47 protein-coding genes and 1 pseudogene (2 of these 48 only partly in view) are annotated in these 57,671 nt (G+C 44.2%); 37 read left to right on the forward strand and 11 right to left on the reverse strand.

The window, feature by feature from the left end:
• The 3 genes from FEK29_RS07905 to pth all read left to right on the forward strand — a co-directional run.
• Positions 1 to 618, forward strand: the 3' portion of a protein-coding gene (locus FEK29_RS07905; RefSeq protein ID WP_138257884.1) for a ribose-phosphate pyrophosphokinase. 324 nt of this gene lie to the left of the window's left edge; 618 of the gene's 942 nt are visible here — the last part of the coding sequence; its start codon lies beyond the left edge, outside the window; it ends in the stop codon at positions 616 to 618.
• 57 nt (positions 619 to 675) lie between these two features.
• Positions 676 to 1,326 (forward strand): 50S ribosomal protein L25/general stress protein Ctc, encoded by a 651-nt coding sequence (locus FEK29_RS07910; protein ID WP_138257885.1) that lies wholly within the window; start codon positions 676 to 678, stop codon positions 1,324 to 1,326.
• Between the two features lie 82 nt (positions 1,327 to 1,408).
• On the forward strand, positions 1,409 to 2,038 hold the full coding sequence (pth, locus tag FEK29_RS07915) for an aminoacyl-tRNA hydrolase (protein WP_138257999.1): 630 nt from the start codon (positions 1,409 to 1,411) through the stop codon (positions 2,036 to 2,038).
• Here pth and FEK29_RS07920 read toward each other — a convergent pair.
• Positions 2,035 to 2,715: an outer membrane lipoprotein LolB gene (locus tag FEK29_RS07920; RefSeq protein WP_138257886.1), complete on the reverse strand. Its 681-nt coding sequence runs from the start codon at positions 2,713 to 2,715 to the stop codon at positions 2,035 to 2,037. The genes pth and FEK29_RS07920 overlap by 4 nt on opposite strands.
• Positions 2,715 to 6,500 carry a reprolysin-like metallopeptidase gene (locus FEK29_RS07925; RefSeq protein WP_138257887.1) on the reverse strand — a complete coding sequence of 1,262 codons (3,786 nt, stop codon included), beginning with the start codon at positions 6,498 to 6,500 and terminating at the stop codon, positions 2,715 to 2,717. Before FEK29_RS07925 ends, FEK29_RS07920 begins: the two co-directional genes overlap by 1 nt.
• Positions 6,501 to 6,553: 53 nt before the next feature.
• Between FEK29_RS07925 and FEK29_RS07930 the strand changes: the two genes are divergently transcribed.
• Together FEK29_RS07930 and FEK29_RS07935 are read left to right on the forward strand one after the other, a co-directional pair.
• Positions 6,554 to 7,483, forward strand: coding sequence for a bifunctional riboflavin kinase/FAD synthetase (locus FEK29_RS07930; protein ID WP_138257888.1), 930 nt, complete (start codon positions 6,554 to 6,556; stop codon positions 7,481 to 7,483).
• Complete coding sequence (locus FEK29_RS07935) at positions 7,483 to 8,805, forward strand: HTTM domain-containing protein (RefSeq protein ID WP_317129173.1); 1,323 nt, start codon at positions 7,483 to 7,485, stop codon at positions 8,803 to 8,805. The genes FEK29_RS07930 and FEK29_RS07935 overlap by 1 nt, the downstream gene beginning before the upstream one ends.
• Here FEK29_RS07935 and FEK29_RS07940 read toward each other — a convergent pair.
• On the reverse strand, positions 8,802 to 9,182 hold the full coding sequence (locus tag FEK29_RS07940) for a VOC family protein (RefSeq protein ID WP_138257889.1): 381 nt from the start codon (positions 9,180 to 9,182) through the stop codon (positions 8,802 to 8,804). The genes FEK29_RS07935 and FEK29_RS07940 overlap by 4 nt on opposite strands.
• Before the next feature lie 79 nt (positions 9,183 to 9,261).
• On the opposite strand from FEK29_RS07940, the gene serS reads away from it, so the two are divergent.
• Positions 9,262 to 10,533 carry a serine--tRNA ligase gene (serS, locus tag FEK29_RS07945; protein WP_138257890.1) on the forward strand — a complete coding sequence of 424 codons (1,272 nt, stop codon included), beginning with the start codon at positions 9,262 to 9,264 and terminating at the stop codon, positions 10,531 to 10,533.
• Between the two features lie 3 nt (positions 10,534 to 10,536).
• Here the strand turns inward: serS and FEK29_RS07950 are convergent, their stop codons facing one another.
• On the reverse strand, positions 10,537 to 11,844 hold the full coding sequence (locus FEK29_RS07950) for a ComEC/Rec2 family competence protein (RefSeq protein WP_138257891.1): 1,308 nt from the start codon (positions 11,842 to 11,844) through the stop codon (positions 10,537 to 10,539).
• Positions 11,845 to 12,050: 206 nt separating this feature from the next.
• On the opposite strand from FEK29_RS07950, the gene FEK29_RS07955 reads away from it, so the two are divergent.
• The 13 genes from FEK29_RS07955 (at position 12,051) to FEK29_RS08020 (ending at position 21,546) form a co-directional block, all read left to right on the forward strand.
• Positions 12,051 to 13,835: a tetratricopeptide repeat protein gene (locus FEK29_RS07955; protein WP_138257892.1), complete on the forward strand. Its 1,785-nt coding sequence runs from the start codon at positions 12,051 to 12,053 to the stop codon at positions 13,833 to 13,835.
• 189 nt (positions 13,836 to 14,024) lie between these two features.
• Positions 14,025 to 14,654: a DUF4286 family protein gene (locus tag FEK29_RS18180; RefSeq protein ID WP_205123406.1), complete on the forward strand. Its 630-nt coding sequence runs from the start codon at positions 14,025 to 14,027 to the stop codon at positions 14,652 to 14,654.
• 54 nt (positions 14,655 to 14,708) lie between these two features.
• Positions 14,709 to 15,584, forward strand: coding sequence for a 16S rRNA (adenine(1518)-N(6)/adenine(1519)-N(6))-dimethyltransferase RsmA (gene rsmA / locus FEK29_RS07970; protein ID WP_138257893.1), 876 nt, complete (start codon positions 14,709 to 14,711; stop codon positions 15,582 to 15,584).
• Positions 15,571 to 16,926: a magnesium transporter gene (gene mgtE / locus FEK29_RS07975; protein WP_138257894.1), complete on the forward strand. Its 1,356-nt coding sequence runs from the start codon at positions 15,571 to 15,573 to the stop codon at positions 16,924 to 16,926. Before rsmA ends, mgtE begins: the two co-directional genes overlap by 14 nt.
• Before the next feature lie 19 nt (positions 16,927 to 16,945).
• Positions 16,946 to 17,311 carry a cupin domain-containing protein gene (locus FEK29_RS07980; RefSeq protein ID WP_138257895.1) on the forward strand — a complete coding sequence of 122 codons (366 nt, stop codon included), beginning with the start codon at positions 16,946 to 16,948 and terminating at the stop codon, positions 17,309 to 17,311.
• A gap of 7 nt (positions 17,312 to 17,318) precedes the next feature.
• Positions 17,319 to 18,263, forward strand: a complete 945-nt coding sequence (locus FEK29_RS07985; protein ID WP_138257896.1) for a 2-hydroxyacid dehydrogenase — start codon at positions 17,319 to 17,321, stop codon at positions 18,261 to 18,263.
• Between the two features lie 32 nt (positions 18,264 to 18,295).
• Complete coding sequence (locus tag FEK29_RS07990) at positions 18,296 to 18,667, forward strand: VOC family protein (protein ID WP_138257897.1); 372 nt, start codon at positions 18,296 to 18,298, stop codon at positions 18,665 to 18,667.
• A gap of 1 nt (position 18,668) precedes the next feature.
• A complete protein-coding gene (locus FEK29_RS07995; protein WP_138257898.1) occupies positions 18,669 to 19,124 on the forward strand; it encodes a DUF1801 domain-containing protein in 456 nt (151 codons plus the stop codon).
• Positions 19,125 to 19,131: 7 nt separating this feature from the next.
• Positions 19,132 to 19,518: a VOC family protein gene (locus FEK29_RS08000; RefSeq protein WP_138257899.1), complete on the forward strand. Its 387-nt coding sequence runs from the start codon at positions 19,132 to 19,134 to the stop codon at positions 19,516 to 19,518.
• Positions 19,519 to 19,571: 53 nt separating this feature from the next.
• Positions 19,572 to 19,958 carry a TM2 domain-containing protein gene (locus tag FEK29_RS08005; RefSeq protein WP_138257900.1) on the forward strand — a complete coding sequence of 129 codons (387 nt, stop codon included), beginning with the start codon at positions 19,572 to 19,574 and terminating at the stop codon, positions 19,956 to 19,958.
• Between the two features lie 76 nt (positions 19,959 to 20,034).
• Entirely contained in the window at positions 20,035 to 20,358 is a 324-nt protein-coding gene (locus FEK29_RS08010) for an ArsR/SmtB family transcription factor (protein WP_138257901.1), read from the forward strand.
• A gap of 191 nt (positions 20,359 to 20,549) precedes the next feature.
• Complete coding sequence (locus FEK29_RS08015; protein WP_138257902.1) at positions 20,550 to 21,035, forward strand: DUF6428 family protein; 486 nt, start codon at positions 20,550 to 20,552, stop codon at positions 21,033 to 21,035.
• Between the two features lie 16 nt (positions 21,036 to 21,051).
• Positions 21,052 to 21,546 carry a GNAT family N-acetyltransferase gene (locus tag FEK29_RS08020; protein WP_138257903.1) on the forward strand — a complete coding sequence of 165 codons (495 nt, stop codon included), beginning with the start codon at positions 21,052 to 21,054 and terminating at the stop codon, positions 21,544 to 21,546.
• A 4-nt stretch (positions 21,547 to 21,550) separates the two neighbouring features.
• Here the strand turns inward: FEK29_RS08020 and FEK29_RS08025 are convergent, their stop codons facing one another.
• From FEK29_RS08025 to FEK29_RS08035, 3 genes are all read right to left on the reverse strand, one after another.
• Positions 21,551 to 23,365 carry a GNAT family N-acyltransferase gene (locus tag FEK29_RS08025; RefSeq protein ID WP_138257904.1) on the reverse strand — a complete coding sequence of 605 codons (1,815 nt, stop codon included), beginning with the start codon at positions 23,363 to 23,365 and terminating at the stop codon, positions 21,551 to 21,553.
• Positions 23,366 to 23,449: 84 nt separating this feature from the next.
• Positions 23,450 to 24,697: an aspartate kinase gene (locus tag FEK29_RS08030; protein WP_138257905.1), complete on the reverse strand. Its 1,248-nt coding sequence runs from the start codon at positions 24,695 to 24,697 to the stop codon at positions 23,450 to 23,452.
• Between the two features lie 23 nt (positions 24,698 to 24,720).
• Positions 24,721 to 25,200 carry a GNAT family N-acetyltransferase gene (locus FEK29_RS08035; RefSeq protein ID WP_138257906.1) on the reverse strand — a complete coding sequence of 160 codons (480 nt, stop codon included), beginning with the start codon at positions 25,198 to 25,200 and terminating at the stop codon, positions 24,721 to 24,723.
• A 108-nt stretch (positions 25,201 to 25,308) separates the two neighbouring features.
• Between FEK29_RS08035 and fbp the strand changes: the two genes are divergently transcribed.
• Entirely contained in the window at positions 25,309 to 26,319 is a 1,011-nt protein-coding gene (gene fbp / locus FEK29_RS08040) for a class 1 fructose-bisphosphatase (protein ID WP_138257907.1), read from the forward strand.
• A gap of 167 nt (positions 26,320 to 26,486) precedes the next feature.
• On the opposite strand, the gene FEK29_RS08045 is transcribed toward fbp, so the two are convergent.
• Positions 26,487 to 26,909: a tellurite resistance TerB family protein gene (locus FEK29_RS08045; protein WP_138257908.1), complete on the reverse strand. Its 423-nt coding sequence runs from the start codon at positions 26,907 to 26,909 to the stop codon at positions 26,487 to 26,489.
• A gap of 307 nt (positions 26,910 to 27,216) precedes the next feature.
• Here FEK29_RS08045 and FEK29_RS08050 point away from each other — a divergent pair, with 307 nt between their 5' ends.
• The 12 genes and pseudogenes from FEK29_RS08050 (at position 27,217) to FEK29_RS08105 (ending at position 46,762) form a co-directional block, all read left to right on the forward strand.
• Complete coding sequence (locus FEK29_RS08050) at positions 27,217 to 28,239, forward strand: ligase-associated DNA damage response exonuclease (protein WP_138257909.1); 1,023 nt, start codon at positions 27,217 to 27,219, stop codon at positions 28,237 to 28,239.
• Positions 28,236 to 29,924: an ATP-dependent DNA ligase gene (locus tag FEK29_RS08055; RefSeq protein WP_138257910.1), complete on the forward strand. Its 1,689-nt coding sequence runs from the start codon at positions 28,236 to 28,238 to the stop codon at positions 29,922 to 29,924. The genes FEK29_RS08050 and FEK29_RS08055 overlap by 4 nt, the downstream gene beginning before the upstream one ends.
• A gap of 127 nt (positions 29,925 to 30,051) precedes the next feature.
• Positions 30,052 to 32,517 carry a ligase-associated DNA damage response DEXH box helicase gene (locus tag FEK29_RS08060; RefSeq protein WP_138257911.1) on the forward strand — a complete coding sequence of 822 codons (2,466 nt, stop codon included), beginning with the start codon at positions 30,052 to 30,054 and terminating at the stop codon, positions 32,515 to 32,517.
• A 99-nt stretch (positions 32,518 to 32,616) separates the two neighbouring features.
• Positions 32,617 to 33,270, forward strand: a complete 654-nt coding sequence (gene pdeM, locus FEK29_RS08065) for a ligase-associated DNA damage response endonuclease PdeM (RefSeq protein WP_138257912.1) — start codon at positions 32,617 to 32,619, stop codon at positions 33,268 to 33,270.
• A gap of 84 nt (positions 33,271 to 33,354) precedes the next feature.
• A complete protein-coding gene (locus FEK29_RS08070) occupies positions 33,355 to 34,146 on the forward strand; it encodes a tryptophan-rich sensory protein (RefSeq protein ID WP_138257913.1) in 792 nt (263 codons plus the stop codon).
• 209 nt (positions 34,147 to 34,355) lie between these two features.
• Positions 34,356 to 38,360 carry a hybrid sensor histidine kinase/response regulator transcription factor gene (locus FEK29_RS08075; protein ID WP_138257914.1) on the forward strand — a complete coding sequence of 1,335 codons (4,005 nt, stop codon included), beginning with the start codon at positions 34,356 to 34,358 and terminating at the stop codon, positions 38,358 to 38,360.
• Positions 38,361 to 38,513: 153 nt separating this feature from the next.
• Positions 38,514 to 38,711: a hypothetical protein gene (locus tag FEK29_RS08080; RefSeq protein ID WP_138257915.1), complete on the forward strand. Its 198-nt coding sequence runs from the start codon at positions 38,514 to 38,516 to the stop codon at positions 38,709 to 38,711.
• A gap of 200 nt (positions 38,712 to 38,911) precedes the next feature.
• On the forward strand, positions 38,912 to 42,319 hold the full coding sequence (gene mfd / locus FEK29_RS08085; protein ID WP_138257916.1) for a transcription-repair coupling factor: 3,408 nt from the start codon (positions 38,912 to 38,914) through the stop codon (positions 42,317 to 42,319).
• A gap of 106 nt (positions 42,320 to 42,425) precedes the next feature.
• A complete protein-coding gene (locus FEK29_RS08090; RefSeq protein ID WP_138257917.1) occupies positions 42,426 to 42,761 on the forward strand; it encodes a TerB family tellurite resistance protein in 336 nt (111 codons plus the stop codon).
• Between the two features lie 133 nt (positions 42,762 to 42,894).
• Positions 42,895 to 44,117, forward strand: a pseudogene (locus FEK29_RS08095) (APC family permease).
• 2 nt (positions 44,118 to 44,119) lie between these two features.
• Positions 44,120 to 45,427 (forward strand): serine hydrolase domain-containing protein, encoded by a 1,308-nt coding sequence (locus tag FEK29_RS08100; protein ID WP_138257918.1) that lies wholly within the window; start codon positions 44,120 to 44,122, stop codon positions 45,425 to 45,427.
• A 12-nt stretch (positions 45,428 to 45,439) separates the two neighbouring features.
• The gene (locus FEK29_RS08105) at positions 45,440 to 46,762 is read left to right on the forward strand and encodes a thioredoxin-like domain-containing protein (RefSeq protein ID WP_138257919.1); all 1,323 of its coding nucleotides are present in this window, start codon (positions 45,440 to 45,442) and stop codon (positions 46,760 to 46,762) included.
• A 179-nt stretch (positions 46,763 to 46,941) separates the two neighbouring features.
• Here FEK29_RS08105 and FEK29_RS08110 read toward each other — a convergent pair whose 3' ends face one another.
• Both FEK29_RS08110 and FEK29_RS08115 read right to left on the reverse strand, forming a co-directional pair.
• The gene (locus FEK29_RS08110; protein ID WP_138257920.1) at positions 46,942 to 47,601 is read right to left on the reverse strand and encodes an aspartate kinase; all 660 of its coding nucleotides are present in this window, start codon (positions 47,599 to 47,601) and stop codon (positions 46,942 to 46,944) included.
• A 188-nt stretch (positions 47,602 to 47,789) separates the two neighbouring features.
• Positions 47,790 to 48,149 (reverse strand): YraN family protein, encoded by a 360-nt coding sequence (locus FEK29_RS08115; RefSeq protein ID WP_138257921.1) that lies wholly within the window; start codon positions 48,147 to 48,149, stop codon positions 47,790 to 47,792.
• Positions 48,150 to 48,339: 190 nt separating this feature from the next.
• Between FEK29_RS08115 and FEK29_RS08120 the strand changes: the two genes are divergently transcribed.
• The 4 genes from FEK29_RS08120 to FEK29_RS08135 all read left to right on the forward strand — a co-directional run bounded on the left by FEK29_RS08120 (position 48,340) and on the right by FEK29_RS08135 (position 55,957).
• A complete protein-coding gene (locus FEK29_RS08120; protein ID WP_138257922.1) occupies positions 48,340 to 49,833 on the forward strand; it encodes a DUF1800 domain-containing protein in 1,494 nt (497 codons plus the stop codon).
• A 14-nt stretch (positions 49,834 to 49,847) separates the two neighbouring features.
• The gene (locus FEK29_RS08125) at positions 49,848 to 51,548 is read left to right on the forward strand and encodes a DUF1501 domain-containing protein (RefSeq protein WP_138257923.1); all 1,701 of its coding nucleotides are present in this window, start codon (positions 49,848 to 49,850) and stop codon (positions 51,546 to 51,548) included.
• A 126-nt stretch (positions 51,549 to 51,674) separates the two neighbouring features.
• Complete coding sequence (gene metG / locus FEK29_RS08130; RefSeq protein ID WP_138257924.1) at positions 51,675 to 53,750, forward strand: methionine--tRNA ligase; 2,076 nt, start codon at positions 51,675 to 51,677, stop codon at positions 53,748 to 53,750.
• Positions 53,751 to 53,809: 59 nt separating this feature from the next.
• Positions 53,810 to 55,957 (forward strand): Tex family protein, encoded by a 2,148-nt coding sequence (locus tag FEK29_RS08135; RefSeq protein WP_138257925.1) that lies wholly within the window; start codon positions 53,810 to 53,812, stop codon positions 55,955 to 55,957.
• A gap of 15 nt (positions 55,958 to 55,972) precedes the next feature.
• On the opposite strand, the gene FEK29_RS08140 is transcribed toward FEK29_RS08135, so the two are convergent.
• The gene (locus tag FEK29_RS08140) at positions 55,973 to 56,929 is read right to left on the reverse strand and encodes an L-threonylcarbamoyladenylate synthase (RefSeq protein ID WP_138257926.1); all 957 of its coding nucleotides are present in this window, start codon (positions 56,927 to 56,929) and stop codon (positions 55,973 to 55,975) included.
• Positions 56,930 to 56,982: 53 nt separating this feature from the next.
• Between FEK29_RS08140 and FEK29_RS08145 the strand changes: the two genes are divergently transcribed.
• Positions 56,983 to 57,671 carry the 5' portion of a histone deacetylase family protein gene (locus FEK29_RS08145; RefSeq protein WP_138257927.1) on the forward strand. It continues 214 nt past the right edge of the window, so the window shows 689 of its 903 coding nt (coding positions 1-689); its start codon is at positions 56,983 to 56,985; the stop codon falls past the right edge of the window.

The following is a 57,671-nucleotide window of genomic DNA, read 5'->3' on the forward strand; positions in this document are numbered from 1 at the left end:
CCCATTGCCGCTAAACTTGTTGCAAAAATGCTGGAAACGGCTGGAGCTACCCGGATCATAACTATGGATTTACACGCGGACCAGATTCAAGGATTCTTTGAAAAACCTGTAGATCATTTGTTCGCCTCTACGTTGTTTCTCCCTTATTTGCAAAACCTGGGATTGGAAAACCTAACCATTGCATCACCTGATATGGGCGGATCAAAAAGGGCCTATGCCTATTCCAAGGCCTTGGATAGCGATGTAGTCGTTTGTTACAAACAGCGGGCCAAGGCGAATGTCATTTCCCACATGGAACTTATTGGGGATGTCCAAGGGAAGAATGTTGTTCTGGTGGATGATATGGTGGATACCGCAGGTACATTGACCAAAGCTGCAGATTTGATGATGGATCGGGGAGCGGTAAGCGTACGGGCGATTGCTACCCATGGCTTATTGTCCGGCAATGCCTACGAGAAAATCGAAAAGTCCAAACTAACGGAATTGATCATTACAGATTCCATCCCTTTGGAAGTAAAAAGCGATAAGGTAAAAGTACTGAGTTGTGCGGATCTATTTGCGGATGTTATGCACAAAGTACACAACAACAATTCCATTTCGTCCAAGTTTTTAATGTAAAAAGAGACTAAGAACGGACCAGGAGACAATTAGAATTTTTAATTTTTAATACATATAATGAAGTCAATTACAATTAAAGGATCAGAAAGAGAAAGCGTGGGCAAGAAGTCAACAAAGGCCCTACGTAATGCTGGAAAGGTTCCTTGCGTAGTATACGGAGGGGATAAACCATTGCACTTTTCAGCAGATGAACTAGCGTTCAGGGATTTGGTTTACACCGCCAATGCGCACACAGTTGCAATTGAATTGGATAACGGGACCAAGGTGAACGCCGTAATGCAGGACATCCAGTTCCACCCTGTTACTGACAGTATCATGCACATTGATTTCTATCAGTTGTTCGAGGACAAACCTGTAACCATGGATATTCCAGTTAGGTTGCAAGGAAACTCGCCAGGGGTTAGAAACGGTGGACGTTTATTGTTCAGAAAAAGAAAACTTACCATTAAGGCCTTACCGGATAAATTACCGGATTTTTTTGATGTGGATATTTCCAAACTTAGAATTGGCCAGAACATTGCGGTTTCGTCTTTGTTAAGTGACGATTTCACAATCCTTCACCCAGATACCACTACGGTAGTACAGGTTAAAACAGCACGTACTGCGGTTATGACCGATGACGAGGATGAAGAAACTGATGAAGAAGAAGGAGCAGAAGCAAGTGCTGAGGGAGCAGAGGCCCCAGCTGAAGAAGCTGCCCAAGAATAGATTTGATTTACAGACCCAAAAAGCATCCCGGTTTAAATATTGGGGTGCTTTTGTATTTTTAGGCAACTGTAAAAGATATTCTATGTTGAAATATCTTAAAAAATTATTGGGCTTAGTAGACCCATTTTTAGAGGAGGTAGACCCCATGAAAAAGTATTTAATCGTTGGATTAGGAAATATAGGTGCCGATTATGCCGAAACCCGACATAACATTGGTTTTAAAATTTTGGATGCCCTCGCAAATCAGAAAGGGCTGGCTTTTGAAACCGAGAAGCTAGGTGACATTGCAATCTACAAATTAAAAGGCCGAAGCATCCTCTGCCTGAAACCCTCCACCTACATGAACCTTTGCGGTAAAGCGGTGCGATACTGGTTGGACAAGGAAAAAATACCCTTGGAAAACTTGCTCGTCATAACGGATGACATCAACCTCCCATTTGGTACTTTGCGTCTCAAGACCAAGGGAAGCGATGGCGGCCACAATGGTCTAAAGGATATTCAACAAGTATTACAGACTACCAATTACAATCGGTTTCGATTTGGTGTTGGTGCCGATTTTGGCAAGGGCAGACAAGTGGAATATGTACTTGGCCAGTGGAACGACGAGGAGAACTCAAAAATGCCGGAGCGATTGGAAAAATCCATTGCGCTTATGGAATCCTTTGTTTTGTCAGGTGTTTCCCGCACAATGAACCAATTCAACGGGGTTTAAAGAACGCTGAAACTATAGATTCCAGAGTTGGTGGCATTTCCTTCTGCATCCCGCGTAACCACACTCCAATAGTACGTAGTGCCGGAGATTACGGATACTTTAAAGGTAGTGGCCAAGTTGGACAAAGTAGCTTCCAAATCCGTAGGCGGATTCTGTTCCGAAAAATATACCTCGATATTCTCAATATCATCATCCAGATCCGATGCAGACCAAGACAGGGTCACTTCATTGTTAATGTCCTTGAACACACGTTCGGACATGCTGGGATCTAATATTTCAGCCGGGAACGGGGCAAATGTGGTCCTTGAACCTGCATTATAAAAACTCCACATTTCACTAGAAATCGTGTTGTCCATTTGATTGTTCCTGGAACGCACCAACCAAGAATACGGCTGTCCCTTTAGCAAGGGAAGACTGGCCGTTGTGCTTTGGGTTGAAATGGTCTGCACCGTATTAGAGTTGATATTGGTCACGCGCAATTCATAGCTGTCCGTATTATCCGATCTTTGCCATTGAAAGGTCACCCTGCTCGTAGAGTCATCCTGATCTATACCGGTGGTGCATTCAGAATTCTTTTCCGGGAACAAAAGCAACACCTGACCGGGAGGTTTTGGGTCGTCTTTCTTTTTACAACCAAATACCGCAAAAAGGCACATAAGAAGTACTGTCTTTCTCATTATCTTTTTAAAATCTTAGTTGTTTTTTTCGTTCCCCTGTTATCAAATTGCAAATAATACATCCCAACGGGCAACATACTCAAATCGTATTCCTTGGAGGAAACGCCATCCTGTAATTTATCGGTTCGTAACAACCTACCATCAGAACTGAACAACATCATGGTAGCCCGTTGCGCGGGTACATCGAAATAGATTTCTATAAAATCGAGGAAGGGGTTCGGGAATACCCGTGGGCCATCGGAAACTAGAATTTCCTCCTCATACATACCCTGACAGGGAATATCGGTGTACACCTTTAAAAAATTGATGCCCTTGGAAAGGTCCAATGAAAACTGTTTTTCTGCCGTATAGGTAGTGAAACCATTAAGTTCAACATAGTATCCTTTGGCTCCTTCCAAATCCAGAACCACCTGGGAAGCCTGTAAGGAAACCTTGGAGGTAACACTCAGTGGGGCAGGTTCTGTAATGACCACCTCCAAACAGAAGGGTTCATAGCTGATGGTACCATCGGTTCCGGTAATGCAGATATCATAGGTTCCCGCGCTTAAATTGGTAAGGTTGTAACTATTGGTAAAATTATCGGTAGTATTTACACCGTTCCCGTTTACGGTGATTTCATAATCCAAAAATACTTTGGGAACTATCCGTATGGCACCATCGTTATTTGGCCTACAGGATTCGCTTTCAAGGCTTACGTTAAAGTTTTCTTGGGTAAATCTGTAAATGGCACAACCAGATGCATCCACTTCCTGCCCCAAAGGTGTGCCCAAACACAGATCATCTCCATCATCGAACACCCCGTCCTCGTCGTCATCAGGTCTAAAATCACCCTCAACACACACCTCTAAGGAGAAATTGTTGAGTCGGCCTCCGTCCGACGCCGCATTGTCCTTTACCTCTAAGACCCACTCACCTAGTATGGATTCCCCATAAAAGGAACTCAAGGTGCCAATGGGACGCACGGTTCCGTTAATTGCAGGGGAACCGGAACATGTAAATGCGTCTGCAGCCTCATCGTCAAAAACCGCATTGATGTCCGAATTGTTCCCACAGGCACTGGAAACCAAAACCACCGTTGTTCCCGCTGGGGAAGTGAGGCTGATGACCAAATCCGATAAATACGTATGTTCTATATCCAGGTTTACATTGATATCGGCCAAATTCAAATCCTGATAAAAAAGAACCCTTGAGGTAATCGTTGGTGTTCCTACAGGGGTTATGGTTATTGGAACGTTGTTACTCGCCTTGGTGATACAATTGAACTGTATCGTTGTAAAACTGAAAGGTACCCCAAAAACTCCTTCCCCGCAGGCATTCAAAGGCTTGACACGCCAAAAATACTGGGTTTCGTTCAACAAGGACGTGGGCTGGTAGGAATTTGTCGCCAACACTTTGGATTCAATAATTTCCGTAAAACCGATGTCCGTTGCAATTTCAACCGCGTAGGAGGTACTCACCAAATCCGGTTCCCATTCCAAGACTACATCTTTTGATACGTCCAAACTTCCGTCCGATGGAGCGGTAAGTATGACTTCGGAGAAATTGCTATCGAAAACGCTCAATTGCAAGGAAATACTTTTTGTAACGCTGACCGAAGTGGCAATAACATCAATAGGATAATTACCAATGGCCAAATTTTCAGTTCCCGAGATAGTAAGGTCAATCGTGGTATTGGAAACGGAAACGGTATCCTGTGAAAAAGTGGCGGTCACTCCAGGTGGCAACGCCCCAACACTCAGGGTACTTTCCTCCATGAAGCCTAAATACGCTTCATAGTCAAAACTGACCACAAGGTCATCCGGTTTACAGACTTCATAGGTAAGGTCCGCAAAATTCAGTACCACTTCAGACTCCGAAATGGAAAAATCAGCTTGGTTCACGGCAAAGAAAATATTGTTCGAAGCCTTGACCATAAACCTCCCGGCAGTTGTGGTATAACCTCCTGGAATCACCATAGTATGACTTCCATCATTGGCAATGTTCTGGGCAATCCTGTTGGGGAAGGTGAGTCCGCCATCCGTGGAGAGAAAAATATCCACATTCTGGGCTGCTATGGGCAATTCATTGGTATTGGCCACATCCCAAGTGATGGTCTCCGTTTCGCCTGCCACAAAAGTTGCCGGCACCTCTTGTGAGGTAACCAAAAAAGGGCCTGCCTGTCTGGAAACGACAACTGTAACCTCATCTGAGGCGGATTGTCCGCCGTTCAATACATTATCGCGCACAGTAAGCGAAAAGTTCATTTCACGCTGCACATTAGATACCGTTTCCCATGCCCCTCCTTCAACAGGGTTGGACTGGGTAAGGTCACCCGATACTACCCTACTCAACCTTGGAAAATAACGTTCTGGAGATACTGAAGGGGGGAGCGAACGGAACATGGCACCTGTGGGATTATTGGGCCCAAAAGTGGCCTGGGTGACAATTCCATTGTCTATTTGCTCCCAAGTGTAGGTCACCACATCCGTTGAATCAGGATCACTGGCACTGCCCGTCAATACAAAGGCGGTTCCAACAGGAATGGTGTAGTTACTGACCGGATTTAAAATGGGGGCATTGTTGGTCAAAGGCAGGGTTTCCCCACAGCTTATCGTCTCCAAATATTCGCGGATCTGTACGATGCTCACATAGTGAAAATAGTCATCTGAATTTGTGGCGACGTCATTTGCGTTCGTAATCCCGGCATACCCCATAATGGTGGTGCCGCTTCCAGGTTCCACCTGCACTAAGGTGCCTTCGGACAAATGTGAAAAAGTATGGTTGGCTCCAAACTGATGTCCCATTTCATGGGCAACCAAGTCGATGTCAAACTGATCGCCTTGTGGAGCGAACAACGTGGTGTAGGCGCTGCCCTTTCTGTTATCCTGACAGACGGAACCAATAAAACCTGCATTGCCATCCAAAGTATCATCCTGCTGATTGAACAAATGGCCAATATCATAATTGGCCTCGCCAATAACACTGGTCAAGGTATTCTGGGTTTGGGAACTCAGGCCCCCTGAAAAGGGATCCGTATCCGGGTTGGTATAAATAACGGCATCCGTATTGGCAATCAGCTCCAAGGTCACTCCCAGATCACGTTCAAAAACGCCGTTCACCCGTGTCAATGTGGCATTGATGGCCGCAAGGGCATCGGGGATGGTACCCCCATGGAATTGCGTGTATTCCCCGGAGGCTGCAATCGCGACCCTAAACCTCCTCAGGCTTTGATCGTCCACCAGTTTGGCTGTTGACGCGGTGGATTGTAAGGCAACCATATTTGGGTCGGTCTTACAGACAAAATCCAATTTTTTGGTCAAATGATCTTTTGCATTGTAAACCACATAATCACCGCTGGCCGCTTTTTCCATAAATACGGTGCCCTCCTTGCCAGGGTCCATGATCATAGTCTGTATCCCTTTGGGGGAAACACTAAAAAATATCTTTTGCTTATTTGGTCCGGACCCTACGCCCCTATAGGATTTTATGTTGGGATATTTTTGGGCCAATTCCGGTGCAAATAATTGGGATTCTTCGACTTGAAACGGTATCAAATTGCCTTCAGCATCCGGAAAATGGATGGTTCTTACTGATCTTTTGGATTTGGAAACCTTGGAAAGTTCCCCTTTCAACCCTTTTTCATCCAGCACAAATGCCCTGGCCTTTTGTACATCTAATCGCTTGAGGGTACTTTGCCTATCCTGATTTTTAAGCTCCGCTCTTTGCCAATAATTGGTCTGTGCAAACCCAGAAAAGGAAAGAAATACTATGGTAATTGAGAAAACAAGACGTAATTTAGCGGTCATTGTGGGGCTTTTATCTCCAAATCAAATATAGTTCTTTTTATTTTCCAACAGCGTTGATTACAGTTCAAAGCATTTCCAATTACGATGAAAAACACCCTGTTGCCATAACCATTGGCACCTTTGACGGAGTACATATTGGTCACCGGAAAATATTGGAAAAAGTCATAAACCGTGCCAAGAACTCCAATTTAAAATCGGCCGTACTTACCTTTTTTCCGCACCCCCGTATGGTACTGCAAAAAGATGCCAATATAAAGCTTCTTAACACCATAGACGAAAAAAAATCCATTCTGGAGAAAATGGGATTGGATATTTTGGTCATCCATCCGTTTACCAAGGAATTTTCGCGGCTTTCGGCGACGGAATTTGTTCGCGATCTCTTGGTGAACAAATTAAAATCCAAGAACGTTATTATTGGTTACGACCATCGGTTTGGCAGAAATAGGAACGCCAATATAACCGACTTGATCGCTTTTGGAAACGCGCTGGATTTTTCCGTGGAGGAAATCCCTGCGCAGGAAATAGACGAGGTTTCCGTGAGCTCCACGAAAATACGTAGGGCCTTGGAAAATGGCGATATAGAAACGGCCAATGCCTACCTAGGCTATGAGTACATGCTAACGGGGACCATAAAAAAAGGGAAGGGCCTTGGCAGAAAAATCCACTTCCCAACGGCGAACGTCCATATTGAGGAAACCTATAAACTTGTTCCCAAAAATGGGTCCTATATCATAAAAAGCCATATTGAGGGTGCGGATGTTTTTGGCATGATGAATATTGGCTATAATCCAACAGTGAACGGTACTTCAAAAACAATAGAGGTTCATTTTTTTGATTTTGATGCGGACCTTTACGACAAGAATCTCCAGATTAATCTCCTTTCCCGGCTCCGTGATGAGCAAAAGTTCGATTCCCTGGACGAACTGAAATTACAATTGGCCAAGGACAAAGAGAAATCGCTGCAATTTATATCCAATAGATAATGATGCTCAAGAGGTTGTTATTTCATAGAATTGACAACAGCCCGCTTATCATTTTCCGCATATTTTTTGGCGTTCTCGTTTCATTGGAATGTTTTGGTGCCATAGCCACGGGCTGGCTCAAAAGGAATATCGTAGCGCCCCAATACACCTTTCCCTTTATTGATTTTGCATGGCTGGAAGCCCTTGCCGGGCCGGGTATGTATTTTTATTTTTCCCTGATGGGTATCTTGGGAATATGTATAGCGTTGGGGCTAAAATACAGATTCTCCGTACTGGCTTTTACCTTGCTCTGGACCGGCAGTTACCTGATGCAAAAAACCGCATATAACAATCATTATTATTTATTGGTCCTTATTTCCTTTTTGATGTGCCTATTTCCGGCCCATAAAGCATATTCCTTGGATGTTCGCATGGGAAACTCTCAAAAGGAAAATTCCATGTACGGCTATGTGAAGTGGATCATAGTCTTGCAATTGTTCATTGTATATACCTACGCCTCCATTGCAAAACTGTACGGAGATTGGCTGGATTTTGGCATGATAGACATACTGATGAAGTCAAAGTCCGGCTACCCGCTCGTTGGTGATGTATTGCAACAGCCTTTGATGCACAAAATCATCGGGAGTTTTGGGATTATTTTTGATTTGTTGGTGGTTCCGGCGTTGCTTTGGAAACCTACCCGAAAAGCGGCCTTTATCGCCTCCATTTTCTTTCACCTCTTCAATTCGGTCATTTTCCAGATAGGAATATTTCCTTATCTGTCCTTGGCTTTCACGGTTTTCTTCTTTGAACCGGAAACCATCAGAAAGTTATTTTTCAAACGTAAAGTCCCTTTTAACCTCCAGAAAACGGTGGTCCCAAACTATAAAAAACCATTCCTGGTAGTGTTCGGTATCTATTTTTTGCTCCAGTTAATCCTACCTATCAGGCACTATTTTATAAAGGACGATGTATTATGGACGGAAGAAGGCCATAGAATGAGCTGGAGAATGATGTTAAGGGAACGAAGCGGTACGGGACAATTTAAGGTATTGCGCGGCAACGGCACGGAACTATTCATAGATATACAGCAATATCTTACTACAGGTCAACAACGAAAAGTCCTCGCCTATCCAGATTTTGCCTGGCAATTTGCACAGTATCTAAAAAGGGATTTAAAAGAGGAAAACGAGGAAGTATCCGTATACCTAATTAATTCCAAGGTAAGCATCAATGGCCGACCTCCAGGTCCTTTTATAGACCCAACCGTGGACCTCGCAAATATTCCTTGGACACCATTGAAACACAGCGATTGGATACTACCGTCTCCATTGGAGGACTAAAATTTTATCGCCCGCTGGCAAAGCTGTAGGGGCATCCCCCAAGGATCACGGAGCATAACGAGATGACCGCCATCCGGCTTGAGGACCTCCTCGAAGAAGGTTGCGCCCTGGGCCATTAAACGCTCCTTATCCTTAGCCGCATCCTCCGAAACAAAGGCAACATGAAATGTCAACGGATGTTCCGTTTCAAAATTTCTTTTTGTGGCATCGTCCCTACTGTAAAGTTCCAAGACGACCCTGCCGGCGCTATCAGCCAAAAAGGTCATATAGGGTGCTACTTTTTGTTCGCTTGCGATTGTTAGCCCCAGATGCTGGCAATACCAATCTACCACCTGTCCAATATTGGCAACGTTCAAGGCAAAATGCTCAAAAACCATAAACCATTGTTTTAGGTATTAAAAGTATACCTTTTAATGGGAACTTTCCCTTAAATTTGCTGCCAAATTATATAGAGCGATGCTACAATTACAGGTCATACGAGAGGAAAAGGAGAACGTTTTAGAAGCCCTTAAAAAAAGAAATATTGATGCCGAATCCATGCTGAACGGCGTACTTCTTTTGGATGAAAAAAGACGCGCTACCCAAACCCGATTGGATTCCATCCTTGCGGAATCAAACAGGTTATCGAAAGAAATTGGCATGCTCTATAAATCCGGAAAGGCACAAGAGGCGAATACCTTAAAGGAAAAGACGGCGGACCTTAAGGAGGAGTCCAAACAATTAGGGGAGGAACTGACAACTACGGCAGAGGAACTTCAATCGCTTTTATATCAAATTCCCAATATCCCCAACAAATTGGTGCCGGCAGGAAGTTCCGAAGAGGACAATGAGGAAGTTTTTAGGGAAGGGGACATTCCCAAGCTGGTAGATGGCGCCTTACCCCATTGGGAATTGGCCAAGAAATACGATATTATCGATTTTGAACTCGGCGTTAAGATCGCAGGAGCCGGTTTTCCCGTTTACAAAGGGAAAGGAGCACGTTTACAGCGCGCCTTGATCTCCTATTTCCTGGACAAGAATACCAATGCCGGCTACACGGAAATGCAGGTGCCCCACGTGGTAAACGAGGCTTCCGGGTATGGAACCGGACAATTGCCGGACAAGGAAGGACAGATGTATCATATAACCGCGGACGACCTGTATCTGATTCCTACGGCGGAAGTTCCCGTGACCAATATTTTTAGGGATACCATCCTACAGGAAAGCGACTTTCCTATTAAATACACAGGTTACACGCCTTGTTTTAGAAGGGAGGCTGGAAGTTATGGTGCCCATGTGCGCGGACTGAACAGGTTGCACCAGTTTGACAAAGTGGAAATTGTCCATGTAGAGCATCCCAATAAATCGTACGAAGCTTTGGATGGTATGGTGGAACATGTAAAAAATATTTTGCGTGAGTTGAAATTGCCGTACCGTATCTTGCGATTGTGTGGTGGGGATTTAGGATTTACATCTGCCCTAACCTACGATTTTGAGGTGTATTCTACGGCGCAGGACAGATGGCTGGAAATCAGTTCCGTATCCAATTTTGAAACATATCAGGCGAATCGTTTAAAATTAAGGTACAAGGACGAAAACGGAAAAAGTCAACTAGCACATACCCTGAACGGTAGCTCTTTGGCCTTGCCCAGAGTCTTGGCCGGAATTCTTGAAAATTATCAAACCGAAGACGGTATCCAAATCCCCGAGGTGTTGGTGCCCTATTGTGGGTTCGATAAAATTGACTAGTCCCTAGACGTCATTGTATTTCAATTCATAGGATTCCCATTGATAACCCATTTGGACCCTGCGAAAGGCGAATATTTTTTCGCCGTCCGTACGCACATTGATGATTCCCGGTAATACTTTCTTGAAACGCTGTCTGGCTTCCGTGTTTGCCAAGGAATCGGAAAAATCGAGGTCGCCCAACGTAGTTACCGTAGCATCGGAATAGACTTGTGCCTCAACGTCACCCGCATCCACGAACAGTGCCGAAAGTTCCGTTGAAAAAATAAGGGGCATTTTTCCCCTTCCGGCCAGTCCCAAACCTCCTAAAAAAACCGCTCTTGGGTGACCATGATCCGGTGTTTCCCCAGAGGAAACCACAGTGACCATGGGGTTCACATGGTTGAGCAAATTTTGGGAAAACTCATGGCTGCCGTGATGGGGCGCCTTAAAAATATGGGCGTTTACTTTAAGGGTATTCCCCGGTATAGACAAGAGATGTTCACTTCCCTCCACGTTCAGATCCCCAGAAAAAAAGGCCCTTACGTGGTCATAGTCAATCCTAAAGATCAAGGAATGTCCATTAATGGTATGGGACTTTCCGCCAAACCACTTAAACGAATTGTCGGATTCCAGGGTGGGTCCCAATATTTCCAACTGTACGCTTGCGTCCCCTATGGGCAGATACCCGTTGGAAGCGTCCACACGTTGGTAGGTAGCTCCAGAGCCTTTAACGGCATCGATCCATTCGCTAAAGTCACTTTTAAGATGTTCATTCTCCAAATCCTGTACCGAGTCATGTATGGTTCTCAACCTATCATTTTCCATGGTACCTATTTCCGTGTTGTGTCCATCGGCATATAAACCAATACCATTGTGGTATATATTCTTGACCGTAATTTTGGGGTGTTCAAGTAGCGGCTCCAAGCCGTCAATATGGTCCTTATCGGCATGGCTTAAAAACAAATGGTCAATCGTTACGCTGGTATCGGGCTGGTCCAATCGGAATTTCCAGATAAGAAAACCCAAGGCCCTGTCCTTTAATCCGCCGTCCACCAATATTTTAATATTATCGGGGGTTACGGTAAAGGAAGCATCCCCTTGCCCAATGTCCAAAAAATAAAATTCCAAACTCCTTTTGGGCAATAGTTTGGTGTTGGACGCAATCTTTCCTTCTCGCCCCCGGTAAATGGCAGTTCTGTAACTCTCCGCAATATTGTCCTCCAAAGGTTCCACCATTAGTTCATCACCATAGATTACCACATAGCTCACGTCCTCAACGCCGTTGTTGAAGTAAAACCGTTTTGTTTTTGACCCTAAAAACCGTGTTTCCATTTAATTTTTTGCGTTTGGCCGGTAAATGGCCCTTTTACTAAAACTACATTATTAATAGTATTCCTACAATATATTATTTGATAACCAGTCGCAGAATCTGTACGAATTGACATGAAATCCCATTGCCGCCATGCGATATTGACCTTATTATAGTTCAGTTAACAGATTCTTTTACGGCTCTTGCTTAAATTTGATAAATTTCTGCTATGAAGTTTTTAGGATTTTTTGCTTTTCTATTCATCTCCATCAGCGTTTGTGCCCAAGAGGACTTTTTGGCCAAGCAGTATTTTGCCGATGGCGATTTTGAAAAAGCGGTCGTTTTCTACGAAAAATTGGCGAAACAGAATCCGAGAAGAACGGACTATCTACAAGGTCTTATTGCCTGTTATCAACAGCTGGAACGCTATACCGATGCCGAAGCCTACCTTTTGGAACAGTTGAACCAGAGAAACCCACATCCTACCCTATTGATAGAAATGGGTTACAATTATTCCCTCCAGGACATGCCGGAAAAGTCCGAGGCATATTATGACCGTGCCCTGGCTTTTATTGAGGAAAACCCTAACTACGGGTACGCTTTGGGCTACCAATTCCAAAAATATACCTTATTGGACAGAGCCGTGGCGGCCTATAAGAAGGCTATGGAACTGAACCCTACCTTGGACTACAATTACCAGTTAGCCAGGATTTATGGGGAACAGGGCGATATTGAAAGAATGTACACCTCCTATTTGGAACTTTTGGTGAACAATAAAACGTCAAAATCCAATATCCTTAGAAGCATTGACGACTTCATTACATCGGACCCGGAGGATGTCAACAACCAGACCCTTAGGGCCATACTTCTTCAAAAGGCACAGAAAAATCCGGATATCATCTGGAACGAGCTGCTGAGCTGGCTGTTCGTAAAACAACGGCAATTTGGAAGCGCATTCAGACAGGAAAAGGCCATTTACAAACGTATGGAGGGCGGCAATACCGGTCGCCTGGAGAATTTGGGCACCACGGTACTAGAGGAGAAGGAATATGAGGTTGCCAAGGAGGTTTTTAAATACATCAAGGATGAAAGTGCGGACCCCATTGTGCAATTGAACGCGGAGCTGCATTTGATAGACATCACCTTGGAAGAAGTGGAAAAAAATCAATTGGACGCCATACAGAAACGCTACGAAGCCCTTATTTTACAATACGGATACCAGACCCAGACCCTGCAACTCCAGGTGGCCTATTCCAATTTCCTGACCTTTCAAAAAGACGAGCCCGGCCCGGCCATCGAACTGCTAAAGAACAGTTTGGAACTACCCATGAACGAACGGAGCAAGGCCTACATTAAGCTTGCCCTTGGCGATATTTTGGTATACGACCGTCGGTTCAACGAAGCGCTCATCTTTTTTTCGCAAGTTCAGGACAAGTTAAAAAACGATGTCATGGGACAGGATGCCCGATACAAAGTAGCGGAAACAAGCTTCTATAAGGGAGATTTTGACTGGGCATTGACACAGCTAAAGGTGCTACGGGGTTCTACCTCGCAGCTCATCGCGAACGATGCCATGCAATTGAGTTTGTTGATATCGGACAATTCCTTGGAAGACTCCACCCAGACAGCATTGAAAAAATATGCCCGTGCCGATTTTTTGGCCTATCAGAACAAAACGGACGAGGCGATCCAAGACCTAAACGATATTTTGGAAAACCACAAGGGAGAAAAAATAGAGGACGAGGCACTCCTAAAACAGGCCCAATTATTGGAATCCCAAAAGAAATACGAAGCGGCAGAATTCAACTATCAAAAAATAATCGAGTTCTATGGTAACGGTATCCTGGCAGACGACGCCTATTTTGCCTTAGGGGAACTTTACAGGACTGTACTGGACGAGCCGGAGAAGGCCAAGGCACATTATGAACGTATCATTTATGACTATCAGGACAGCTATTATTTTCCACAGGCCCGCAAAAATTTTAGAATGCTGCGGGGGGATGCGGTCAATTAACGTTTAATAGTCGAGAGTGCGGAGTGCGGAGTTCAGAGTGTAGAGTTAAGAGTTAGAAATATGCTGGAGGCAATACATAATAAACAATTAGCATTGAACAGTTAATAGCTTAGAGTCGAACAGCGGTAAGCGTTTAGCGCAAAGCGAATAGCGAACAATCAACAACCAAAAACGAACAACCATCACCCCATGTACATTTATAACGTAACCAGCAACATAGAGGATAAGGCCCATGAAAAATGGCTTCACTGGATGAAATCCGTACATATTCCAGAGGTGCTTGCCACAGGAAAGTTCCTGAGTGCAAAAATGACCAAGGTATTGGCCGAAGAAGGTACGGGGCACACCTATTCCGTCCAATATACCGTGGCCAGCAAGGAAATGCTCAATGACTATTACAGGGAGGATGCCCCAAGATTAAGGCAGAAAGGGCAAAAATTATTTGCGGACCAATTGATTTCATTCCGGACGGAACTAGAGGTGGTCGATGAGTTTTTTGTGCATCGGAATACCGCAACGCACCACCTTTTTACCTATGGCACCTTGCAGGAAAAAGAGGTTCAATTGGGCGTTTTTTCAAGGCTTCTGGGCGGGTATGATGATACCCTACACGGACATCGGATTTCCGATATAAAAGTCGCCGGTTTATATCCCACCTTGGAACCGACCCATAATCCGCAAGATATAATTCACGGTAAAGTCTATGTACTTACGGACGATGAATTGAAAAAGGCCGATTTCTATGAAGGGGACGCCTACGAAAGAATCGAGGTCGGTTTGCTTTCAGGTAAAAAAGCTTGGGTATATTTGGCAAGGTAAGCACCTAGCTCTAGGTGAACCTGACGTTTGGGGAAGCTTTAAAAGAAAACGGAAATGGGAAATAGAAAGGGAAAGGGAAAAAATAAAAAGCCTCGCGATGATCAGGGAAACTATGCCGACCAAAACAGTCCGGTCAAAGCCAAAAAGCACCTGGGGCAGCACTTTTTAAAGGACGAGAACATCGCCCAAAAAATTTCGGAAACACTTTCATTCAAAGGCTACACCCATGTCCTGGAAATAGGTCCCGGCACCGGAGTACTCACAAAATATTTATTGCGAAAGGAAATTGATTTGGTCGCTATGGATCTGGATGCCGAATCCATCATTTACCTCAACCACAGTTTTCCCTTGGAACACCCCAAGGCATTGCAAGGCAACGGCTCCTTTAAGGTAGTGGAGGCCGATTTTCTAAACTACGACATGTCCACCCTTTTTGGTGCCGAACCCTTTGCCATCACCGGGAACTTCCCGTACAACATTTCCACACAGATCGTTTTTAAAATGCTGGAGATGCGGCACCAAGTACCGGAGTTTTCCGGCATGTTCCAAAAAGAAGTGGCCCAGCGTATCTGCGCTAGGGAAGGCAGTAAGACCTATGGGATATTATCCGTCCTGACGCAGGCGTTTTATGATGCAGAATACCTTTTTACAGTGCATCCACAAGTTTTTGACCCGCCACCAAAAGTGCAATCCGGAGTGTTGAACCTTACCCGAAAAAAGGAGTACGTTCTGGACTGCGATGAAAAATTATTGTTTACCGTTATTAAAACCGCCTTTAACCAGCGTAGGAAAACCATCCGTAACAGTTTAAAAACACTCGGACTCTCCGAAAATCTTAAAGAAGATGCTATATTTGACCAACGTCCGGAACAGCTTTCCGTTTCGGAATTCATTGCGTTGACAAAGAAGATAGCACATGACGCCATTTAAACTCACAGAGGAACTCATTGCCCAGATAGAGGAGCTCATCGAACACCAAAGGGATACGGAACTGAATTCCCTTTTGGAGGACGTGCATTATGCAGATGTTGCGGAAATTATCAATGAACTCAACGAGGACGAGGCCACCTACCTCATAAAACTCCTGGATAGCTACAAAACCTCCGATGTGCTTACGGAATTGGACGAAGACGTTCGGGAGGCTATTTTGAGCAATCTTTCCTCCAAGGAAATCGCCGAGGAACTATCGGAACTGGATACGGACGATGCCGCGGATATCATTGGGGAACTTCCGCAGGAAATGGTTCAAAAGGTAATTTCTGAAATAGCGGACCGGGAGCATGCGAAGGATATCGTTGACCTGCTTCGGTACGATGAATATTCCGCCGGGGGCCTTATGGCCAAGGAATTGGTAAAAGTAAGGGAAAACTGGAACGTACTCACCTGTGTAAAGGAAATGCGCGCCCAGGCCGAAAATGTGACCCGCGTACATTCAATTTATGTCGTGGACGAAGAAGACAAGCTCATTGGCAGGTTGTCGCTCAAGGACCTGTTGACCACTTCCACTAAAACACATATTAAAGATGTCTACATTCCCAAGGTAGACTCCGTCAACGTCAATGAAAAACCGGAAGAGGTTGCCAAGATCATGTCCAAATACGACTTGGAAGCCATCCCGGTTGTGGATGAGATTGGCAGGTTGGTGGGGCGTATCACCATTGATGACATCGTGGACGTAATCAGGGAAGAAGCGGATAGGGACTATCAAATGGCCGCAGGTATCTCGCAGGATGTAGAGGCAGATGATAGTATTCTGGACTTGACCAGGGCACGGTTGCCATGGCTGATTTTGGGCCTTATTGGCGGTATTGGAGCGTTTATGATTATGGGAGGCTTTGAGGAGGATTTCAAACAGGAGCAGTTCATTATTTTCTTTTTTACCCCATTGATTGCCGCCATGGCTGGGAACGTAGGGGTACAATCCAGTGCCATCATCGTACAAGGCCTTGCCAATGACGATTTAAAGGGAAGTATCAGCAACCGATTGATAAAGGAAATGTTGTTGGCCACCCTAAACGGTATTATACTGGCTATTTTACTATTTATATTTGTTTGGTCCTATGAAGGCAAGGTCAATATCTCCTTTGCGATTTCCATCTCCTTGATTGCGGTCATTATAGTTGCCGGACTGATCGGTACTTTTGTACCCTTGTTCCTGCATAAAAGAGGCATAGACCCCGCCATCGCTACGGGTCCCTTTATTACCACCAGCAATGATATTTTTGGCATCCTCATATATTTTATGATCGCCAAGCTCATTTTGGGGATTTGAACTTAATATCCGTTCAAAAATGAAAACCATCAATCTTCAGGAAAAACATAGCCGGTTCAACACGTATTGGCACCCACATCAAATAGCGGTCGTGGACGATATGCAAGTATTGCTTGCCAAATTAAAAGGTGAATTTGTATGGCATTCCCATGAACAGGAAGATGAATTGTTTCAGGTCATAAAAGGGACACTCTATATGCAGTTTAGGGACCGTACCGAGGTAGTAAGGGAAGGTGAAATCATTGTCGTACCAAAAGGAGTGGAGCATTGTCCAAAGACCAAAAACGATGAGGAAGTCCATATCCTGTTATTTGAAAAAATTTCCACGGCCCATACAGGCGATGTAATCCATGACCTAACCCAGACCACCTATCCAAAAATTTAAAAACCCTATGAAAGTACTCCATGTAGATAGAAACCATCCCTTGATTATTGAACAATTTAATGCAATGGGGTTTGTGAACGATGAGGACTATGTTTCTACAAAGGAAGCGATAGAAGAGAAAATTGGGGACTACGACGGACTCATCATCCGAAGCAGATTTACCATTGACGCCTCTTTTCTGGACAAGGCGAAGCACTTAAAATTCATTGGACGCTTGGGCGCCGGTTTGGAGAATATCGATACCCGGTATGCCAAGTCCTTGGGCATCTTTTTGGCCGCTGCGCCGGAAGGAAATAGAAACGCCGTTGGGGAACATGCCCTGGGCATGCTCCTGTCCCTCTTCAATAAATTGAACAAGGCCGATGCCGAAGTCAGGAACGGCAAATGGGACCGCGAAGGCAACCGAGGGGTAGAATTGGAAGGTAAGGTAGTAGGTATCGTAGGATACGGAAACATGGGAAAATCCTTTGCCAAAAAACTAAAGGGTTTTGATGTAGAGGAGGTTATCTGTTATGACATCATAGGTGGCGTAGAGGATGAATATGCCCGGCAAGTAGGCATCATGGAGTTACACCAGCGAACCGATGTCCTGAGCCTACATGTTCCCCAAACCGAGGCCACCATAGGTATGATCAATTCCGAATTTTTGAACAAGTTCCACAACGATATCTGGATCATCAACACGGCCAGGGGCAAATGCATTAAAACGGCCGATTTGGTCGGAGCGTTGAAATCGGGGAAAGTGTTGGGCGCTGGTTTGGACGTCCTTGAATATGAAAAAACCTCCTTTGAAAATATGTTTACCGGAGACGGACTTCCCGAGGCCTTTGAATATTTGACCCAAGCGGAAAATGTCATCCTCTCCCCCCATGTGGCCGGTTGGACGGTAGAGAGCAAAATTAAGTTGGCACAGACCGTGGTGGACAAAATCAAAAATAAATTTGTAGCTTAAGGGATTGATAGTCAAACTTAAACACCTTTAAAATGAACTTAGGCTCTTTTTCCGTAAGCCTTAGTGTCAAGGACATTAAGGCCTCCAAAGCGTTTTATGAAGCTTTGGGCTTCTCGGTTTTCCATGGCGATATTGAACAAAATTGGCTGATTCTAAAAAATGAAACCTCTACCATTGGACTCTTTCAAGGTATGTTTGAAAAGAATATCCTCACCTATAATCCCGGTTGGGATTCCAATGCCAATACCTTGAACAATTATACCGATATTCGTGACATCCAAAAGCAGCTAGAGGGCAAAGGCCTAAACCTTGTTAGAAAAGTGGAAGAAGGCACCTCGGGACCTGCCAGCGTTACGTTATTAGATCCAGATGGCAACCCCATTTTAATAGACCAACACGTTTGAGATGCAGTACAAGGCGGATTCACCAGAAGACTATATTTCCCAATTGCCCGAAGAAAGAAAGGCGGTAATTTTGGAAATTAGGAAAAACCTCCTGGAAAATCTACCGGAAGGTTTTGAGGAACAAATCAGCTATGGCATGTTGGGCTATGTAGTGCCGCATAGGCTGTATCCCGCCGGTTACCATGTAGATCCGAAACTTGCTCTCCCCTTTATAAATTTGGCGTCCCAAAAGAACTTTGTAGCCCTCTATCATTCCGGTCTGTACGCGGACCCCAGGTTGTTGGATTGGTTTAAAACGGAATATCCTAAACACAGTAAACGTAAATTGGATATGGGGAAAAGCTGTATTAGGTTCAAGAACTTGGACGACATTCCCTATGTACTAATTGGGAATCTAGCGCGCAAAATGAGCGTTCAGGACTGGATAGCCCTTTACGAGAATAAAACTGGAAAATAAGAAACGTATGAAAAACAGGGTAACTGGATTGGGGGGATTCTTTTTTAAGACATCAGATCCGGATAAAACCAAGGAATGGTACAGAAACCATTTAGGACTGAATACAGATCAATACGGTTGTACATTTTGGTGGAAGGACAAAGACGGAAACGACCGTACTACACAATGGAGTCCCATGAAAGAGGACACCCAATACTTTAAGCCCAGTACTTCCTCCTTCATGATGAACTTTAGAGTGGAAAACTTAATTGAACTTTTGGAAGTATTGAAAAAGGAGGGAGTTACAATTGTCGGGGAAGTGGAGGAATACGATTATGGTAAGTTTGGTTGGATTCTAGACCCAGATGGCAATAAATTGGAGCTTTGGGAACCTAATGATAAAGTTTTTTTGTGATATCGTTTTATTCTTTACTTTTAAATTATAATTAACCACCTAAAAATAATACCATGTCAGAAGAAAACAAAGATTTTGGCGATAAGGCAGAAGATGCTGCCAACGATTTCGCCAATGAAGCAAAAAAGACCGCAAATGAATTCACTGAAGGCTTAAAAAGTGCTACTGGTGGAAGTGAGAACAAAAAAGTATTGGCGGGTATTCTAGCAATTTTATTGGGTTCGCTTGGGGTACATAAGTTCATACTAGGCTATCAAAAGGAAGGATTCATCCTTTTAGGGGTTTCATTAGCTGCTTATGTTTTGTCATGCTTAGCCGTTGGGCTGTTGTTTGTTTGGATTCCGGGATTAGTCGGTTTGATTGAAGGGATTATCTATCTTACCAAATCAGACGAAGAGTTTTATAACACCTATCAGGTGGGTAAGAAACCTTGGTTCTAAAATTTAAAAGCCTTTATGAAAAAGGCTTTTTTTATTTTAATTTATTATCGTAATATTGCAATATATAAATATTACGATGGGAGTTACCAAATCACAGATTTTTACCAACAAGCAGAACGAACTGACCGTTATCTTTAAGGTGTTGGCTAATCCTGCACGGATCGCCATCCTCGAATATATAAGTAGGCAACAGGCTTGTATCTGCAACGATATTGTAGACGAAATAGGCTTAGCCCAACCTACCATTTCCCAGCATTTAAAAGAATTGAAGAGCATCGGTTTAATTTCTGGGGAAATTGAAGGGAAACGGGTATGCTATTGCATCAATCTGGAAAGATGGTCGGCCATTCAAGAACTATTGAACTCCTTTTTCAATAAGACGAAAACAAATTGCTGTTAACCAAAAAATTACAATATGAATATCCGTAATCTATCATACCCTTATGTCTCCTCGAGTAGTCTGTCCTGAGTACAGTCGAAGGGCAGTCGAGAGGTCATTAAACATAAAAGTCTTAAAATGAGGTCTCGACTGCGCTCGACCTGACATTTAAATTGCCTTTATGACAAATTACGGACAATAGGAATTACAATATGAAAACAAAAGAACTTTTGAACATCCTTGAGGGAAATCCTGGTAAAAACTTACTTTTTGAATATGCTCCCGGTCTATTGGTAGGTGCCAATTATCACATCACCGAAGTGAAAAATGTAACCATCGACTCCGTTGACTGTGGTGCCAACCCTGACTTTTGGAAGGAAACCATCATCCAACTCTATGAAAGTCCATTGGAAAAGGACAAACGGGAGTATATGAGTGCCTACAAAGCACTTTCCATTCTCAAAAAAGTGGACAAGATCAAGCCCATGAAAAGGGATGTAGAGGTCAAGTTTGAATACAGCAACCAAAGTTTTCATACCGCACAGTTATTCGTGAACGAATTTCAAATAGTGGGTGATAACCTCCTATTAAAATTGGGCGTGGAACAAACGGATTGCAAGGCCAAAGAGACCTGTGGTATCTCTGAAAAAGCCGCGGAAGCCGTTTCAGCCTGCGCGCCGGGAAGTGGCTGTTGTTAATCCATAAGGACTTTAAATGATTTCCATTAGGCCAATGGCCGCTACCGATTGGGAAAAGGTTGCCAAAATTTATGGGGAAGGCATTGCTACGGGCATGGCTACTTTTGAGACCCAGATTACCACTTACGAAAAATGGGACAGGTCGCACTTGAAAATTTGTCGGTTTGTGGGACTTTATGAGAACAATCTAGCTGGATGGGCCGCGTTGGCACCCGTCTCTAGCCGACATGTTTACAGGGGCGTAGCGGAGGTAAGCATATACATAGGTGAAAAGTACAGGGGGCTGGGCCTTGGGAAAGCACTTTTAAAACATTTGATTTTGGAAAGTGAAGCACAAGGATTTTGGACCTTGCAATCGGGGATTTTTCCATTGAACCAAACAAGTATAAAACTACACGAATCGGTAGGTTTCAGAAAAATCGGTGTCCGCGAGCGGGTTGGAAATTTGAACGGCGTTTGGATTGATAACGTACTTTTTGAAAGACGCAGTACGGTTATCGGCATAGATTAGAACCTTATTCTTGATTTTGTTGGGATTCGGCCAGCTTGCGTTCCAATTCCGCCTGAAATTCCTCCATGACCGGTTTTACGGTACTTTCGGGCAAATCGGCTATTTTAATGTACATGAGACCATCCACGGAATTATTGAAAAGTGGATCTACATTGAAAGCGACGACCTTGGCGTTCTGTTTGATGTATTTTTTGATAAGGACGGGCAAACGCAGGCTACCGGGTTCCACCTCATCGATCATCTTATCGAACTTATTTAAATCGGCCTGGGTTTCATCAAAGACAAACTCTTTATCGGCATCCTTAAGCTTTACCTTGAATTCCTTTTTGGGCCGAATGTATTGGGCCACATAAGGATCCCAATAATGCGACTTCATAAACTCGATCATCAAGCTCTTTGAAAAATTGGAGAATTGGTTGCTGATACTTACGCCCCCTATTAGGTATTTATGCTCCGGATGCCTTAAGGTCGTATGTACGATCCCTTTCCATAATAAGAACAGGGGCATGGGTTTCTGCTGGTATTCCTTGGTGATATAGGCCCTTCCCATTTCAATGGAATTCTTCATCATCCCATACAGTTCCGGCTCTACCCGGAACAGGTCCTGCAAATAGAACCCGTCGATGCCGTATTCCGGAAAAATTTCCGAACCCAGACCCATGCGGTAGGCACCCACAATGCATTTTTCCGCATCGTCCCATAAAAAAAGATGGTAATAATAGGAATCGAACTTGTCCAGGTCAATGGAATTATTGGTGCCCTCCCCTATCTCCCGAAAGGTAACCTCTCGCTGCCGTCCAATTTCCTTGAGGATAAAAGGCATATCCTTCTCCTTGGCTAGGAAAACCTCGTAGTTCTTACTTTGCAACAACCTGCAATCTTTTTCCCGAAGCTTTTCGATTTCGCCCTGCATCACCTCTTTTCGCATGGCGGAAGCAATCTTTTTGGGCGGTTTGGGGATTTTTAGGGAAGTGGGTATTTGGTCTATCAGCCGTTCCTTTTCGTAGGCGTTGGAGAGAATATAGGTCTTTCTTCGCAACAGATCTGCAAATTCAACCATGTCTTCCTGTTCCTTTTGGGTCTGTACCGTTATAGGCTGGCCGATCCTGATTTTTATGGGTCTGTTATGTTGTGAAAATACCTGTGAAGGAATCATAGCCGTTCTAAAAATATCGTTCAGTTTGGAAAGCCTATAAAAAAGCTTGCTATTTCTGGCATGAAAATAAATAGGGACTACCGGTACCTCCGCCTTTCTTATTAGCTTTAAGACAGCATCTTCCCAAGGTTTGTCCACGATCAATTTTCCATCGCGATACGTGGAAACTTCCCCTGCCGGAAATATCCCCAAGGGATGCCCATCCCTTAGATGTGTGAGTGTCCTTTTAAATCCGCTCACACTACTTTTGGCATCCTTATGCCCTTCGAACGGATTTACCGGAAGAATGTAAGGGTCCAATGGCACCATACGCTGTAACAGGAAGTTGGCCATGATCTTGAAATCCGGTCTTTTGGGAAGCAATAGGTTCATCAGCAGAACACCGTCAATAGCTCCCAAGGGATGGTTGCTAATGGTGATGAACGGGCCGTCTTTGGGCAATCGCCTAAAATCCTCTTCGGGAATTTCAAAATCGATTTCAAAATGGTCCAAAACGGCCTGGGTAAATTCCTTGCCCTCCAAGTGAGAAATACTATCGTAAAACCTATTGACACCGGATATGCGGGTGACTTTCATCAATACCCAACCTATAAAAGTTCCCAGAAAGCCGTACTTGGACAAGTTAACGGCCTTTGCCACTTCTTTTGAGGTCACTAAACCCATACCCTAAACAATTTCAGGGCATAAATATAGGAAAATGGTAGTGGAGGTCACTATTTTAAAGAAGGGAAAAAATAGCGCAGAAGGCTATTTCACCACTAATTGCACCGTTTCCTTACCCCGCTGTTCCAACAGAACTTCATGCCCATTGACCAAGGATTCGAGTGCTTGGGCGTTAAAATGCCGGATGGTGTAGAGCGAAACATCCTCATGGTGTACCACCTTGAACTTACTTTTTAATTGCTGTAAAAGATCTTGCAAACCACCAAATTTGTTATCTACACAAACTGAAAAACTTATAGCGGAATTTTGGATCAGGTCCACCTTGATCTTAAAGTCATGAAATAGCTTGAAAATCTCACTAATGTTGTTCTCCACCATGAAGGAAAAATCCAGTGAGGACAATTTCATAAGCACTTGGTTTTTCTTAACGATGAAGCAGGGAACTTTGGGTTCGATGCCCATGCCCTTGCCCACCGTAGTCCCGGGGTCCTTTGGGTTCAAAAATGATTTTACATGTAAGGGTATTTCCTTACGCTGTAACGGCTGCAGGGTCTTTGGATGTATGACCGATGCACCATAGAAGGCAAGTTCGATCGCCTCTCGATAGGATATATTGTTCAACAACTGCGTTTCCTTAAAATATCTAGGATCTGCGTTCAAAACACCGGGCACATCCTTCCAGATGGTCACGGAGTCTGCATTAAGGCAATAGGCGAGAATGGCAGCGGTATAATCCGACCCCTCCCTTCCCAAAGTGGTCGTAAAGTTGTTGTCGTCACTACCCAAAAAACCTTGGGTGATGTTCAGTACCTTCTTATCGATATCCGCTACATTGGCCTGGGTCCTTTCCCAGTTTACGGTAGTGTCCCTGTAACTGTTATCGGTCTTGATATAATTGCGCACGTCCAACCAGTTATTGGCGATACCGACTTTCTCCAAATAGGCACTGATAATGGTGGTAGAAATCAATTCTCCATATCCTACAATTTGGTCATAGACAAAATTGTAATTGGGGGATTTGTTCCAGACCAAAAATCCGTTGATCTCATCGATCAACACCTTAAAGTCCTTATAAATTTTATGTTGTTTGTTCTCAAACAGATCGTTTATGATGCCGTTGTGGTACTCCACAATGTCCGAGATTTTTGAGGGAATGTCCTTCTTGTTCTTAAAATAGGCATTTACCACCTCTTCCATGGCATTGGTGGTCTTTCCCATGGCGGAAACTACTAACAGCGTGTTTTCATAGCCTACTGTCTGCAATACGTTTACTACATTTTTTACCGCTTCCGCATCTTTCACGGAGGCACCTCCAAACTTAAATACTCTCATACACGAATTACGATTCTAAAATTTTAAATCTTCGCCAAATAGTTGGCTATCCCTTTTTCATCCAAGTGCACCACGTCCCAATCGCGTTTTACATCTGCACCTTTGCTTTTATAAAATTCAATAGCAGGTTCGTTCCAATCGAGCACCTCCCAACTTATCCTTTTTACACCCAATTTGTGGCCATACTTCACTACCTCGTTCAACAAAGCGGTCCCCAGACCACTTCCACGCATTTTCTCCGTGACGATGAGATCCTCCAAGTGGATGATGGGTCCCTTCCACGTAGAATATCTGGGGTAGACCAAGGCCATTCCAACGATATTCCCTTCCTGTTCGGCCACGAAACAGTGGAATAACTTATCATCTCCAAAGCCACTCCTTTCCAGATCGGCCACGGTAACCTCAACCGCATTTTCCTCTTTTTCGAATACGGCAAGCTCCCGGATCAATTCCAACACCTGTACCATATCCTCCCTTCGGGAAGCTCTGATATTATAATTCATTGTTACAAATAAAACACAAAGTTATAATTTTAAACAAAGAAGTGAAAACCAAACACAAGAGTTTCACAAAATAGGCGTTATTTGTAGTGAGATCAACCTTTATATCCTATGTCGGCCTTCAGAAAACAAACCTTAGGGGAATTTATCATTGAAAACCAGAAATCTTTCCAATATTCCTCCGGGGAACTATCCAAATTAATCAACGCCATTCGTTTGGCTGCCAAGGTGGTAAACCACGAAGTCAACAAGGCGGGGCTAGTGGATATAATCGGTACCGCGGGCGAGACCAATATCCAAGGGGAAAACCAACAGAAATTGGATGTTTTTGCCAATGAAAAGTTCATACAGACCTTAACCAATAGGGAAATTGTCTGTGGAATAGCATCCGAAGAAGAGGATAGTTTCATTTCTATAAACAGCAGTGATGAAAACCATCAGAATAAATATGTAGTGCTCATAGACCCTTTGGACGGTTCCTCCAATATAGATGTAAACGTATCCGTAGGTACTATCTTTTCCATTTACAGAAGAGTGACCCCGGTTGGTACCCCAGTCACCATTGAGGACTTTCTACAACCTGGCAACCAACAGGTTGCCGCGGGTTACGTTGTTTACGGAACCTCCACCATGATTGTCTACACAACTGGCGATGGTGTTAACGGTTTTACCCTCAACCCAGCTTTGGGAACCTTTTACCTATCGCACCCCAATATGAAATTTCCAGAAAACGGCAAGATTTATTCCGTGAACGAAGGGAACTACGTTCATTTTCATCAAGGTGTGAAGCACTTTATCAAATATTGCCAAATGGAGGAAGAAGACAGGCCCTACACATCAAGGTACATTGGGTCTTTGGTATCGGATTTTCATCGGAACATGATAAAGGGCGGCATTTATATGTACCCCAAAAGTAGCCTCACTGGAAACGGAAAATTGAGATTACTGTATGAATGCAATCCCATGGCCTTTATTGCAGAGCAGGCGAACGGAATCGCCATTGGTGGTAAAACGCGGATTCTGGACATTCAACCTACCGAACTGCACCAACGTGTTCCCTTTTTCTGCGGTAGCCGGAAAATGGTGGAAAAACTGCAGGAATTCCTGGATAAGTACCAGTAAACAACCTCGGGGCAAGCTCAGGAGATATTCTTCGAAAACGAACTTTTAATTTTGATGCCTGCCCGACTGGCGTTCAGGCGGGCAAGCCTCGGTGTATTATACCTTTTGGCGGTGCCAATAAAAAAGGGAGCGAATCGCTCCCCTTTCTGTTTCAAGTGCTTTGTAAATTATTTCTTGACCAAATAGAGGTAATCCTCAAAATCAAGTTTACCTCCAAAAATTGGAACGGAACGTTCTATAACTTTATCTGCCTTTTCCCCATTAAAACCTAGTCCAATAGCATATTTTTTAACCAGAATCTTTTCTTCCGGATCCATTTCATGATCAGAATAAATAATCCTGAACAAATCATAAAGTCGCTCCAAACGTTTCTCGGAATCAAGCGGCGCCTCAATAGGATACTTGTTCTCTTTTTTAAGGACTTCCTTATATTCGGACTGTGTGATATCCAGTTTGGTGGCAAATCGGTCCAATAAAAGCTTTTCCTCCGTACTTACCTCTCCATCAACAGAGGCAAGAGTAGCGAGGGCCGCAAAATGTGCCAAATTTCTTCTATGTTCTCCACTGGTATATAAATCTGCAATGGCCATAATCGTATTTTGTTTTATTGGGCAAATATAATTTTTTTACAGGTCATAGTTTATATCCCGTCCAACTTTGTTTCTACGCAAATTTGTAACTTCACGATGCTATGAAATGAGCCATAACAAGTCCTGATACCCACCGGGATGTCCCGATAGCTATCGGGATGGCGAAAACGAAGTTTCATGAATACCGCTGAAAAGCAAATAGTAAATAATGAACTAAATCAAAGATTCATGAACACCTTTTTAAAATACAATAAACAGCGATGTGAATAATTGCATCTGACCATTTAATACCATTAAATATAAACAGATGAAATCACCCCTTTTAAAATTTACCGATAAAGGTATCTATTGTGAAAAAGCGGACGTTTACCTAGATCCGTGGAAACCTGTTAAAAAGGCTATTATCACCCACGGCCATGCGGACCACAGTCGCTGGGGAAACGAACAGTATATCACGCATCCAAGGAACATTCCCATTATCTCACAAAGGTTGGGTGATATTAAGACCACAGGATTTGAATGGGGCGAAACCTTCACCGTTAACAACGTAAAATTTAGCCTGCATCCAGCGGGACATATCATTGGAGCTTCCCAAGTTAGGGTAGAACACAAAGGCGAGGTCTGGGTATTTACCGGGGATTACAAAACGGAGGACGATGGCATATCCACCCCGTATGAGCCTGTAAACTGCCATACGTTTATCACCGAATGTACCTTTGGTCTTCCTGCCTTTAAATGGTTGCCCCAAAAAGAGGTCCTAGCAGATATTAACAAATGGTGGCTGGAGAACAAAAAGGAAGGTAAGACCTCCATCCTATTTGGTTACAGTCTTGGAAAGGCACAGCGATTGTTAAAGTATTTGGATACAGAGATTGGCACAATTTTCACCCATGGGGCCATAGAGAATATGACGGAAGTCCTAAGGCCGATGGTCTCTTTCCCTCCCACCAAATTGGTCACTAAAGAAACAACCAAAAAAGAACTTTTGGGAAACATCGTTTTGGCCCCTCCCAGTGCCCATGGCAGCCCTTGGATCAGGAAGATGGTGCCCTATGTAACGGCATCGGCAAGTGGTTGGATGACCTTTCGGGGAGCTAGACGCAGACGAGCCATCGACAAAGGTTTTGTCCTTAGCGATCATTGCGATTGGCAAGGCTTACTTTCCAGTATTGAAGCTACAGGCGCAGAAAAAGTCATTTGTACTCATGGCTATAGCGATATTTTTTCCCGATACCTTAGGGAACAAGGATACGATGCACGCACCGAAGCCACTCAATATGAAGGCGAACAGGGCGAGATGGAAACCTCTAAATCGGTATCTGAATCATGAAACGATTTGCGCAAATTATTAAGACGCTGGACAGCACTAACAAGACTACCGTTAAGGTTGATGCCCTCACCCAATACTTTTTGAAGGCAGGTGACACCGATAAAGTCTGGACCATCGCCATCCTATCGCACCGCAGGCCTCCCAGACCCGTGAACACGACACTTTTAAGGGAATGGGCATCGGAACTTGCGAACATCCCTTTATGGCTTTTTGAGGAGAGCTACCACATTGTTGGCGACCTGGCCGAAACCATCTCCTTGGTGGTCCCTTCATCAAAAGCGTCCACAGGGAAGACCCTGACCCAATTCTTGGAGGAGATGATAGCGCTCAAAAAGAAATCGGACTACGAAAAAAAGCAGTATCTTTTTGACAATTGGAAGGTTCTGGATTACTATGAACGGTTCGTTTTCACCAAATTGATAACAGGCGGTTTCCGCATTGGGGTGAGTCAGAAATTGATGACAAGGGCACTCTCCAAGGCCACTGAAATTGACGAGGACATTCTCGCCTATAAGTTAATGGGGAATTGGGACCCCAATACAATTTCCTTTCAACAGCTGGTCTTGGAGGAGCACAAAACCGACTACCTATCCAAACCCTATCCCTTTTATTTGGCCTATGCGCTAGAAGAAGTCCCGGAAAGTTTGGGCGATGTTAACGAATGGTCCATGGAACACAAATGGGACGGTATACGTTCACAGGTCATCCTAAGAAATGATGAAATCTTTGTCTGGAGCCGGGGCGAGGAACTGGTTACAGACAAGTACCCGGAATTTGAACAGTATATCGGTTTTATTCCCAATGGAACGGTCATCGATGGCGAAATATTACCCTACCCAAAAGGACAAATAGGGACCTTTAACGACTTGCAAAAACGAATCGGGAGGAAATCGGTTTCAAAATCCCTCCTCACAAAAGTTCCCGTCATTCTTAAAGCATATGATTTATTGGAATGGCAGGGAACGGATATCCGGCAGAAACCTTTTTCCGAACGCAGACAATTGTTGGAAGCTCTGTTTGAAACCGTGGCTACGACTACGCTCAGCCACCAGAAATCAAAAACTACAGAGCAAAGTGAAAGTGGGGGCACTCAACGAAATCGAAGTGATTTGCCCCTACAACTCTCGGAAACCATGCAGTTTGATTCCTGGCAGGAGGTGGCCAAAGAAAGGGACCGGTCTAGAGAAAAGCATAGTGAAGGTTTGATGCTGAAAAGAAAGGATTCGCCCTATTTGGTAGGCCGAAAAAAAGGAGATTGGTGGAAATGGAAGGTGGACCCCTTGACCATTGATGCGGTGCTCACCTATGCCATGCGGGGGCACGGGCGTAGAAGCAATATGTTTACCGATTACACTTTCGCGCTGTGGGACGAAAATGAGAACGGGGAACGGGAATTGGTCACGTTTGCGAAAGCGTACTCCGGACTCACCGATGCCGAATTTAGGAAGTTGGATGCATGGATAAAGAAAAACACCTTGGAGCGTTTTGGTCCGGTTCGAAGTGTTACCCCGTATCACGTATTTGAAATTGCCTTTGAAGGCATTGCCCTTTCCAACAGGCACAAAAGTGGCGTCGCTACCCGTTTTCCCAGGATGTTACGATGGCGACAGGATAAAAGTATCCATGAGGCGAATAGTTTGGACGAACTCAAAAACCTAATCCCTAATTCCGAGAATTCGGGATGATTGCACAGAAAGTAAAAATCAACAATCCCTTCCGAATCCAAAATCCGTGATTTTGAATCCAACTTCACTTTCCAAGGGAAGGAGCTTTTGCTACCTTTAGAAGGTTTGAGTAACTACGCTCGGAATTATGACTAGAGATGAACTTTTCCATATCGCAGAAAACTGGTTCGAGCAACAGAGTTGGTCGCCCTTCCCCTTTCAAAAGGACACCTGGAAAGCATTTCTTCAGGGCAAAAACGGACTCTTAAACGCTCCCACCGGAAGTGGCAAGACCTATGCGCTTTGGTTTCCCATTGTTCTAAATTATATCAAACAGAATCCCGATTATAAGTCCAAACACAAAAAAGGGCTAAAAGCTATTTGGATAACTCCCCTAAGGGCATTATCCCAAGAAATAAGACAATCGGCCGAGCGTGTTGTTACCGATCTGGAAACCCAAATGACGGTAGGAATTCGCTCTGGGGACACCACTACCAAAACCAGGGCAGCGCAAAAAAAACAAATGCCCGATTTACTGATTACCACCCCGGAAAGTTTGCAGCTTCTTTTGGCCACAAAAGGCTATGATAAAATCTTCAAGGACTGCCAGGCGATAGTAGTGGACGAGTGGCATGAAATTCTAGGCACCAAACGGGGAGTGCAAATGGAGCTGGCCCTATCCCGACTCAAAACGATTTCCAAAAAACTTCGTATTTGGGGCATATCGGCTACCATAGGGAATATGGAGCAGGCCCGTGAAGTTTTGTTGGGGCCTGCCTCCAAAGCCTTGGAAAATTCGGTCTTGATCAAGGCAAACCTCAACAAAAAAATAACGGTCAAAAGTATCATCCCCAATAAAATGGAGACCTTCCCATGGCGGGGACACCTTGGACTCCATTTGTTGGAGTATGTAGTCCCCATCATAAAGAACAGCAGGACTACACTACTCTTTACCAATACCCGGAGCCAATGCGAAATTTGGTTTCAGAAGATTCTGGAAAAACATCCGGAGTTTGCCGGTGAAATAGCCATGCACCATGGGAGTATCAACAAGGAAACACGTATTTGGGTAGAGAACGCCATCCGAAACGAAAGCCTTAAAGCGGTGGTATGTACCTCCAGCTTGGACCTTGGGGTTGATTTCGCCCCTGTGGAAACCGTGGTCCAGATTGGCGGGCCCAAAGGGGTTGCCCGCTTTCTACAACGCGCGGGAAGAAGTGGCCACAGACCGGGGAAGGAAAGCGTTATCTATTTTTTGCCCACCCATGCGATTGAACTCATAGAGGCTTCGGCATTACAAAAGGCCGTGAAACACAATACCGTTGAGGACCGTATTCCCTACCTGAATAGTTACGATGTCCTATTGCAATATTTGACCACGTTGGCCATTTCCGATGGGTTTTATCCAAATGAGATTTTCAAGGAAGTATCGGAAACCTTTTGCTATCAGGCAATGAGCGAGGATTATTGGCAATGGCTGTTGAACTTTTTGGTCATGGGAAGCCAAAGCTTGCAATCCTATGATGAGTATAAAAAAGTGGAAATTGAGGAGGACGGCAAATTCAAGGTGAACAACAGGGGCGTAGCCATGCGACACCGATTTCAAATCGGGACCATCGTTGGTGATGTGAACCTTACAGTGAAATATCAAAAGGGTGGCTATATAGGTACTATAGAGGAATACTTCGTATCAAAACTCAATAAGGGCGATGTCTTCACGTTTGCTGGCAGGAATCTGGAATTCATTAGAATAAAGGATATGCAGGTGCATGTAAAAAATTCCAAGAAAAAAACAAGCAAGGTCTCCAGTTGGATGGGCAGCAGGTTGACGCTCTCCGCCCAGATGTCGGAATTACTTCGGAACGAATTGTATAGTTCCGGTGAAGTGATGGAAAACCAATCGGTGGAAATCCGATCCTTAGCCCACATTTTTGAACGACAGCGCAGGGAAAGCATCGTGCCCCAACCCGATGAATTCCTCATTGAAACCTTTAAAAGTAGGGATGGTCACCATGCGGTTTTCTACCCTTTTGAAGGACGTTTCGTCCATGAAGCCATGGGAAGTCTTCTGGGATATCGCATCAGTCTGCTATCCCCCATTACCTTTTCCCTCGCCTTTAACGATTATGGTTTTGAACTGCTTTCGGACAAGCCGATAGATATGCAACAGGTTTTGGACAACAACCTCTTTACGACCGATTTTCTTTTGGACGACCTACAGAAAAGTTTGAATGCCACCGAAATGGCACGAAGAAAGTTCAGGGACATCGCAATCATTAGCGGGATGGTCTTTACCGGCTACCCAAACAAAGGCATCAAAATGAAACACTTACAAAGTAATTCGCAACTCTTGTTCGAAGTTTTTAGGGATTACGAACCGGACAATCTGCTCTTTCAACAGGCCTTTACGGAAACCTTTGAACATCAGCTGGAAGAAGGTCGATTGCGACTTTCCATGGAACGTATAGCGACACAAAAAATCATATGGAAACAGTGTGAAAAGCCAACGCCCTTTGCCTTCCCCTTAATCACCGACCGATTAAGCCGTGAGCGACTTTCCAGTGAAAAGTTGGAGGACCGTATCCGCAGAATGGCGGCCCTATTGATGAAGTAAGACCATTAGCCCCCAGAGGTGGAATCCTTATTTAAACTAGTCCTTTACAGATACATTTACATTTCAATAAATCAAACCCAGATTTGTATTTTTACCCGCATGACCCATCCCATTCAAATTAAAGAGGAATCCTTCCAGTTACATTATTCCGGCGCCTTGTTCTGGGAAAACCAGTCGCTGCTGATGATGAGCGATGTACATCTGGGGAAGATCTCCCATTTTAGGAAGTATGGTGCCGCCGTTCCGCAACACGCCCTTTTAAAAAACTTTGAGACCATGGACGCGGCCATTGCCCAATTTGACCCAAAACACGTGGTATTTATGGGAGATCTCTTTCATTCTTCACTCAACAAGGAATGGGAATTATTTGAAGAATGGGTGGGGCAAAAAATAATTAAGCTCACTTTGGTAGAGGGGAATCATGATATTATATCGCCCGTAAAATACGAAGCCTTGGGCATCACGGTCACACCTGAGTTTTCATTGGGCAACTTTTTTATGACCCACCATCCGGAGGAGCGGGAAGGCCAGTTCAATTTTTCAGGGCATCTACACCCTGCCGTCCGTCTTACCGGACTTGGTAGGCAATCCGTGCGTTTGCGCTGTTTTTACAAATCATCTGTACAGATGATATTACCTGCCATGGGCGAGTTTACAGGATCCCATGCCATGGCGGTTACAAAGGAGTGCGAAGTCTTCGCCATTTTGGGGGATACGGTACTGCCTGTCCAGGTACATGGCCGTAAGTCATAAAATTATTGCAACTCGGCCCAAAATTCCTTCGTTACCGCACATGGACATCCTTTGTTTCCCGTAAGTTTATATAAACAAAAAATCATGAACAAGATCTATGCAGTGCTCAACCTCTTATCGGTCCTACTGGTCATTGGGGTGAACTATATCTCCCAGGCCGTGCGACTGAACGATACCACCATTGGAGAGGTAAGCAACACTTATGACAATCTATTCACTCCCGCCAGCTATGCTTTTTCTATTTGGGGACTGATTTTTTTGGGACTCCTATCATCTGCCATTTTTCAAATCCATCGTGCATTTTTTACTAGAAACTCAACGGAGTTTATAAGTCAAATTGGGTATTGGTTCTGTTTGGCCAATATCTTGAACAGTGCTTGGGTAATTGCCTTTGTTTATGATTATACGGGACTTTCCGTTTTGATCATGCTAGGTATTCTTTTTTCATTGATCAGAATTGTCCTGAACACGAATATGGAACGGTGGGATGCCCCAAAGGAGCTCATTGCCTTTGTTTGGTGGCCTATTTGTCTGTACAGCGGCTGGATCGCCGTGGCGACGATTGCCAATCTATCGGCCTTTCTCACCAAACTTGGATGGACGGGTGCTCCTTTGTCGGAAAGCACTTGGACCATTATACTTGTGGCCGTAGCCACCGCCCTCAATTTATTGATCATAAAAAGACGTTTCATGCGTGAGTTCGCTACCGTAGGTGTCTGGGCCTTGGTCGCAATTGCAGTGAGGCATTGGAAGAATTACCAAGTCATTGCACTCAGCGCCTTGATAGGTGCCTTACTGATTCTTAGCTATATCCTTTGGCAGGGTTTCAATAATAGAAAAAGTAATCCTTTTTATAAAAGTCCCCGAAAACTTTGATTAAAGTATTCCCTTTTTCTAATCAATTGCTTCCATTTTCCTAAACTTATTTTCCGTTATTAATCACATAGGGCCGTCTTCCATTTGTGTCCCCTAAACCAACCGATTATCCTTAAATTCTTTCTAGAAATACAATTCCGTTTTTAAAAGAGGCTATTTTTTACAATATTAAATAGGTTTAATTTTAAGGTGGGCAAAACAGGAAACCAGTGAACAGATTTGTTGTTTGTTTTATTTTTCTAATCGGCATTCAAATAGGTACTTCTCAGGACCTGTTTTTTCAGCATTATGGTCTTGATGAAGGCCTGTCCCAACAGACCATTCGGTGCATTACCAAAACCCGTGATGGTTTTTTATGGCTGGGTACACAGGACGGACTAAACAGGTTCGATGGTAAAAACTTTAAAGTGTACCAGCATAATGAAAACGACCCGCAATCCCTATCGGGAAATTTTATCAATAGGCTGCTAGAAAGTGAGGACGGAACCTTATGGGTCGCCACTGGGGGCAAAGGGGTCTGTTATTACCATCCGGAAACGGACACGTTTAAAAAGGCCCCACTGGAAGATGGGAACTACAACACATTGGCCTTGGATACCGATGGAAACGTTTACACTAATTCCCCCCAGACCGGTCTTACGGTGCTTAAAAAGGACCGTGATTTCGCCCCGGAACATTTTTCGTCCCTTGATAAGATTATCACCTCCATAGCGATAAAAGGGAAAACCATTTTACTGGGCACCAAATCCGGTAACATACTAAAAGGCACTACGGACAATCACAATGAATGGACCATTGGCAATTCTACCTTTCCTGGCAGTATCGAGGAAATTGTCCCCTATCAAAATGAATGGCTCTTAGGTACTTCGCGCGGACTTTATCTGTACAACGAGGTATTGGATACCACCACCTTTCTGAACATTGCCGAGCACGATGCTACCTCCAACGAGGTCTTTTTTATTGAATCCATTTTTAACACCCAAAATCAACTTTATTTGGGAACGGACAACGGTTTTTTCATGCTTGAAGGTTTGGATAAAACCACGGGTAGGTTTGCTTCGGGCAATGTATATAAGGGCGATTTGGAGGACACAAACACGATTACCAGCAACAGGGTGTACGATGTATTGGTGCATGATGAACTTATTTATATCGGCACCAATAATCTGGACATCGCTTCCCAAGGTCTAAATGTCTTTAAAATTATTAACCCGGATACCAAGCCCGCCCTGACCAACAATTATGTCTTTTCCATATTCAAGGATGCCGATTATTTGTTTATCGGTACACGAAAGGGACTTAATTGTATCGATGCCAATGGGGTCGTCCATGTGATCACTGAGGAGAGCACCCAACAACAATTGGCGTACGACGTCATTAGGGGCATGGCCAAGGACGACCATAACAACCTGTGGCTGGCTACTACCAAGGGTGTTTCGGTAATTTCCCTAGATAATTTCAATCCTCAAAAACCAAACATCACATCCTTTTATTTTGACGAAAACGATCAAAGCTCCCTGAGCAACGATAACACCCGGAGTATTTACAAAGACCGTCTTGGGACCATGTGGGTCTGTACTTACGGGGGCGGCCTAAACCGGTTTACGGGCGACCTAAGCCGTAATGAAATCACTTTTGAGAGGTACGGGATGTTGGATGGCGCAACTTCCATCAGTTCCGATTTTGTGTACAACATCGTTCAGGACCAAAAAAATCGGTATTGGATAAGCTCTGAAAATGGTCTTAACCTATTGACTTTCAAAGAAGGTGACTATCAAAACCCCGTTTTTAAAACATATGTTGCCAATGGCAAGGAAGGGGAATTGAAAAACAACAGCGTACTGAACACCTTTTTGGATGCCGAAGGGACACTTTGGGTAGCCACACAAAGCGGTATCGATACATACGATGAACTAACAGATTCCTTTATCCATTTTGGCAAAGCCGAGGGCTTGGGCAATGACTATGTTTACAACATCTTGGAGGATGAGGATGGCATGTTATGGATGAGTACCAACAACGGATTGTTTCGGTTTGATAAAAAACAAAGTAAGTTTACCCACTTTACGGTCAAGGACGGGCTGCAAAGTTCTGAATTCAACCTAGGTGCCCATTTCAACGATACGAAAGAAAATGTACTCTATTTTGGGGGCATCAATGGCTTTAATTCCTTTTCCCCGCGCGATGTTCACCTGCTGGATTGGCAGGGCGACCTTTCCCTCACCTCCCTTAAAATAAAGGATAAAGAGGTGAACCCAATTACGCATCCTAGCGTTTTGGACCTTGGCTTTAGCATAGCAAAAAGGATTACGTTGGACCACGACTCCTTTCCCTGCTATATCCAGTTCACGGATTTTGACTATCGCCCCAATAAAAATACCCAATACCATTATTCCTTTGATGAGGAGGAATGGAACGCCCTTGGCTATAGCAACGAACTTCAACTGCTCCAATTGCCCAAGGGAAAGCATACCTTAAAAATACAAGGTAGTTCTAGGGACGGTTTTTGGCAAAAGGACCCTTTGGAACTGGAAATAGTCGTAATACCACCTTGGTACAACAGTAATCTTGCCTATTTGGCTTATGCGCTGCTACTGCTTGGCTCAGGCTATTTGATGTATCGTTTTCGGTTGCGCCAAAAAATGGCGTACCAGGAGGCAAAACGCCTTAAGGAACTGGACGATGTCAAATCCCGACTCATCACGAACATCACCCACGAATTTAGAACGCCGCTAACCGTAATCCTTGGGTACCTGAACACTTTGAACAGTGAATTGGGGGAGCGGGCAAAAATGAAAATTCCCCTCAATGCCATTGAACAGAACAGTAAAAACCTCTTAAAGTTGGTGAACGAAATGCTGGATCTGGCCAAATTGGAAACCGGCAACCTAAAATTGGACAGGACACCCATAAATCTGGCAACATTTACCCATTATATAGTCCAAAGTTTTGAAAGCCTCGCCCAAAAAAATAATATCCAAATAAAGTATTTTAAAGCCGAAGATTCCATTGTCAGCACGGTGGATACGGAAAAAATGCGTCAAATTTTATTCAATTTGATAAGTAACGCACTCAAGTTTTCGGAACAGGTAAGCACGATCAAAGTGTTGGTGGCCAAAGAGGAAGGTTGGGCGACCATAACGATCCAAGACCAAGGCATGGGCATTCCAAAAGAGGAACTACCGCATATATTCAATAGGTTCTATCGCTCTACCAATACCTCTGCCACAACATCGGGAACAGGTATTGGACTTTCTTTGACCAAAGAGTTGATACACCTCATGGAGGGTACTATTGAAGTGGATTCCATAGAAAACATTGGCACCACTTTTAAAGTAAAGCTACCCCTTTCAAACCTATCCCCAACAGAAGAGGATTATAGTTCGGAAGAAATCCACAATTCGGATTCCGGACAAATGGCACAAGATGCCCAGAGGGAAAAAGAAATCGGCAAAGTAAAAAATGTGCATACGGTTTTGGTTGTTGAGGACAATGCCGATATATCGGCCTACATAGCCTCCAGGTTGGATTCCCAATACCACCTATTGTTTGCCTATAACGGGCAAGAGGGACTGGAAATGGCAAAAAGGGAAATACCGGATATCATACTTACCGATGTAATGATGCCCTTACTGGACGGGTATGAAATGACCAAATTGCTTCAGGAAGATGTAGTAACCGATCATATTCCCATCATCATGCTCACCGCGAAGTCCATGGACGAGGACGTACTTGATGGCTTAAAAAGCGGTGCCGATGCCTATCTGGCCAAACCTTTCAACGAAGCGGAACTAAAGCTTCGAATTTCAAACCTGATCGAAAAAAGAAATCGGTTACAATCCAAATACCAAAATTCCATCTTTCATACACCGAAAAAATCCGATGCCAAATCCGATAAGAACCTACGATTTTTAAACAAGGCCGTTGAACTGATCCATAAAAATCTAGACAATGCCGATTATGACAGCGAGCAGTTGGCCAAGGATATGGCCATGAGCGACTCACAACTCTACAGAAAACTCAAGGCCATCACGGACAGGAGCACAGCTATTTTCATACGCCATGTACGTTTGGAAAAGGCGAAAGAACTGCTCCAAAATTCAGATAAAACGGTTGCAGAGGTTGCTTTTGAAACAGGATTCAACGACCCCAATTGGTTCAGTAAAGCATTCCGGGAAGAATTTGGGCAAAGTCCCACACAATTTCGCAAATAACTTTATATAAGGTATTTACGTTGTTTTTTGCAAAAATACTACCCATGATATTTTGGTGATCGCACAAATAATCGTTCCATTTGCCAAAATAGCCAAGAAGGAATGCACGGCCGTTCCTGACATTTGACCTGAACCAAATAAATAAAAGAAAAAATGAAAACTTCAAGTGTTTTGATCGTGCTACTTCTTATGAATTCCGGTTTCTTGGCAGGGATGTTGGGAACGCAACTTTTGGGCTTTCTTAATCCCTATATAGTGGGGGGAGCGGAACTTCTTTTGGGAATAGCCTATTACGCACACACGGTCGTTAGGGATGTACGTAACTGCTTTGACGTGGACTTCAAATTGTAGTTGTCGCAAAGCATATAAATCCCCATAAAGGAGCTTTTTTGTCCGGTTTGCAGGTTTTTTTAGAAGCCTAAAATCAGCCTATAGCAGTATCCAATGGAAGTGATCTGCGTCCCTTGGTTTCCTTGAAAGGGTAAAAAATCTCACTGGAAAAAATTGCTTGGTAAGCCATCCGGGGTTACTTTTGCCGCAAATTTCTTGGATTGACCAAATCATCCATAGCAACGCTTTATCAACAGTCTCCCAAACTAGGGAAACTGCGGGATGCTATTTCCCAAGTTCAAGATTCGGATGCCCTTGAAAACCCAAGTATTGAACTAAAAGGATTGGCAGGTTCTGCACTATCCTTTGTCCTTGCTGATACGTTCAACAAACAGGAAAGACCGTTTTTGGCCATTTTCAACGACAAGGAGGAGGCCGCCTATTATCTCAACGACCTGGAAAGGATCCTTGGTGAAGAACATGTGCTTTTTTATCCGGGAAGTTATAGAAGGCCCTATCAAATTGAGGAAACGGACAATGCCAATGTACTCCTTAGGGCCGAGGTCTTAAACCGCATCAACTCCCGAAAAAAACCGGCCTTTATAGTTAGCTACCCCGATGCACTTTTTGAAAAAGTACTCACCCGGAAGGAACTGGACAAGAACACCCTAAAGATGAAAGTGGGCGATTCGTTGTCTCTAGATTTTTTGAACGAGGTGCTGTTCGAATATCAGTTCAAACGCGTGGACTTTGTGACCGAACCTGGGGAGTTTTCCGTACGTGGGGGTATCGTGGACGTGTATTCCTTCTCCAATGACGAACCGTACCGCATTGAATTCTTCGGCGATGAGGTCGATAGCATTAGGACCTTCGATGTAGCCACACAGCTATCCATTGACAAGATAAAGACCATAACCATCGTCTCCAATATGGCCAACAAGTTCCTTACGGAACAGCGACAATCCTTCTTGACCTATATTGCGGCGAATACACTGGTATACAGCAAGAATACCGATTTACTTTTTGGTTGCCTCAACGACCTTTTCGAGAAAGCCAAGGAAGCCTTTTCAAAACTCTCGGAGGAGATAAAACACGCCAACCCGGCGGAACTCTTTTTGAGCGGCGCGGCGTTTAAGGAGCAATTGCAGAACTTCACCGTATTAACTACAGATGGCGCCCAAAAAAATCAAAACCAATTTGAGTTCCATACAAAGCCCCAACCCTCTTTCAACAAGAAGTTCGATCTATTGATCGAAAACCTCAACGATTATAGGGACAAAGGCTATACAAATTATATATTTTGCGCAAGCGAACAGCAATCCAAAAGGTTTCAGGACATCTTTGAGGAAATAAACGAAAAAGTACATTACCAGACCCTGGTTTTTCCCTTATATCAAGGATTTGTGGACGACGATCTAAAACTGGTGTGTTATACGGACCATCAAATCTTTGAGCGCTACCACAAGTTCCATATCAAGAACGGATATTCCAAAAAACAGTCCATCACCTTAAAGGAACTTAACAAATTGGAGATTGGGGATTATGTGACCCATATAGACCACGGTATCGGGAAATTTGGGGGACTGCAAAAGATAGATGTGGAGGGCAAAAAACAGGAGGCCATCAAACTCATGTATGGCGAGCGTGATATCCTTTACGTGAGCATCCATTCCCTTCATAAAATATCCAAATTCAACGGCAAGGACGGGGCCGTTCCCAAAATATACAAATTGGGTTCCGGGGCCTGGAAAAAAATCAAGGACAAGACCAAAAACAGGGTCAAGAAAATCGCGTTCGACCTCATCAAGGTATACGCCAAAAGACGCTTGGAAAAAGGATTCCAGTACGCGCCGGACAGTTATTTGCAGAACGAATTGGAGGCTTCCTTTATTTATGAGGACACTCCGGATCAAAGCACGGCCACGGAGGATGTAAAAAAGGACATGGAGAGCGAACGCCCCATGGACCGATTGATCTGTGGCGATGTAGGTTTTGGAAAAACAGAAGTGGCCATACGGGCCGCTTTCAAGGCCGTTGACAATGGTAAACAGGTGGCCGTCTTGGTACCTACCACTATTTTGGCCTTCCAACACCACCGTACGTTTTCAGAGCGGTTGAAGGATATGCCGGTTTCGGTCGATTATCTAAACCGATTTAGAACGGCCAAGGAAAAGAAAGAGACCCTGGTAAATTTGGCTTCCGGCAAGGTGGACATTATCATTGGCACCCATCAATTGGTGAACAAGAACGTAAAATTCAAGGACCTGGGACTGTTGATCGTGGACGAGGAACAGAAATTTGGCGTATCGGTAAAGGACAAGTTAAAATCCATCAAGGAAAATGTGGATGTGCTCACCTTAACGGCCACACCTATTCCTAGGACCTTGCAATTCAGTTTGATGGCCGCCAGGGATCTATCGGTCATCAATACGGCCCCACCCAACCGATATCCCATTGAAAGTCAGGTAATCCGCTTTAACGAAGAGACCGTTAGGGATGCCATTAGCTATGAAATAGAGCGTGGAGGTCAGGTATTCTTTATCCATAACAGAATCGAAAACATCAAGGAGGTAGCGGGCATGATCCAACGATTGGTTCCGGATGCCAAGGTAGGGATAGGCCATGGCCAAATGGACGGTAAAAAATTGGAAACCCTCATGTTGGGCTTTATGAACGGGGAGTTTGACGTACTGGTTTCCACGACCATTGTGGAGAGCGGCCTGGACGTTACCAACGCCAATACCATCTTTATCAACAATGCGAACAATTTTGGACTGAGCGACCTTCACCAAATGCGCGGTCGTGTGGGCCGAGGTAACAAAAAGGCCTTTTGTTATTTCATTACCCCGCCATACGAGGTATTGACCACGGATGCCCGTAAGCGTATCGAGGCACTGGAACAATTTACAGATCTAGGCAGTGGCTTTAACATCGCCATGAAGGATTTGGAAATACGGGGTGCCGGCGATTTATTGGGGGGCGAACAGAGCGGATTCATTAACGAAATCGGCTTTGAAACCTACCAAAAAATACTCGCGGAAGCCATTGAGGAATTGAAGGAGAACGAATTCAAGGAGCTGTATGATGAAGTGGACGGTCCCCACGAAAAAGTGTATGTAAAGGAGACGCAGATAGATTCTGATTTTGAACTCTTGTTCCCCGATGACTACATCAATAACATTACGGAACGGCTGACACTGTATACCGATTTGAACCAGGTAGATGACGAGGATGGACTCCAGAACTTTGAAAAACAATTGATAGACCGTTTTGGGGAACTGCCCCTCCAGGCCGAAGACCTATTGAATTCCGTACGGATCAAATGGATCGCCAATGGCATCGGACTTGAAAAAATAGTAATGAAACAGGGGAAGATGATAGGCTATTTTGTAAGCGACCAGCAATCCGACTTCTATCAAAGCGAGAATTTTACCCGGATATTACAATACGTACAATCCAACCACCAAAAATGTAGGATAAAGGAAAAGCAGACCCGTAACGGGCTCCGTTTGCTCCTGACTTTTGACGGAATTACCAGCGTGGATAAGGCATTACAGGCGATGTTACCCTTTGAAAGAAGGGCTAGAATTGAAAATATCTCAAAATTGGAAGGGCAAAAAGGTGGTTAATCCAAAAAATAGCAATTTTAACAGAATTAACTCCCAGATACAGCCTGATTCAGATACCTTAGCAAAACCGCTAAAACTCTAAATAACCACGTGAAGTTCTTTACATATGACTTTTGATATCTCTGAAAAACTGGCCATCGTAAAGGTTATTGATGCACTTATCCATGCCGATGGTGTTGTGCATGACGGTGAAATAAACGCCTTTGGGAAACTGATGGAGGTTTTGGATTTTGACGCCAACTTTTTGATTCAGGCACGTTTTCTGGAAACCGAACAGAGCATCTCCATGGTTCGTAATTTTTCCCATGAAAAAAGGGAAATGTTGGAGAATCTTATGGAGGAGGTGGCAAAATCAGATGGTTTTGTCCATCAAAAGGAAATTGAAATGATGGAAAATATCCTATCCAATTTCCGATTGGAAATGAAATCTACCAATGTCTAAGTCCAAACCTGCCTTACTTAGTTTTCCGGATTTATAGCCTTACCTTGTAGCTCATTGGATTAGAAATCATTCATAAAATTGGAATGAGCGAAAAATTGGACTTAAGGAAGCCATGTCCATAGGTATTGGCGGAATGGTAGGAGGCGGCATATTTGCAGTACTTGGCCTTGCCGTTTCCTTGGCCCAAGGGGGCACACCTGTAGCATTCTTAATTGCCGGGTCACTGGCCTTGATCACTTCCTACAGTTATGCAAAATTGTCCCTGGTATATCCTGACAGGGGCGGTACGGTAAAATTCATTAACCAAGGACTGGGAAAAAATGTCTTTATCGGCGGACTCAATAATTTATTATGGATAAGCTACATTGTTATGCTGGGTCTCTATGCATCTGCATTTGGCTCGTATGCACCTAACTTGCTATCCATAAGCGGGAGCACAAAATTGGACTCCCATATCTATTCCAGCGCCATCATCCTTCTCGCCACTGTTATAAATTACTATAGCATTGCAATCGTAAGCAAGATAGAATCCTATGCGGTAATAATCAAATCGATCATTCTTATTGGTTTTATAGGTGTTGGTATCTACGGACTTATTGGGAATCCCAACCTTGAGCAGTTCCAAGTGGAGCATTGGGAAGGGCCTCTTGGTCTTTTGACAGGCGGCATGGTCATTTTTGTGGCCTATGAGGGCTTTGAGCTGATTGCAAATTCTGCTTCGGACATTGCAAATCCACAAAAAAATATTCCAAGGGCCTACTATTGGTCCGTAATTTTTGTCATTTTGCTGTACATGGTAATCGCTTGGTTACCATTGGTTCCCTTCCATTTGGGGAAATTGCCAAAGCGGAGGATTATGTTTTGGCCGAAGCCGCAAAGCCCATGTTGGGAAAGATAGGGTTTACTATTATGACCATAGCGGCCCTGATATCTACATTTTCCGCCATAAATGCCTCGTTGTACGGCGGTAGCAGGGTAAGCTATGAAATTGCCGAAGATGACGAACTACCTCACGAATTGACCAGTCAACTCTGGAACCAGCCCATTGGCCTTATCATAACCGCAGTTCTGACTTTGATATTGATCAACACCTTGAAACTGGAGAGTATTTCTACGTCTGGAAGCGTAGGTTTCCTTCTAATATTTTCCTTGGTCAATTATAGTGCCTATCGACTTTCGAATGAAATCAAGGCCAAAAAAGCGCTTCCGTTTATAGGGTTCATTCTCTGCTTGATCGCGACATTTGTATTAATCGTGCAACAATATTCGGACAATAGAATTGGCGTAATCGTTTCCATTTCAATTATCTTTAGCTGCTTCCTTATGGAGTTCATTTACAAAAAATCAAAAAAGTAGGTATGAATACTTTCTTAGGACAACTTCAAAAACCCATCGCAAGTTGCTTTTGCCTTGCATTCCTAGTATTGGTTTCGTGCAAGAAGGAAATTAATAAATCGGATAATGAGCCCGTGGAAATTTCCGTTGTTACGGATGCCACCAAAAAAAGAATAGATTCCACCTTGAAATCCTTCGTTGATTCTGGAAATATCGCAGGTATATCGGCCTTGATTTTTGAGAATGGACAAGAAGTGTATTTCAATGCCTTTGGTTATGCCGATAAGGAAGCCATAAAACCTATGGACCGGAACACCATCGTCCAAATTTACTCGATGACCAAACCCATTACGGGAACGGCCCTCATGACACTATATGAAGAAGGAAAATTCGATTTGGACGACCCCATATCAAAATATGCTCCGGAATTTTCCAATATGGAAGTCTATACAGGAATGGATCCAAAGGGAAATATCACCACGGAACCCTTGGATCGGCCGGTAACCATAAGGGACGTAACCCGGCACACTGCTGGGTTTCCCAACAGACCGGATATTCTTGGCTTGAGCGAATTATTGGAGCAAAAAAACATTTACGATCGTGAGACTACGCTAAGTGATTTAGCGGAAAAATTAGGCGACATCCCACTTTGGTTCCAACCGGGCACCCAATGGGAGTATGGGCCAAGTGTAGATGTACAGGCCCTTTTGGTGGAACGGATTTCTGGGGTCCCCTATGTACAATATGTACGGAACAATGTGCTGGACCCGCTTGGAATGCAAGAAACACGCTATTTTATTCCTGAAGGGGACCGGGATCGATTTGCAAGACTCTATATACGAACCGGGGAGGGGGAATTGGTCAAGGATTCCGTCACCTACAGCAATTACACGGAACACTGGCCTATGACCCGAGGTGGTTCCGGTTTAACCTCTACGTTGGACGATTATATGAAATTCGCCCAGATGTTGGTAAATGATGGTAGTCTTGATTCCGTTCAAATATTAAAACCGGAAACGGTAAAACTCATGGCCACTAACCAGTTGGCCGATAGCATAACCGAGCGTTCTTGGTTACCTTCCAAGGGTCAGGTAGGATTTGGAATCGATTTTGCCGTTCGGGTAGCCTCACCTGCAGATGCAGATGAAAATCATGGCGTAGTAGGCGAGTTTTATTGGGATGGTGCTGCAAGCACCCTTTTTTGGGTAGACCCCGTAAATAAGCTCACGGCCGTCATGTTCGTACAACTGTTCCCTTATGACCAAATAGGATTGCACAAAAAATTCAGGGATGCCGTTTATGGCCCCTACAAGGCAGATAATGCCAACTAAAAATCAGAATTTATGAAGATCGCAAAGATTTTGTTATTGCTTTTTTTATCCTTTAAAGTCCAATCACAACATACGGTTTCGGGTAATTTCTCCCCGGCCGATGCTTTTCGCTATATCATGGTATATCACCTGTCCAGCGACGGTATTCAATACGTTACGGATACGGGTGTAAAGGACGGCCAGTTTTCCTTTACCTTGCCCAATTCCGTTTCCCCGGGCACCTACAGATTGGTGTATGGCGTTCCCCAAGATGAGTACTTTATCGATATCGTTTACAACTGCGAAGAGGATATCGTCTTCAATTTTAACTTGGACGAGGGCATTACGATCGTGAGTTCTAAGGAAAACATGATCTACTATGATTACTTCACCGAAATCGAAAATGCCAAGGATGCACTCATGGCCTTTTACAGCGAAGATAAATCGGATAAAAAGGAGTACATGGACTTGGTGAACAACCTAAAACAGGTGCAATATTCCTTCGAGACCCAATCGCAAGGTTTGATCGCAGATACTTTCGTAAAAGCGAATAGGCACTATCTACCAAAAGAGTATATGTCTTTGGAAGACTATCTTATCGAGAAAAAGAAACACTACTTTGATGCCATTGATTTTAAAAACGCGACGCTACAGCCCTCAGAATTTTTTTCCGATAAAATCATAAACTATATGTTCTGGGCCATTCCCCCCGGAACTCCAGAAAAGGATTTGGTGAAGGAAATCAATAAAAACGTGGATTTTTTGGCCTCAAAATTGGAGGTGGTTCCAAAAGTTTTGCAAACATCGATTTGGGCGAAGGCGTGGAACAAGGCCAATGAAAGTGAGGTCTACACCGTTTCGGACTATATTTTCAATACCTATTTGAAAAAACTTGCTACAGATACCAATAATGCAAACTTAATTACGAACATCGAAACCCAAACCCGACTCCGTAAAGGGGCCGTTTCGCCCGATATTACTTGGGAGGAAAATGGAGTAAACAAATCATTGTCAGGTTTGACCGGTGCTTCCAACTACCTCCTGATTTTTTGGAGCAGTACATGCTCCCATTGTTTAAATGAATTGCCCGGTCTTCACGAACACCTAAAAACCGTCAAGGATTTGAAGGTGCTCGCCGTTGGTTTGGAGGACGGTAAGGAAAATTGGGAACAGACCATTCCCAAGTTGCCCGATTTCCACCACGCCATAGCCCTTGAGAAGTGGGAAAGCCCCTATGTAAAGACTTTTGCGATTCAACAGACACCCACCTACTTTATCCTGGACAAGGACAAACGATTCTTGGACAGACCGGAAAGTGCCGAGGCGGTTGTTGACTATTTAAAGAGAAGTAATTAAAAAAACTGAACCCAGGTTTGTCAACCTAAAACTAGTTGATTTTCAGGGTTTTATTAAAGATTTGTTTTTAAGAAAAAGGACTATTGTAAATACAACCATTTTTTTGAAATTTGGAATTTACAGCTTGGAATTTTTAAATAGCCAATACTAAAGAACTCCCATAGCTCCCTAAACTTCAACTACAAGGTTTTTAAGTCCTTAATGGTCTTAAAGGCGATATCTACCTGTTCGTCATTCACCAAAATGGTAAACTCGTTGGTTGTGGAGATAACTTCGTAGAGCACGATTCCTTCCCACGCCAATCGCTGAAAAATAAAGTAGTAGATTCCTGGAACGGATACGTTTTCCGCAGGCAACTTGACCGTTATGGAGGAAAGGTTATCCGCTTTTTGGGTACATTTCTCGTCCTTGAAAAGTCTTTGGACGGTTTCGTCCATAATACTGCTGATGACGATATTGATTTCGTTTACGCCCCTACTGGAAGTATAAAAGACATCTTGGTTTTCATTGATTTCTTCCAATAATTTAGCCTGATGCACCAGTATTTTATCCGAAGCCAAAAACGTATAATCCGATAGGGAGGACCGCACCGTAATCTCCCCGATATTCTTCAACACCTTTAAAATCTTGTGTGTAGCCCTAAATTCAAGGTCATCGGAAAGTCTTTTCAGCGCCATGACAATAGCACCGTTTCGTATATCCTTTCCCAGTTCGGACTCAATTTCAGGTTTGACGATTCTTGAAAGCGATGTAAGGTTGATGATACCTTGTGCCAAGGCGCTTTGCAAGAACGGTTTTTTCTTGATGTAATGCTCTACAACGGAAGAAATGGTCTTCATATGTTAGAATTTATTGATTTAAAAAGCTGTATGCTATGCACCTTCCCGATAACTTTCGGAGCACCTCGTTGGCTTACGAGTATGCCATTGGCTCATTTCAGACATTTGGTTGTTTGAGCAAATATAACAACTTGTTATAAATAAAACAAAATGTTTTTAAACATTATTCTATAAACCTAATAGGATAATCAAAAGTGGTAAAACGCGGATTCAAGATGTTCCAATTGAAAGGTCCCCTTTTCTTTCAGAATGGTGATGATATCGAAACGGGTTTCCACATCCAAATCGTTGGAGGTTACATAATGATCCGCCGCCATGACCAATAGCTTTATTTTCTTGGGTGTTACCGTTTCTGCAATATTCTCAAAAAAATCGGAGCTTCGCGAACGCACCTCCACAATGGCCAAGACGTTATCCTTTTTGGCAATAATATCAATTTCAGCTTTCAGGTACCTATAGTTTTGATAGCAGATTTGATATCCATTTTTTATAAGGTAGTCTTTGGCCATCTCCTCTCCTTCCTTCCCAAACTCATTATGTTTTCCCATAATATTCCGTAAAAAAGTGTATTTCGTCGAAAAAATATGTTTTTTACCGTTTTTAAAAAAGGAACATATTAAATTCGGCTGTCGGACAACGAAAATATACGGATTCTCATACTATCCCAAATTTCGTTGCGTTAGATAGAAGCCCCAACTCTATTGAACGTAACATTATTAACGCCCTACTTTCAGGACTATGGAATATTTCATTAATTGTAATACTTCTACCCTTGCTCCGTATACGGCACCTTTAGACCAGACTAGAGCTTTACACCTTTACAGAAGATTAGGTTTTAGTGCATCGGTAGATACCATCAACCAAGCCATTGGACAAAATGCCGGTACCCTTGTGGATGCCTTGGTGGACCAGGCCATAAACATGGCCCCTACGGCCGCCCCTCTTTGGGCGGATTGGAACAATGCGAATTATCCAGCAGACGATGATGCCCGTAGGCAATTGGTTAACCAACAACGGTCAGAATTCGCCCTTGGCTATACCAATGCCCTATTGTCGAACAATCTTAGGGACCGATTGAGTTTCTTCTGGAGCAACCATTTTGTGACCGAATTGGATGTGTACGATTGTAACTCCTTCCTATACCACTACATCAACTGCCTTCAAAGAAATGCCATTGGAAATTTCAGGACGTTCGTAAGTGAAATTGGCCTAACCAGTGCCATGCTCTATTATTTGGACGGTGTCTATAACAATGGTAACAATCCCAATGAGAATTACGCAAGGGAACTCTATGAACTATTTACCCTTGGTGAAGGAAATGGGTACACGGAGCAGGATATCATAGAAACGGCAAGGGCCCTTAGTGGTTACGTGGAGCGTGGAGAGGAAGGGTGTACCCAGGTGACCTTTAGGGCAGACAGACATGATACGGGTACCAAAACCATTTTGGGCCAAACGGGCAATTGGGGCTATGACGATGTTATCAACATCCTGTTTCAGCAAAGACCCAATGAAATAGCAGAATTCATCTGTCGTAAACTCTATGAGTTTTTCGTACATCCGGATTCACAGGACGACATGAACAACGCCCAAGTAATTATTGACGGCATGGCATCGACGTTCATTTCAAACAATTTTGATTTGGCTCCTGTCTTAAGGCAGCTATTTAAAAGCCAACACTTTTTTGACGATGAGGCCATTGGCGTCATCATTAAAAGTCCGTTCGATTTTTATTTGAACACCTTGAAGGAAACAAGCTTTGCCTATGATGATACCGTGTTGGGCTCCATGCTCAATTACAGTGGACTTTTAGGTCAAGAATTGTTCGACCCCTTTGATGTTGCCGGATGGCAGCGGGACAGAACGTGGATCAACACTAATTTTATTATAGGTAGGTGGCTTACCATTGAAAGTCTTTTGGAGACCTTCTACCAACAGGATAACGAACAATTCAGGTCGTTGGGTTTATCCATAACAGGAACCACTGGCTTGACCAGTACCAATCCTGATGCGGTAGCCCGGCTCATCATCGACTTTATCCTCCCCAAAGGATTATTGGACGAAGGCGAGTATGCAAAGGCATTCGCCATCTTTAGAAGTGATGTGGAAGACGTTTACTACGAAGGTGGCAACCAGGAATCCTGGACCTTGGCCACTTGGCCACAAGCCCCATATCAAGTGTATCTTTTGATGCAATACCTAGCTAGACAACCTGAATATCAATTAAAATAACAACACCTACTACTATGTGCCATACACATCACTCACCCCACAAAGGACTGGAACACGATGGTCATGATAAAGAACATCAAATATGGAGCCGTCGTTCCTTTTTACAGGCATTGGGAATCGCCGGTTCCGGTTCTATGTTATTGGGAGCCAATATGCTTACCGCATCCTCTCCCTCCCCATTGACCGCAGGTATTGCCGCGGCGGAAACGGATAACATCTTAATTCTTATAAGGTTATCTGGAGGAAACGATGGTCTAAGTACCGTTATCCCCATTGAGCAATATGACAGCTATGCCAACGCACGACCCAATATCTATATCCCAGAAAGTAAAGTGTTAAAACTTACGGATGAATTTGGTGTTCCATCTTACATGGGAGCTTTGGAGCCCATGTGGGGCAATGGTCAGTTCAAGGCAGTCCACGGTGTAGGATATCAAAACCAAAGTCTCTCTCATTTTACGGGTTCCGATATTTATGCGAATACTGATTTGACCACAACCGGTTTTAGTGGACTCAATACCGGATGGATGGGAAGACATTTCGAAAATATTTATCCCGATTATTTGATAAACCCTCCCGCCGCTCCGGCAGCGATACAGATCGGGCAGTTTGGAAATTTGATTTTCCAAGGGGAGGAAACCAATTATGCCTTTGTGACCTCTAACGTGGAGCAACTACAGGAGATTGCAGAATCTGGCGTAGTTTATGGTTTGGACAATGCCCTCTTTAATGGCTGTATGTACGGGGACCAATTAAAGTTTTTAAGAGGGGTGGCGAATACTACCTATGAATATTCCGGTCTTATTCACGAAGCCTATGCAAGGGGCCAAAACCAAGTGGAATATCAGGATAACGGGTTTGCCCGTCAAATGGCCCTTTTGGCAAGATTGATAAAAGGCAATTTGGGCACCAAGGTATACATGGTATCGATGGGTGGTTTTGACACCCACGGCAATCAGCCTTTGGCACATGAGCGATTAATGACCAATCTATCCATAGCCATCAATAATTTCTACGAGGATCTCGGGTTTACCCAACAGGACAATCAGGTATTGAGCATGACCTTTTCAGAATTTGGCCGAAGAATTTTCGAAAACGGTTCCAACGGAACGGACCATGGAAAGGCGGCCCCTACCCTATTCTTTGGCTCGGGATTGAACGGAAGTGCCTTTGTGGGAGACCATCCCACGTTGGACGACCCTGACGGAAGAGGCAACCTGGAATACACCATGGATTTCCGGGATTTGTATGCCACGGTTTTGGCCGAATGGTTGTGCGTGGACATTCCGCTGGTGGAACAACATCTTTTGGACCACCCCTACAATCCGGTGAATTTAGGATTCAACTGTAGCGGTACTGATTTCCCCGATATTGTTTACAGCGACGGTCCGGTAACCCCGCCAACACAACCCGGTGAGGAAGGAACAGATCCCGCAAACCCCGATCTATTGAACGCCATCGTTCACAAACCTTTCTATCCTACGGATAGTACCCCACATATTTATCTGGAAATGCCGTTCTCGGCGCAGGTGGATATTCAATTGTACAATATTCTTGGACAACACGTTGGTACCGTTTTTAACGAAATGATGCTAGAAGGGTCCACAGAGATCAACATACGAGAGCGCATGCCCAAACACCTATCATCCGGCAAGTACATTTATCGCATAAGTGTACAGAACCAAAAGATGAGCAAGTCGGTTATGGTAGCGTAAACGGTTTCCCCACTATGCAACTTGACCTTCGGTCGTACTATGGTACGCCGAGGGTTTTTTGTTTTTTCCGTATCCGGCCCAACTAGGGATTAAAAATGGTTATTTTTGTGCCTTTAATTTAATCCGATGACCAAAGCCATTACACCCAAAAGATATACCGTTACGGCCGCCCTACCCTATACCAACGGACCTATACACATTGGCCATTTGGCCGGGGTCTACGTGCCTGCCGATATTTATACCCGATATTTACGCCTAACGGGCAAGGAGGTTGCCTTTGTCTGTGGAAGCGACGAACATGGCGTGGCCATTTCCATGAAAGCCAAGAAGGAAGGTGTTTCGCCCAAGAATGTCATCGACAAATACCACGGTATCATAAAAAAATCCTTTGCGGATTTTGGCATTTCTTTTGACAATTATTCCAGGACCTCAGCAGAGGTACATCATGAAACAGCATCGGGATTTTTCAAACAATTATACGAACAGGGAGATTTCATAGAGGAAACTACCGCCCAATTATACGACGAGGAAGCGAAACAATTTTTGGCCGACCGATTCGTCATCGGCACCTGTCCAAAATGCGGTAACGAGGAAGCCTATGGCGACCAATGCGAGAATTGCGGTTCCTCCCTGAATGCCACCGATTTGATCAATCCAAAATCCACCATAACGGGCACGACACCCACAACAAAGGAGACCACCCATTGGTTTTTGCCCTTGGACCGCTATGAGGATTTTTTAAGGGAATGGATCTTAAAAGGCCATAAGGACGATTGGAAACCCAACGTCTACGGCCAGTGCAAATCCTGGATTGATGGCGGTCTCGAACCCCGTGCGGTTACTCGGGATCTGGATTGGGGGATTCCCGTACCCGTAAAAGGCGGAGAAGGCAAAGTTTTGTATGTATGGTTTGATGCACCCATTGGCTACATCTCCTCCACCAAGGAATGGGCGGAAAGAGAGGGAAAGGACTGGAAACCCTACTGGCAGGACAAGGATACCAAATTGGTGCATTTTATCGGTAAGGACAATATCGTTTTTCACTGCATCATTTTTCCATCCATCCTAAAAGCACATGGGAATTATATCCTACCGGAAAACGTCCCCGCCAACGAGTTCCTGAATCTGGAGGGGAACAAGCTTTCCACCTCCAAAAACTGGGCCGTGTGGCTGCACGAATATTTGGAGGATTTTCCAAACATGCAGGACGTGCTTCGGTATACCTTAACGGCCAATGCCCCGGAAACAAAGGACAACGATTTTACCTGGAAGGACTTTCAGGCCAGGAACAACAATGAGCTGGTGGCCATTTTTGGGAATTTTGTGAACCGTGTCGTAGTGCTAACAAATAAGTACTATGAAGGCAAAATACCTGCTCCAAGTACCCTTTTGGAAGTGGATAGTGAAACCTTGAACGAACTCAAAAATTTTCCGGAGATTATCTCCAGTTCCTTGGAGCGCTACCGCTTTAGGGAAGCAGGCCAGGAGTTGATGAATCTTGCCCGCTTGGGCAATAAATATTTAGCCGATGCAGAACCCTGGAAAGTCATTAAAGAAGACGAGGAGCGTGTAAAAACAATTATGTATGTGGCTTTGCAAATTGCCGCTGGATTGGGGGTTTTGAGCGAACCGTTTTTACCGTTTACTTCGGATAAGCTGAAAAGCATTTTAGGGGTCCGGTCGAGCGCAATCGAGACCTCTTGGAATGAGGTATCTACCAAAGATATTCTGTTACCCCCCGGACACAAAATTGGTCAATCCGAGCTATTGTTCCGTAAAATTGAAGACGCTGAAATTCAAGCGCAACTGGACAAGCTGGAAGCTACAAAAAAAGCAAACCAACAAGAAAACAAAGCCCTTATGCCACAAAAGGATACGATTACCTTTGACGATTTCTCCAAACTGGACATGCGCGTAGGCACCATAGTGGAAGCCGAGAAAATGCCCAAAGCCAAAAAATTATTGGTCCTAAAAGTGGATACCGGTTTGGATGTTCGTACCATTGTCTCCGGTATTGCCGAAAGTTTTACCCCGGAAGAAATTGTGGGCAAAAAAGTGACCGTATTGGTCAATCTAGCACCCAGGGCCTTACGTGGGGTGGAAAGTGAGGGCATGATCTTGATGACGGAAAACAAGGAAGGTAAATTGGTATTCGTAAATCCGGATGAGGATGGGGTTGGTAATGGATTAACCATTAGCTAAAAATCCTACACACTTTAAAAGGTCTCGACTGCGCTCGACCGGACAAAACCCAATTTAAAATGTTATTGCTACTCTACATCCAAAAACACACAAACCTTCTCGAAAAAGGGATTCTAAACACGGTTGACCTATTAAACCAAGATTGTACCGTCCCTTTTATATCACGATACAGGAAGGAAGCTACAGGTGGATTGGACGAAGTCCAGATTGGCAGTATCGTTCAGTTTAAAGAACAATTCGAGGCCCTAGAAAAACGCAAAAGCGCTATTATAAAATCGGTAGAGGAACAAGACCTTTTAACCCCGGAACTTAGGGCCAAGTTTGAATCCGCCGAGGATTTGACCCAATTGGAAGACCTGTACCTCCCCTTCAAAAAAAGTAAAAAGACCAAGGCCGAGGTAGCCCGAAAACAAGGGTTGGAACCCTTGGCCAAAATTATCATGGCCCAACGGTCGGACGACATTGAGTTCTTGGCATCCAAATACCTAAGTCCCGAGGTACAAAACGAAGACGAAGCTTTAGAGGGTGCACGACACATTATTGCCGAGTGGATCAATGAACGCACTGATGTTAGAAATATGATCCGGAACCAGTTGGAACGGTTCGCATTGATTACCACAAAAGTGGTTTCAGCGATGAAGGATGCTTCGACTACGCTCAGCACAAGTGAAAAATCTCAAAAATACCGGGATTATTTTGATTGGAGCGAACCCTTGAACCGTTGTCCATCGCACCGGCTATTGGCCATTTTACGGTCGGAATCGGAAAAAATCATCCGAGTAAAAATAGAACTGGACGATGAACGGTTACTGCAACGCATCGAGAACAAAATCATCAAAACCAAAAATGCCTGTTCGGAGCATATAACATTGGCCATTGCCGATGCCTACAAGCGTTTACTCTTTCCTTCCCTTTCCAATGAACTGCTAAAAAACGCCAAGGAAAAGGCAGATGACGAAGCAATCGCCGTTTTTTCCAAAAACCTACGCCAGTTGTTGTTGGGGGCTCCTTTGGGCGAAAAACGAATATTAGCGATTGACCCAGGTTTTAGGACCGGTTGTAAGGTGGTTTGCCTGGACGAACTGGGGAACCTTATGCACAATGAAACCATCTATCCCCATGCCCCTCAGAACGATGTTACCGGAGCTATCAAAAAATTAAGTTCCTTGGCCGATGCCTACAAAATCGAGGCCATTGCCATTGGAAATGGAACCGCATCCAGGGAAACGGAACGATTGGTAAAAAAAGTGGGGTTTAAAAATCCCATTGAGGTTTTCGTGGTCAGCGAGGCCGGGGCTTCCATCTACTCGGCCTCCAAAATTGCCCGGGAGGAATTTCCCAATTACGATGTTACCGTTCGTGGTGCTGTTTCCATTGGAAGGCGCTTGGCGGACCCTTTGGCCGAATTGGTAAAAATCGACCCCAAGTCCATTGGTGTGGGGCAATACCAGCACGATGTGGACCAATCAAAATTGAAGAAATCCTTGGATACGGTGGTGGAAAGCTGTGTGAACTCCGTTGGGGTGAACATCAACACGGCAAGTGTCCCCCTGTTAAGTTACGTATCCGGTATTGGGCCAAAACTCGCCGAAAACATCGTGGCCCATAGAACGGCCCATGGACCATTTGGGAGTCGGAAGGAAATTATGGAGGTTCCCCGTTTAGGCGGAAAAGCCTTTGAACAGGGTGCTGGATTTCTTCGGATAAAGGATGCCGAAAATCCCTTGGACGATTCCGCCGTACATCCGGAGAGCTACCCTATTGTTCAAAAAATGGCATCGGACAAAAAGAAGGGTATATCTGAACTTATTGGAAATAAGGCCCTACTGAAGGAAATCGATCTCAAAAAATACTGCACGGATACCATTGGCCTACCCACTTTGGAGGATATTCTTTCCGAACTGGAAAAACCCGGACTCGACCGTCGCGAAAAGGCAAAGGTTTTCACTTTCGACCAAAACATCAAAACCATTTCGGATTTGCGGGACGGACAGTTGTTGCCCGGCATCGTGAACAACATTACCAATTTTGGCTGTTTTGTGGACATCGGCATCAAGGAAAGTGGCCTCATCCATGTTTCCAACCTTTCGGATAGTTTCGTAAAGGACGTAAATGCCCATGTAAGCCTTCATCAGCAGGTTATCGTAAAGGTATTGTCCGTCGATATTCCTAGAAAAAGGATACAATTGAAGCTGCACAAAGGCTAGGATTTTAAAAGTGTTTTAGTTCTGCGCCCGGAACAAGCGGTCGTTGATGCTACTGCCCAAGCCCTTTTCCGGAAAACGTTCGGCAAGGATCAAATCCAGACCGCTCGCATCCAAGATATGCAAGGCCTCAAAAAGGAACGTGGCCGCCTCTTCCATTTGTTTTTTTTGCGATAGGGTGATGACCTTGGTAGCCGATGGAAAGTCTTCCTGGTAGAATGATAGGACTCCCACTTTCTTATGTGGATTATTCATTAATTCCTCTCTAATATTATCACAAACCAGTAAAGGGGTTCTGGGAGAATAGTGTTTTAGCAGCATGCCAGGGGCTTCCGGAGATGTTTCATTTTCTGTGGAAATCTTTAGTTCGCCAACGACAGCCTCAACGGCCTCCTTGGGAATGCCCCCTTTTCGGTATAAAATAGGGGTCTCCCCTTCAAATCCCACAATGGTGGATTCCAAACCAACCTGACAAGGACCACCATCCAAAATAGCTGGAATTCGGTCACCAAAATAGTCCCACACATGTTGGGCAGAGGTTGGACTCACCCGCGTAAAGGGATTGGCACTGGGGGCCGCCAAGGGAAATGGCAAGCCTTTTAAAAGTTCTTGCGTCAACGGGTGATTTGGCATTCGCACCCCCACGGTAGGCTTGCCACCAGTAATGATTTCAGGCACTATATCCTTCTTGGACAATATCAAGGTTAGAGAACCCGGCCAAAAAGCCTCTGCCAATTCATAGGCCTTTTGGGGAATATCCTTCGCCAAAATGGACAACTGCTCCATTTGGTGGATATGAACGATCAAGGGATTGAAAGCAGGCCGGCCCTTCATCTCAAAAATGCGCTTTACCGCCATACTGTCCAAGGCATTTGCTGCCAATCCATACACCGTCTCGGTAGGGATGGCTACTAGGTGCCCTTCCATTAAAAGTTCCTGGCATTTTTCAATAGCCGTAGTTATTGAGGTCTTCATGGGGACCAAAGGTAACTAAGGTTTGCCTATTTTTGCACATTGACAGTCAATTGATGCTGAAAATCGCCTACCACCCCATTTACAAACATCCGTTGCCGGAAGGACATCGGTTCCCGATGATCAAATACGAACTGTTACCCAAGCAGCTTTTGTATGAAGGGACTTGTACCGATGAAAATTTCTTTGCCCCGGAAATCCCAAATGACAAGTACATCGTTGCCGCCCACGATGCCGAATATTTTTATGACCTCCTAAACCTTAAAATTCCTCATAAGGAGGCCCGAAAAATTGGATTTCCACTGGACGAGAATTTGGTGGAACGGGAGCGGATCATTGCCGATGGCACCATGAAAGCCTGTGAATATGCCATTCAACATGGAGTTGCCATGAACATTGCCGGCGGAACACACCATGCCTACAGCAATCGGGGCGAAGCCTTTTGTATGTTGAACGATCAGGCCATAGGTGCCCGATATCTGCAGTCCAAAAAATTGGCGAATCGCATATTGATCGTGGATTTGGACGTACACCAAGGAAACGGTACAGCGGAAATCTTCCAAAAAGATGCTTCCGTATTTACCTTCTCCATGCACGGGGCAGGGAATTATCCCTTTAAAAAGGAGGTATCGGATTTAGATATTTCGTTGGAAAAAGGAACTAACGACGAAGAATATCTCTCCATTCTACAGGATACCCTGCCCGGGCTGATAGAAAAACATCGGCCTGATTTTATATTCTATCT

Origin of the sequence: Maribacter aurantiacus (assembly GCF_005780245.1) — a bacterium.
Classification (GTDB): Bacteria; Bacteroidota; Bacteroidia; order Flavobacteriales; family Flavobacteriaceae; genus Maribacter; species Maribacter flavus.

Excerpts from the sequence above, each read along its gene's own strand:
- FEK29_RS07910 (WP_138257885.1), top strand. The coding sequence starts at position 676 with ATGAAGTCAATTACAATTAAAGGATCAGAAAGAGAAAGCGTGGGCAAG.
- pth (WP_138257999.1), top strand. The coding sequence starts at position 1,409 with ATGTTGAAATATCTTAAAAAATTATTGGGCTTAGTAGACCCATTTTTA.
- FEK29_RS07920 (WP_138257886.1), bottom strand. The coding sequence starts at position 2,715 with ATGAGAAAGACAGTACTTCTTATGTGCCTTTTTGCGGTATTTGGTTGT.
- FEK29_RS07925 (WP_138257887.1), bottom strand. The coding sequence starts at position 6,500 with ATGACCGCTAAATTACGTCTTGTTTTCTCAATTACCATAGTATTTCTT.
- FEK29_RS07935 (WP_317129173.1), top strand. The coding sequence starts at position 7,483 with ATGATGCTCAAGAGGTTGTTATTTCATAGAATTGACAACAGCCCGCTT.
- FEK29_RS07940 (WP_138257889.1), bottom strand. The coding sequence starts at position 9,182 with ATGGTTTTTGAGCATTTTGCCTTGAACGTTGCCAATATTGGACAGGTG.
- serS (WP_138257890.1), top strand. The coding sequence starts at position 9,262 with ATGCTACAATTACAGGTCATACGAGAGGAAAAGGAGAACGTTTTAGAA.
- FEK29_RS07950 (WP_138257891.1), bottom strand. The coding sequence starts at position 11,844 with ATGGAAACACGGTTTTTAGGGTCAAAAACAAAACGGTTTTACTTCAAC.
- FEK29_RS07955 (WP_138257892.1), top strand. The coding sequence starts at position 12,051 with ATGAAGTTTTTAGGATTTTTTGCTTTTCTATTCATCTCCATCAGCGTT.
- FEK29_RS18180 (WP_205123406.1), top strand. The coding sequence starts at position 14,025 with ATGTACATTTATAACGTAACCAGCAACATAGAGGATAAGGCCCATGAA.
- rsmA (WP_138257893.1), top strand. The coding sequence starts at position 14,709 with ATGGGAAATAGAAAGGGAAAGGGAAAAAATAAAAAGCCTCGCGATGAT.
- mgtE (WP_138257894.1), top strand. The coding sequence starts at position 15,571 with ATGACGCCATTTAAACTCACAGAGGAACTCATTGCCCAGATAGAGGAG.
- FEK29_RS07980 (WP_138257895.1), top strand. The coding sequence starts at position 16,946 with ATGAAAACCATCAATCTTCAGGAAAAACATAGCCGGTTCAACACGTAT.
- FEK29_RS07985 (WP_138257896.1), top strand. The coding sequence starts at position 17,319 with ATGAAAGTACTCCATGTAGATAGAAACCATCCCTTGATTATTGAACAA.
- FEK29_RS07990 (WP_138257897.1), top strand. The coding sequence starts at position 18,296 with ATGAACTTAGGCTCTTTTTCCGTAAGCCTTAGTGTCAAGGACATTAAG.
- FEK29_RS07995 (WP_138257898.1), top strand. The coding sequence starts at position 18,669 with ATGCAGTACAAGGCGGATTCACCAGAAGACTATATTTCCCAATTGCCC.
- FEK29_RS08000 (WP_138257899.1), top strand. The coding sequence starts at position 19,132 with ATGAAAAACAGGGTAACTGGATTGGGGGGATTCTTTTTTAAGACATCA.
- FEK29_RS08005 (WP_138257900.1), top strand. The coding sequence starts at position 19,572 with ATGTCAGAAGAAAACAAAGATTTTGGCGATAAGGCAGAAGATGCTGCC.
- FEK29_RS08010 (WP_138257901.1), top strand. The coding sequence starts at position 20,035 with ATGGGAGTTACCAAATCACAGATTTTTACCAACAAGCAGAACGAACTG.
- FEK29_RS08015 (WP_138257902.1), top strand. The coding sequence starts at position 20,550 with ATGAAAACAAAAGAACTTTTGAACATCCTTGAGGGAAATCCTGGTAAA.
- FEK29_RS08020 (WP_138257903.1), top strand. The coding sequence starts at position 21,052 with ATGATTTCCATTAGGCCAATGGCCGCTACCGATTGGGAAAAGGTTGCC.
- FEK29_RS08025 (WP_138257904.1), bottom strand. The coding sequence starts at position 23,365 with ATGGGTTTAGTGACCTCAAAAGAAGTGGCAAAGGCCGTTAACTTGTCC.
- FEK29_RS08030 (WP_138257905.1), bottom strand. The coding sequence starts at position 24,697 with ATGAGAGTATTTAAGTTTGGAGGTGCCTCCGTGAAAGATGCGGAAGCG.
- FEK29_RS08035 (WP_138257906.1), bottom strand. The coding sequence starts at position 25,200 with ATGAATTATAATATCAGAGCTTCCCGAAGGGAGGATATGGTACAGGTG.
- fbp (WP_138257907.1), top strand. The coding sequence starts at position 25,309 with ATGTCGGCCTTCAGAAAACAAACCTTAGGGGAATTTATCATTGAAAAC.
- FEK29_RS08045 (WP_138257908.1), bottom strand. The coding sequence starts at position 26,909 with ATGGCCATTGCAGATTTATATACCAGTGGAGAACATAGAAGAAATTTG.
- FEK29_RS08050 (WP_138257909.1), top strand. The coding sequence starts at position 27,217 with ATGAAATCACCCCTTTTAAAATTTACCGATAAAGGTATCTATTGTGAA.
- FEK29_RS08055 (WP_138257910.1), top strand. The coding sequence starts at position 28,236 with ATGAAACGATTTGCGCAAATTATTAAGACGCTGGACAGCACTAACAAG.
- FEK29_RS08060 (WP_138257911.1), top strand. The coding sequence starts at position 30,052 with ATGACTAGAGATGAACTTTTCCATATCGCAGAAAACTGGTTCGAGCAA.
- pdeM (WP_138257912.1), top strand. The coding sequence starts at position 32,617 with ATGACCCATCCCATTCAAATTAAAGAGGAATCCTTCCAGTTACATTAT.
- FEK29_RS08070 (WP_138257913.1), top strand. The coding sequence starts at position 33,355 with ATGAACAAGATCTATGCAGTGCTCAACCTCTTATCGGTCCTACTGGTC.
- FEK29_RS08080 (WP_138257915.1), top strand. The coding sequence starts at position 38,514 with ATGAAAACTTCAAGTGTTTTGATCGTGCTACTTCTTATGAATTCCGGT.
- FEK29_RS08090 (WP_138257917.1), top strand. The coding sequence starts at position 42,426 with ATGACTTTTGATATCTCTGAAAAACTGGCCATCGTAAAGGTTATTGAT.
- FEK29_RS08100 (WP_138257918.1), top strand. The coding sequence starts at position 44,120 with ATGAATACTTTCTTAGGACAACTTCAAAAACCCATCGCAAGTTGCTTT.
- FEK29_RS08105 (WP_138257919.1), top strand. The coding sequence starts at position 45,440 with ATGAAGATCGCAAAGATTTTGTTATTGCTTTTTTTATCCTTTAAAGTC.
- FEK29_RS08110 (WP_138257920.1), bottom strand. The coding sequence starts at position 47,601 with ATGAAGACCATTTCTTCCGTTGTAGAGCATTACATCAAGAAAAAACCG.
- FEK29_RS08115 (WP_138257921.1), bottom strand. The coding sequence starts at position 48,149 with ATGGGAAAACATAATGAGTTTGGGAAGGAAGGAGAGGAGATGGCCAAA.
- FEK29_RS08120 (WP_138257922.1), top strand. The coding sequence starts at position 48,340 with ATGGAATATTTCATTAATTGTAATACTTCTACCCTTGCTCCGTATACG.
- FEK29_RS08125 (WP_138257923.1), top strand. The coding sequence starts at position 49,848 with ATGTGCCATACACATCACTCACCCCACAAAGGACTGGAACACGATGGT.
- metG (WP_138257924.1), top strand. The coding sequence starts at position 51,675 with ATGACCAAAGCCATTACACCCAAAAGATATACCGTTACGGCCGCCCTA.
- FEK29_RS08135 (WP_138257925.1), top strand. The coding sequence starts at position 53,810 with ATGTTATTGCTACTCTACATCCAAAAACACACAAACCTTCTCGAAAAA.
- FEK29_RS08140 (WP_138257926.1), bottom strand. The coding sequence starts at position 56,929 with ATGAAGACCTCAATAACTACGGCTATTGAAAAATGCCAGGAACTTTTA.